The organism is Enterobacter sp. B79-1, assembly GCF_057444735.1.
The window spans coordinates 55145-112815 of the sequence record NZ_JBYAZJ010000004.1 but is presented as its reverse complement, the minus strand read 5'-3'; the positions used below and the strand labels follow the sequence as shown (position 1 = coordinate 112815).

Annotated in this window: 50 protein-coding genes (2 of these 50 running past the window's edge); 26 read left to right on the top strand and 24 right to left on the bottom strand. The window is 56.0% G+C overall.

Annotation, left to right across the window (positions count from 1 at the left end):
- The 3 genes in view from cpdA to parE are tightly spaced (at most 28 nt apart) and all read left to right on the top strand, a layout consistent with a single transcriptional unit that may run on beyond the window.
- Positions 1 to 636, top strand: the 3' portion of a protein-coding gene (gene cpdA / locus AC2T6E_RS13415; protein ID WP_042714985.1) for a 3',5'-cyclic-AMP phosphodiesterase. The gene continues 192 nt to the left of window position 1, outside the view; only the last 636 of its 828 coding nucleotides appear in the window; its start codon lies beyond the left edge, outside the window; it ends in the stop codon at positions 634 to 636.
- Positions 636 to 1217, top strand: coding sequence for an esterase YqiA (gene yqiA, locus AC2T6E_RS13410; RefSeq protein ID WP_108416220.1), 582 nt, complete (start codon positions 636 to 638; stop codon positions 1215 to 1217). Before cpdA ends, yqiA begins: the two co-directional genes overlap by 1 nt.
- Before the next feature lie 28 nt (positions 1218 to 1245).
- Positions 1246 to 3138: a DNA topoisomerase IV subunit B gene (gene parE, locus AC2T6E_RS13405; protein WP_029740698.1), complete on the top strand. Its 1893-nt coding sequence runs from the start codon at positions 1246 to 1248 to the stop codon at positions 3136 to 3138.
- 126 nt (positions 3139 to 3264) lie between these two features.
- On the opposite strand, the gene AC2T6E_RS13400 is transcribed toward parE, so the two are convergent.
- Positions 3265 to 5394: a TonB-dependent siderophore receptor gene (locus AC2T6E_RS13400; RefSeq protein ID WP_486692128.1), complete on the bottom strand. Its 2130-nt coding sequence runs from the start codon at positions 5392 to 5394 to the stop codon at positions 3265 to 3267.
- 383 nt (positions 5395 to 5777) lie between these two features.
- On the opposite strand from AC2T6E_RS13400, the gene AC2T6E_RS13395 reads away from it, so the two are divergent.
- Genes AC2T6E_RS13395 through AC2T6E_RS13375 form a run of 5 tightly spaced genes read left to right on the top strand, consistent with a single transcriptional unit; the run spans position 5778 to position 10440 of the window.
- A complete protein-coding gene (locus tag AC2T6E_RS13395; RefSeq protein WP_486692126.1) occupies positions 5778 to 6590 on the top strand; it encodes an ABC transporter ATP-binding protein in 813 nt (270 codons plus the stop codon).
- Positions 6587 to 7570, top strand: coding sequence for a FecCD family ABC transporter permease (locus AC2T6E_RS13390; protein ID WP_108416222.1), 984 nt, complete (start codon positions 6587 to 6589; stop codon positions 7568 to 7570). Before AC2T6E_RS13395 ends, AC2T6E_RS13390 begins: the two co-directional genes overlap by 4 nt.
- The gene (locus AC2T6E_RS13385; protein ID WP_253178756.1) at positions 7567 to 8607 is read left to right on the top strand and encodes a FecCD family ABC transporter permease; all 1041 of its coding nucleotides are present in this window, start codon (positions 7567 to 7569) and stop codon (positions 8605 to 8607) included. Before AC2T6E_RS13390 ends, AC2T6E_RS13385 begins: the two co-directional genes overlap by 4 nt.
- A gap of 10 nt (positions 8608 to 8617) precedes the next feature.
- Positions 8618 to 9568, top strand: a complete 951-nt coding sequence (locus AC2T6E_RS13380; RefSeq protein ID WP_253178755.1) for an iron-siderophore ABC transporter substrate-binding protein — start codon at positions 8618 to 8620, stop codon at positions 9566 to 9568.
- A complete protein-coding gene (locus tag AC2T6E_RS13375; RefSeq protein WP_174341523.1) occupies positions 9565 to 10440 on the top strand; it encodes a MurR/RpiR family transcriptional regulator in 876 nt (291 codons plus the stop codon). Before AC2T6E_RS13380 ends, AC2T6E_RS13375 begins: the two co-directional genes overlap by 4 nt.
- Positions 10441 to 10469: 29 nt before the next feature.
- On the opposite strand, the gene AC2T6E_RS13370 is transcribed toward AC2T6E_RS13375, so the two are convergent.
- Positions 10470 to 11309, bottom strand: a complete 840-nt coding sequence (locus tag AC2T6E_RS13370) for an AraC family transcriptional regulator (protein ID WP_126815548.1) — start codon at positions 11307 to 11309, stop codon at positions 10470 to 10472.
- Positions 11310 to 11475: 166 nt separating this feature from the next.
- Between AC2T6E_RS13370 and AC2T6E_RS13365 the strand changes: the two genes are divergently transcribed.
- Genes AC2T6E_RS13365 through AC2T6E_RS13355 form a run of 3 tightly spaced genes read left to right on the top strand, consistent with a single transcriptional unit; the run spans position 11476 to position 15803 of the window.
- Positions 11476 to 13290: a DUF2264 domain-containing protein gene (locus AC2T6E_RS13365; protein WP_126815549.1), complete on the top strand. Its 1815-nt coding sequence runs from the start codon at positions 11476 to 11478 to the stop codon at positions 13288 to 13290.
- A gap of 32 nt (positions 13291 to 13322) precedes the next feature.
- A complete protein-coding gene (locus tag AC2T6E_RS13360; RefSeq protein WP_454539501.1) occupies positions 13323 to 14588 on the top strand; it encodes an oligosaccharide MFS transporter in 1266 nt (421 codons plus the stop codon).
- Positions 14589 to 14615: 27 nt separating this feature from the next.
- On the top strand, positions 14616 to 15803 hold the full coding sequence (locus tag AC2T6E_RS13355) for a glycoside hydrolase family 88 protein (protein WP_108416229.1): 1188 nt from the start codon (positions 14616 to 14618) through the stop codon (positions 15801 to 15803).
- Positions 15804 to 15835: 32 nt separating this feature from the next.
- Here the strand turns inward: AC2T6E_RS13355 and lysM are convergent, their stop codons facing one another.
- The 5 genes from lysM to qseB form a co-directional block, all read right to left on the bottom strand.
- Positions 15836 to 16279, bottom strand: coding sequence for a peptidoglycan-binding protein LysM (gene lysM / locus AC2T6E_RS13350; protein WP_108416230.1), 444 nt, complete (start codon positions 16277 to 16279; stop codon positions 15836 to 15838).
- A gap of 99 nt (positions 16280 to 16378) precedes the next feature.
- Positions 16379 to 16693, bottom strand: a complete 315-nt coding sequence (locus AC2T6E_RS13345) for a putative quinol monooxygenase (RefSeq protein WP_108416231.1) — start codon at positions 16691 to 16693, stop codon at positions 16379 to 16381.
- A 30-nt stretch (positions 16694 to 16723) separates the two neighbouring features.
- Positions 16724 to 17305, bottom strand: coding sequence for an NAD(P)H-dependent oxidoreductase (locus AC2T6E_RS13340; protein WP_108416232.1), 582 nt, complete (start codon positions 17303 to 17305; stop codon positions 16724 to 16726).
- A 104-nt stretch (positions 17306 to 17409) separates the two neighbouring features.
- The gene (gene qseC / locus AC2T6E_RS13335; RefSeq protein ID WP_108416233.1) at positions 17410 to 18747 is read right to left on the bottom strand and encodes a quorum sensing histidine kinase QseC; all 1338 of its coding nucleotides are present in this window, start codon (positions 18745 to 18747) and stop codon (positions 17410 to 17412) included.
- Entirely contained in the window at positions 18744 to 19403 is a 660-nt protein-coding gene (gene qseB, locus AC2T6E_RS13330; RefSeq protein ID WP_109081726.1) for a quorum sensing response regulator transcription factor QseB, read from the bottom strand. The genes qseC and qseB overlap by 4 nt, the downstream gene beginning before the upstream one ends.
- A gap of 139 nt (positions 19404 to 19542) precedes the next feature.
- On the opposite strand from qseB, the gene AC2T6E_RS13325 reads away from it, so the two are divergent.
- From AC2T6E_RS13325 to AC2T6E_RS13305, 5 genes are all read left to right on the top strand, one after another.
- Positions 19543 to 19944: a YgiW/YdeI family stress tolerance OB fold protein gene (locus AC2T6E_RS13325; protein ID WP_029485199.1), complete on the top strand. Its 402-nt coding sequence runs from the start codon at positions 19543 to 19545 to the stop codon at positions 19942 to 19944.
- Positions 19945 to 20062: 118 nt separating this feature from the next.
- Entirely contained in the window at positions 20063 to 22321 is a 2259-nt protein-coding gene (gene parC, locus AC2T6E_RS13320; protein WP_454539500.1) for a DNA topoisomerase IV subunit A, read from the top strand.
- A 165-nt stretch (positions 22322 to 22486) separates the two neighbouring features.
- Positions 22487 to 23224 carry a 1-acylglycerol-3-phosphate O-acyltransferase gene (plsC, locus tag AC2T6E_RS13315; protein ID WP_010435607.1) on the top strand — a complete coding sequence of 246 codons (738 nt, stop codon included), beginning with the start codon at positions 22487 to 22489 and terminating at the stop codon, positions 23222 to 23224.
- 59 nt (positions 23225 to 23283) lie between these two features.
- On the top strand, positions 23284 to 24696 hold the full coding sequence (gene ftsP, locus AC2T6E_RS13310) for a cell division protein FtsP (RefSeq protein WP_108416235.1): 1413 nt from the start codon (positions 23284 to 23286) through the stop codon (positions 24694 to 24696).
- Positions 24697 to 24847: 151 nt separating this feature from the next.
- Complete coding sequence (locus AC2T6E_RS13305; RefSeq protein ID WP_148400571.1) at positions 24848 to 27019, top strand: YgiQ family radical SAM protein; 2172 nt, start codon at positions 24848 to 24850, stop codon at positions 27017 to 27019.
- A gap of 83 nt (positions 27020 to 27102) precedes the next feature.
- Here AC2T6E_RS13305 and dkgA read toward each other — a convergent pair whose 3' ends face one another.
- A complete protein-coding gene (dkgA, locus tag AC2T6E_RS13300) occupies positions 27103 to 27930 on the bottom strand; it encodes a 2,5-didehydrogluconate reductase DkgA (protein WP_010435600.1) in 828 nt (275 codons plus the stop codon).
- Positions 27931 to 28035: 105 nt separating this feature from the next.
- Positions 28036 to 29199: an alcohol dehydrogenase gene (yqhD, locus tag AC2T6E_RS13295; protein WP_416719578.1), complete on the bottom strand. Its 1164-nt coding sequence runs from the start codon at positions 29197 to 29199 to the stop codon at positions 28036 to 28038.
- A gap of 195 nt (positions 29200 to 29394) precedes the next feature.
- Between yqhD and AC2T6E_RS13290 the strand changes: the two genes are divergently transcribed.
- Positions 29395 to 30294, top strand: coding sequence for an AraC family transcriptional regulator (locus AC2T6E_RS13290; RefSeq protein ID WP_126817586.1), 900 nt, complete (start codon positions 29395 to 29397; stop codon positions 30292 to 30294).
- A 48-nt stretch (positions 30295 to 30342) separates the two neighbouring features.
- On the opposite strand, the gene yghB is transcribed toward AC2T6E_RS13290, so the two are convergent.
- Together yghB and metC are read right to left on the bottom strand one after the other, a co-directional pair.
- Positions 30343 to 31002, bottom strand: a complete 660-nt coding sequence (gene yghB, locus AC2T6E_RS13285; RefSeq protein ID WP_089599576.1) for a DedA family general envelope maintenance protein YghB — start codon at positions 31000 to 31002, stop codon at positions 30343 to 30345.
- Positions 31003 to 31144: 142 nt separating this feature from the next.
- The gene (metC, locus tag AC2T6E_RS13280) at positions 31145 to 32332 is read right to left on the bottom strand and encodes a cystathionine beta-lyase (RefSeq protein WP_253178749.1); all 1188 of its coding nucleotides are present in this window, start codon (positions 32330 to 32332) and stop codon (positions 31145 to 31147) included.
- A gap of 252 nt (positions 32333 to 32584) precedes the next feature.
- Between metC and exbB the strand changes: the two genes are divergently transcribed.
- A complete protein-coding gene (exbB, locus tag AC2T6E_RS13275; protein WP_100166417.1) occupies positions 32585 to 33316 on the top strand; it encodes a tol-pal system-associated acyl-CoA thioesterase in 732 nt (243 codons plus the stop codon).
- Positions 33317 to 33320: 4 nt separating this feature from the next.
- The gene (gene exbD, locus AC2T6E_RS13270) at positions 33321 to 33746 is read left to right on the top strand and encodes a TonB system transport protein ExbD (protein WP_047062705.1); all 426 of its coding nucleotides are present in this window, start codon (positions 33321 to 33323) and stop codon (positions 33744 to 33746) included.
- Between the two features lie 53 nt (positions 33747 to 33799).
- Here exbD and AC2T6E_RS13265 read toward each other — a convergent pair whose 3' ends face one another.
- Together AC2T6E_RS13265 and AC2T6E_RS13260 are read right to left on the bottom strand one after the other, a co-directional pair.
- Positions 33800 to 34249: a cytoplasmic protein gene (locus tag AC2T6E_RS13265; RefSeq protein WP_337256759.1), complete on the bottom strand. Its 450-nt coding sequence runs from the start codon at positions 34247 to 34249 to the stop codon at positions 33800 to 33802.
- The gene (locus tag AC2T6E_RS13260; protein ID WP_010435585.1) at positions 34230 to 34634 is read right to left on the bottom strand and encodes a hypothetical protein; all 405 of its coding nucleotides are present in this window, start codon (positions 34632 to 34634) and stop codon (positions 34230 to 34232) included. Before AC2T6E_RS13260 ends, AC2T6E_RS13265 begins: the two co-directional genes overlap by 20 nt.
- A 104-nt stretch (positions 34635 to 34738) precedes the next feature.
- Here AC2T6E_RS13260 and AC2T6E_RS13255 point away from each other — a divergent pair, with 104 nt between their 5' ends.
- On the top strand, positions 34739 to 35242 hold the full coding sequence (locus tag AC2T6E_RS13255) for an ESA_00282 family adhesion-associated protein (RefSeq protein WP_042717810.1): 504 nt from the start codon (positions 34739 to 34741) through the stop codon (positions 35240 to 35242).
- 81 nt (positions 35243 to 35323) lie between these two features.
- On the top strand, positions 35324 to 35812 hold the full coding sequence (locus tag AC2T6E_RS13250) for a TIGR00645 family protein (protein ID WP_010435582.1): 489 nt from the start codon (positions 35324 to 35326) through the stop codon (positions 35810 to 35812).
- A 94-nt stretch (positions 35813 to 35906) separates the two neighbouring features.
- On the opposite strand, the gene AC2T6E_RS13245 is transcribed toward AC2T6E_RS13250, so the two are convergent.
- Complete coding sequence (locus AC2T6E_RS13245) at positions 35907 to 36947, bottom strand: aldo/keto reductase (RefSeq protein ID WP_148400574.1); 1041 nt, start codon at positions 36945 to 36947, stop codon at positions 35907 to 35909.
- Positions 36948 to 37177: 230 nt separating this feature from the next.
- Between AC2T6E_RS13245 and AC2T6E_RS13240 the strand changes: the two genes are divergently transcribed.
- On the top strand, positions 37178 to 38722 hold the full coding sequence (locus AC2T6E_RS13240) for a methyl-accepting chemotaxis protein (RefSeq protein ID WP_416719579.1): 1545 nt from the start codon (positions 37178 to 37180) through the stop codon (positions 38720 to 38722).
- Between the two features lie 37 nt (positions 38723 to 38759).
- Here AC2T6E_RS13240 and fucR read toward each other — a convergent pair whose 3' ends face one another.
- From fucR to yghU, 3 genes are all read right to left on the bottom strand, one after another.
- Positions 38760 to 39476, bottom strand: coding sequence for an L-fucose operon activator (gene fucR / locus AC2T6E_RS13235; protein ID WP_108416243.1), 717 nt, complete (start codon positions 39474 to 39476; stop codon positions 38760 to 38762).
- 133 nt (positions 39477 to 39609) lie between these two features.
- Complete coding sequence (locus AC2T6E_RS13230; protein WP_042717804.1) at positions 39610 to 39942, bottom strand: YMGG-like glycine zipper-containing protein; 333 nt, start codon at positions 39940 to 39942, stop codon at positions 39610 to 39612.
- Between the two features lie 160 nt (positions 39943 to 40102).
- Positions 40103 to 40969, bottom strand: a complete 867-nt coding sequence (gene yghU / locus AC2T6E_RS13225) for a glutathione-dependent disulfide-bond oxidoreductase (protein WP_214605824.1) — start codon at positions 40967 to 40969, stop codon at positions 40103 to 40105.
- Positions 40970 to 41152: 183 nt separating this feature from the next.
- Here yghU and gss point away from each other — a divergent pair, with 183 nt between their 5' ends.
- Entirely contained in the window at positions 41153 to 43012 is a 1860-nt protein-coding gene (gss, locus tag AC2T6E_RS13220) for a bifunctional glutathionylspermidine amidase/synthase (RefSeq protein WP_458667588.1), read from the top strand.
- Positions 43013 to 43057: 45 nt separating this feature from the next.
- Here the strand turns inward: gss and AC2T6E_RS13215 are convergent, their stop codons facing one another.
- From AC2T6E_RS13215 to pgaA, 5 genes are all read right to left on the bottom strand, one after another.
- Positions 43058 to 44587: an HD domain-containing protein gene (locus AC2T6E_RS13215; RefSeq protein WP_458667586.1), complete on the bottom strand. Its 1530-nt coding sequence runs from the start codon at positions 44585 to 44587 to the stop codon at positions 43058 to 43060.
- A gap of 518 nt (positions 44588 to 45105) precedes the next feature.
- The gene (gene pgaD, locus AC2T6E_RS13210) at positions 45106 to 45540 is read right to left on the bottom strand and encodes a poly-beta-1,6-N-acetyl-D-glucosamine biosynthesis protein PgaD (protein WP_316467854.1); all 435 of its coding nucleotides are present in this window, start codon (positions 45538 to 45540) and stop codon (positions 45106 to 45108) included.
- On the bottom strand, positions 45537 to 46868 hold the full coding sequence (pgaC, locus tag AC2T6E_RS13205) for a poly-beta-1,6-N-acetyl-D-glucosamine synthase (RefSeq protein WP_458667584.1): 1332 nt from the start codon (positions 46866 to 46868) through the stop codon (positions 45537 to 45539). The genes pgaD and pgaC overlap by 4 nt, the downstream gene beginning before the upstream one ends.
- The gene (gene pgaB / locus AC2T6E_RS13200; protein WP_458667582.1) at positions 46861 to 48798 is read right to left on the bottom strand and encodes a poly-beta-1,6-N-acetyl-D-glucosamine N-deacetylase PgaB; all 1938 of its coding nucleotides are present in this window, start codon (positions 48796 to 48798) and stop codon (positions 46861 to 46863) included. Before pgaB ends, pgaC begins: the two co-directional genes overlap by 8 nt.
- 8 nt (positions 48799 to 48806) lie before the next feature.
- Positions 48807 to 51245: a poly-beta-1,6 N-acetyl-D-glucosamine export porin PgaA gene (pgaA, locus tag AC2T6E_RS13195; protein WP_458667581.1), complete on the bottom strand. Its 2439-nt coding sequence runs from the start codon at positions 51243 to 51245 to the stop codon at positions 48807 to 48809.
- A gap of 672 nt (positions 51246 to 51917) precedes the next feature.
- On the opposite strand from pgaA, the gene AC2T6E_RS13190 reads away from it, so the two are divergent.
- Complete coding sequence (locus tag AC2T6E_RS13190; RefSeq protein WP_174341586.1) at positions 51918 to 52445, top strand: helix-turn-helix domain-containing protein; 528 nt, start codon at positions 51918 to 51920, stop codon at positions 52443 to 52445.
- 61 nt (positions 52446 to 52506) lie between these two features.
- Here the strand turns inward: AC2T6E_RS13190 and AC2T6E_RS13185 are convergent, their stop codons facing one another.
- Positions 52507 to 55524: an autotransporter outer membrane beta-barrel domain-containing protein gene (locus tag AC2T6E_RS13185; RefSeq protein WP_320742412.1), complete on the bottom strand. Its 3018-nt coding sequence runs from the start codon at positions 55522 to 55524 to the stop codon at positions 52507 to 52509.
- Positions 55525 to 55638: 114 nt separating this feature from the next.
- Positions 55639 to 55953 carry a lipoprotein gene (locus tag AC2T6E_RS13180; protein WP_010435531.1) on the bottom strand — a complete coding sequence of 105 codons (315 nt, stop codon included), beginning with the start codon at positions 55951 to 55953 and terminating at the stop codon, positions 55639 to 55641.
- A gap of 175 nt (positions 55954 to 56128) precedes the next feature.
- Here AC2T6E_RS13180 and AC2T6E_RS13175 point away from each other — a divergent pair, with 175 nt between their 5' ends.
- Both AC2T6E_RS13175 and AC2T6E_RS13170 read left to right on the top strand, forming a co-directional pair.
- Entirely contained in the window at positions 56129 to 56761 is a 633-nt protein-coding gene (locus tag AC2T6E_RS13175; protein ID WP_214605830.1) for a response regulator transcription factor, read from the top strand.
- Positions 56758 to 57671: the 5' portion of a hybrid sensor histidine kinase/response regulator gene (locus AC2T6E_RS13170; protein ID WP_174341545.1), read on the top strand. It continues 865 nt past the right edge of the window; the window shows 914 of its 1779 coding nt (coding positions 1–914); its start codon is at positions 56758 to 56760; the stop codon falls past the right edge of the window. Before AC2T6E_RS13175 ends, AC2T6E_RS13170 begins: the two co-directional genes overlap by 4 nt.

Below are 57671 nucleotides of genomic sequence, written 5' to 3'. Positions count from 1 at the left end.
CTGGCGCAGGATCAGTCCTCCGCGGCCTACCAGCATTTTGCTGAAGGCATCGCGAGCTTCAGCGTGCCCTGCGTATGGCTGCCCGGCAACCATGATTTCCAGCCTGCCATGTACAGTTCGCTCCTGGAGTCGGGTATCTCCCCGGCGAAGTGTGTTTTTGCAGGGGACCACTGGCAAATTTTACTGCTCGACAGCCAGGTCTTTGGCGTCCCGCACGGTGAGTTAAGCGAGTTTCAGCTTGACTGGCTCGAAACCAAACTGGCTGCCGAACCGGCACGCAATACGCTGCTGTTGCTTCATCATCATCCGCTGCCAGCGGGCTGCAGCTGGCTCGATCAACACAGCCTGCGTAACTCAGCGGCGCTGGACAGCGTGCTGGTGAACTTCCCTCGCGTGAAAAATCTGCTGTGCGGACACATTCATCAGGAACAGGATCTCGACTGGAATGGCCGCAGAATGCTCGCCACGCCGTCCACTTGCGTGCAATTTAAGCCGCATTGCGCCAACTTCACCCTGGACACCATCGCACCAGGCTGGCGCTGGCTGGAACTGCATGCCGATGGCAACCTGACGACAGAAGTGTGCCGTTTGTCAGGCGCAAAATTCCGCCCCGATACCGCTTCAGAAGGCTATTGATGTCTACGCTTCTCTATCTTCACGGGTTCAACAGCTCGCCGCGCTCCGCGAAAGCGACGCAGTTTCGCCACTGGCTGAGCGAGCATCATCCGTACGTTGAGATGATTGTCCCGCAACTGCCGCCCTACCCGGCGGAAGCGGCGGAGATGCTGGAATCGATCGTCCTCGAACACGGTGGCGAATCCTTTGGCGTGGTCGGTTCATCGCTGGGAGGATATTACGCCACCTGGCTGTCGCAATGCTTTATGCTGCCTGCAGTGGTGGTTAACCCAGCGGTACGGCCATTTGAGCTGCTGAGGGACTTTCTTGGCGAAAACGAGAACCCCTACACCGGCCAACAATATGTGCTAGAGTCACGCCATATTTACGATCTCAAAGTTATGCAGGTCGACCCGCTCGAAGCGCCGGATCTCATCTGGCTGCTGCAGCAGACGGGTGATGAAGTGCTGGATTACCGCCAGGCAGTGGCGTATTACGCATCCTGCCGCCAGACTATAGAAGAGGGCGGAAACCATGCTTTCACGGGCTTTGAGGATCATTTCACCCAGATTGTCGATTTTCTTGGACTGCACAGCCACTGACAATCAATGCGAATTGCTAGCTTAAATCATGACGCAAACCTATAACGCTGATGCCATTGAGGTACTCACCGGGCTTGAGCCGGTTCGCCGCCGCCCGGGGATGTACACCGATACGACGCGCCCAAACCACTTGGGCCAGGAAGTTATTGATAACAGTGTGGACGAAGCGCTGGCAGGCCATGCCAAACGCGTTGACGTTATCCTTCACGCCGATCAGTCGCTGGAAGTTATCGACGACGGGCGCGGCATGCCGGTGGATATCCACCCGGAAGAGGGCGTGCCTGCCGTTGAGCTGATCCTCTGTCGTCTGCATGCGGGAGGTAAGTTCTCCAACAAAAACTACCAGTTCTCCGGTGGCCTGCACGGCGTGGGCATTTCCGTCGTGAACGCCCTGTCCAAACGCGTGGAAGTGAACGTTCGTCGCGACGGCCAAGTCTATAACATCGCGTTTGAAAACGGCGATAAGGTGCAGGATCTGCAGGTTGTCGGCACGTGCGGCAAACGCAACACCGGCACCAGCGTCCACTTCTGGCCTGACGAAAGCTTCTTCGACAGCCCGCGTTTTTCTGTTTCTCGCCTGACGCACCTGCTGAAAGCCAAAGCGGTGCTGTGTCCGGGCGTGGAAATCACTTTTACAGACCACGTTAACAATACCGCGCAAACCTGGTGCTACGCCGATGGTCTGAACGACTACCTGTGCGAAGCGGTAAACGGCCTGCCAACGCTGCCGGAAAAACCGTTTGTCGGTAACTTTAGCGGCGATACAGAAGCCGTGGACTGGGCGCTTCTGTGGCTGCCGGAAGGCGGCGAGCTGCTGACCGAAAGCTACGTTAACCTGATCCCGACCATGCTGGGCGGTACGCACGTCAACGGCCTGCGTCAGGGGCTGCTGGACGCGATGCGAGAATTCTGCGAATACCGCAACATCCTGCCGCGCGGCGTGAAGCTGTCTGCGGAAGATATCTGGGATCGCTGCGCCTACGTGCTCTCCGTGAAGATGCAGGATCCACAGTTTGCCGGTCAGACCAAAGAGCGTCTGTCGTCACGTCAGTGCGCGGCGTTCGTTTCCGGCGTGGTGAAAGATGCGTTTACCCTGTGGCTGAACCAGAACGTTCAGGCAGCAGAAATGCTGGCTGAAATGGCGATCTCCAGCGCCCAGCGTCGTCTGCGTGCCGCGAAGAAAGTGGTGCGTAAAAAACTGACCAGCGGCCCCGCGCTGCCGGGCAAGCTGGCGGACTGTACCGCGCAGGATCTCAACCGTACCGAGCTGTTCCTCGTGGAAGGGGACTCGGCGGGCGGATCGGCCAAGCAGGCGCGCGATCGTGAATATCAGGCGATCATGCCGCTCAAGGGTAAGATCCTGAATACCTGGGAGGTCTCTTCTGATGAAGTGCTGGCCTCGCAGGAAGTTCACGATATCTCGGTGGCGATCGGCATCGATCCGGACAGCGACGATCTGAGCCAGCTGCGCTACGGCAAAATCTGTATCCTCGCGGATGCGGACTCCGATGGTCTGCACATCGCCACGCTGCTGTGCGCGCTGTTCGTGAAGCACTTCAAAACGCTGGTGAAAAACGGTCACGTTCACGTGGCGCTGCCGCCGCTCTACCGTATCGATCTCGGTAAAGAGGTTTACTACGCGCTGACGGAAGAAGAAAAAGCGGGCGTGCTGGAACAGCTGAAGCGCAAGAAGGGCAAACCGAACGTGCAGCGCTTTAAAGGGCTGGGTGAGATGAACCCGATGCAGCTTCGCGAAACGACGTTGGATCCGAACACGCGCCGTCTGGTACAGCTAACGATCAGCGACGAAGACGAACAGCAAACCAACGCCATGATGGATATGCTCCTTGCCAAGAAACGTTCGGAAGACCGACGTAACTGGCTGCAGGAGAAAGGCGATATGGCGGATATCGAGGCCTGATGCTGAAAAAGCCCTGCGATGCAGGGCTTTTTTTTGCCCGGTGGCGCTGCGCTTACCGGGCCTACGATCGATCCCCTCGCCCCTCTGGGGAGAGGGTTAGGGTGAGGGGAACGCCTCGCACTGACGTCAAAACTCCATCTTCACCGTAAACTGCACTTCGCGCGGATCGCCAATCTGGTTGCCCAGGTTGTTGGTCGCAATGGACGACGTGTAGTAGGTCTTATCAAACAGGTTTTTCACGTTCACCTGCAGCGTCACCGGATACTGCAGCTTCATCTTATACGCCGCAAACGCATCCGCCACGAAATAGCCCGGGAGATAATAATCCGCACCGTTAGTTGCGGAACGACGGCTTACGCCGTGCCCGCCGCCGCCCAGCGTCAGCGTATTCCCGGCAAACGCATTCTGAATATCGTAGGTCAGGAACAGGGAGCCGGTATGGCGCGGCACGTTTGGCAGCGGTTTGCCCGCATAGTCCGGGTCTTCCAGCACCTTCGCGTCGGTATAGCCGTAGCTGGCAATAATGTTGGTGTTCTCAGTCAGCGACCCCGCAAGATCCACTTCTACGCCCTGCGAGCGCACGCGGCCTGCGGTTTTGGCGATGGTTTCATCACCCACGCTTTCGGTGTACAGCACGTTGCGCTTGTGGATATCAAACAGCGCAATATTGGCGGTAATGCCGTCGAAAAGGTCAAACTTAGCACCGATTTCATACGCATTAGACGTTTCCGGCGGCAGGTCGCCGATGTAGCTCGCAATGGACGACTGCGGCATAAACGTCTGGGAATAGTTGGCAAATAGCGAGACTGCCGGGGTGAGCTTGTACACCAGCCCCAGCTTCGGCGTCCACTGGTCGTCGCGGCTGTCGGTATTCACGTTAAACGGACGGCCTTTCCCCGCGTACTGGGTGTAATACTGGTAGCGCAGTCCGGCGACGGCGATCCATTTATCGGTCAGGTACAGCGCGTCCTGCGCGTAGGCGGAGTAGCTCTCCTGCTTAATGGTCTGGTCGCTGTCGGACGCCGAGACGGTGGTGCACTTGTCGAGATTCCCATACGTCGGATTGTAGATATTGAAACCTTTGACGTTCTTACAGCGCATCATATCCGTGCGCAGCAGATCGTAATTCTCATACGACACGCCGGTCAGGATTTCGTTGTAGAAACCGGCGATATCCACGTTCCCCTGCAGATCCGCCCGCGTCGTATGCATCCGCTGGGTTGAGCCTTGGGTGGCATCCACGCGGCGGGTCAGGTTGCCGGTTTTTGAATCGTAGGCCATCACGCGCGCCTGGTTATCGCTGTACTTATCCTGGCTGTAGCTGTAGTCGAACTTCGCAGTCCACTGGCTGTTAAGGCGATACTCCGCGTTGATCTGCGCGAGATCGGACTGCCCGTCGGTGACGTTAAACGATTCGTCGAAGCGGGTTTTGCGATCGACGTCGACAGCTTTTTTGGTGTTGAGATCGAAGATCGTTCCGCGATCGAACGGCGTTTTATAGTCGCGATGCGAATAGAGCACGGTCACGGTGGCGTCATCGCCAAACCAGGTGAGCGACGGGGCGATAAAGGTGCTGCGTTCGGTGCCGAAATTGCGCCAGTAGTCTTCGTCCTGATATTCCCCCGTCAGGCGATACGCCAGACGCGTGCCGTCAATCGGGCCGGTGACGTCAAACTGTCCGGTACCGCCGCCAAAGCTGGTCGAGGTGGCAGAAATCGAGCCGCCGAAGGTTTTCTCCGGGCGTTTGGTGACGACGTTAATCAGGCCGCCGGGGTCAAGAATACCGTACAGGGTTGAGGCCGGGCCTTTCAGCACCTCCACGCGTTCGGTTGAGGCGTTAAAGCTGCGCGGCAGCACGGTGCGCAGGCCGTTGGTCATGATCGAGCCGTCACGGTTCGCGCCAAAACCACGGCGCACAAAGGCATCCTGCGTGCCGCCCAGGGTGTTGGTCTGCACCACGTTGCTGACGTTATACAGCGCCTCGTCGAGCGTGGTCGCGTTTTGGTCTTCCAGCACGTTATTGCTGACGGTATTGACCACCTGCGGGATGTCCAGCATCGGCATGTTGGTCAGCGTGGCGGTGGAGGTGTTCAGGGGCTGATAGCCGCTGGTGGCGTCGAGGGTCGCATTCGGATCGGCGGTAACGGTCAGGGTCTCGCCGTCGTTTGCCGCTGCGTGTACCAAAGGTGCCATAAACAACAGAGAAAAGAGCACGCGCCCTTTTACCCCAGAGAATGAAGGTGTGAACTTAGCCATTACATCTGTTTTCCCAGAATATCCGGCGAAACAATCTTCGCGGAAAAATGTGTGAGTCATTGCCCTTACGGTCTGTTCGTTAGCCTGAATGGCATCGAACTTGTAATTGAGAATCATTCAATCATGCAGAATTGTAGTAGTAAATGGAAAAAGTAAAAAAATGACTACAGTGATTTCCGTACCGTTAAAATCAAAGTAATTGACTTTTAACTTATTGAAATGGATTGGTATTTACTAACTTGGCTTTGCGTGACCTGTTGCGATCACCCCTGGTTTATCCAGGGCTTTTATTCACTTGACTACTACATGGCGCAGCGGCAAACTTCTCAAAAGAGAATGAGTTTTATTTTTATTTATTGGTTTTTCATTACGTTGGCATTCACGTGGCGCATAACACGACAAAACCGGGACTGGTTCTGGAGAATCTTTCTGCGGGTTATCACAAAAAAATCATCGTTGATGATATCTCCCTCGCGATCCCGCAACGGAAGATGACCGTTCTGGTGGGGGCGAACGGCTGTGGCAAATCCACGCTGTTGAGCACCCTCGCGCGTCTGCTACAGCCGCTTGGCGGCAGCGTCGTGCTGGATGGCAAAGCCATTCATGAACAGCCGACCAAAGCGGTCGCCCGTCAGCTTGGCATTTTGCCGCAGTCTCCGCTGTTGCCGGAGGGGTTAACCGTTTTTGAACTGGTTTCGCGCGGGCGCTTTCCCTGGCAGAACTTTATGCGTCAGTGGAGTGATGAAGACGAGCTGGCGGTGGAGGAGGCATTACGCCTGACCGGAACGGCAGAGTTTGCTCATCTGCCGGTTGAAAGCCTGTCCGGCGGTCAGCGTCAACGCTGCTGGATCGCCATGGCGCTGGCGCAGCAAACGCCGTATATCCTGCTGGATGAGCCCACGACGTATCTCGACCTTCGCTATCAGGTGGAGATCCTGGAGCTGCTGCACACCCTGACCCGCCAGCACGGGCGCACCGTGGTGGTGGTGCTGCACGATCTCAACTTTGCCGTGAACTACGGCGATTCGCTGGTCTTTTTACGCCAGGGTAAAGTCGAGGGTGTATTACATGAAGGCGACACCTGCACGCCGTCGCTGATCAAAACGGTGTTTGACGTCGACGTACATATGTCCTTTAACCCAATGACCGGAAAGCCGTTCTTTATGCCGTTTCGAAAGGTCGCAGAACAACCATGATGCGCACCTCTCTGGCATTCCTTGTATTCACATTGCTGCTGGCGATGGGCGCGATTGCACATCTGGGCATCGGCGCGCGCTTTATCGCTCCCCGGACGGTAGTGGATGCATTCTTCTATTTTGATCCGCGCAATTTCGACCATAACGTGATTATCAGGCTCCGGCTGCTGCGTCTCTGCGCCGCAATGGTGACGGGCGCCGCGCTCGGCGTGGCAGGCGTGCTGCTGCAGTCGGTGATCCGTAACCCGCTCGGCGAGCCGCATATTCTGGGGCTGAATGCAGGGGCGGCGCTGGCGGTAGTTATCACCAGCGCGCTGGGGCTGTCGCTGCCGTTTGGTCGCCCGCTCGTTGCCGCCGTTGGTGCCGCGGCGCTGTTTCTGCTGGTGCTGACGTTCTCTTCGTCCGGTCGCACCGGGCTGACGCCGATGAAAGTCACGCTGTGCGGCGTGGCGATGTCGGCATTTGCCTCATCGGTGACTGCCGCGATATTAATCCTTGATGAACAGACGCTGCTCGCCATGCGCACCTGGCTGGTGGGAGATTTAGCGGGGCTCAGCGCCGGGACGATAGGGAGCGCTGCAGGGGTTGCTGCCGCTGGCTTTGCGCTGGCGCTGTGGCTCTCGCCCTCGCTCAACATGCTGGCGCTGGGCGACAGAATGGCGCAGGGGCTTGGCGTCTCATTGCTGAAGACGCGCCTGTTCGCGCTGCTGGCGATTGCACTGCTCTGCGGCGCGGCGGTCTCCATCGCCGGGCCGATTGGTTTTATCGGCCTTGTGGTACCCCAGCTGATCCGCCGCCTGGTGACGGTGGACATCCGCGCAATGGTGCCGCTTTCGGCCCTGTGTGGGGCGCTGGTTCTCCTGCTGGCGGATGTTGCCGCCCGCACGCTGTTTACGCCGTATGAGCTGGCAACCGGCGTTATGACCGCGCTGGTCGGTGCGCCCGTCTTTATCTTCCTGGCGTCGAGGATGTTCAAATGAGCCGGGCGGGACTGCGTGCGCTACGCGTCGGCCCCCTTTCGGCGCTGGTTCGTCCAAAAGCGCTGGCATGCCTGGCATTTTTATCGCTGGCTGCCTTCTTGCTGCTCAGTTTTGGTCTGACCCACGGCTCGCTGCCCATTCCTGCCTCCGCCGTCGGGCGCGCGCTGTTTTATCCGCAGACGCTGGAAGCAGAGACGCATTACATCGTGATGGATATCCGTCTGCCGCGCCTGCTGATGGCGGTGCTGTGCGGCGCGATGCTCGGTATGGCGGGGGCGGCGATGCAGTCCATCACCCGCAATGGCCTTGCTGACCCCGGGCTTATCGGCGTGAAAGAGGGCTGTAGCGCGGCGGTGCTGTTGCTGATTTTTCAGTTCCCGGCGCTTAGCCTGTACTGGCGACCGCTGGTCGGCATGGCCGGTGGGCTGCTGACCGCGCTGCTGGTGGTGGCGCTGGCACGCGATATTACCCGTCCGCGATTCATCCTGACGGGTATCGGCGTGTCATGGGCGTTTGCCGCCGCAATGGGCGTTTTTATGACTACCGCGGACGTGCGCGACGTGCAGACCGCGATGCTGTGGCTGGCGGGAAGCCTGCATGCGGCAAACTGGATGCTGGTCAGCATTGCGGCAGCCTGGACGCTTCCCGCGTTCGCGCTGCTGCTCTTTACCGCACGCGCCGCCGACGTGGCGTTGCTGGGTAACCACACCGCGACCGGGCTTGGCGTGCGCACTTCACGACTTGCCTTGCTGCGCGTGCTTGCACCGGTCGTGCTCACCGCGGCCTGCGTCTCCTGTGTGGGGAGTATGGGTTTCGTGGGGCTGATTGCGCCGCATATGGCGCGCCTGCTGCTGCGCGGTGGGCAAACAGCATTGCTGACGGGAAGCGCCGTGCTGGGCGCGCTGCTGGTGCTGCTGGCGGATAACGTCGGGCGTCTGGCATTTTTGCCGCTACAGCTGCCGGCGGGGATTGTGATTTCACTGATTGGCGGGCCGTTTTTCCTGCTGCTGCTCTGGCAGCGTCGGGACCGATTTTAGAGGGAGTGTGATGCGCGTACTTTTGACAATGCTGTTGCTGGTAGGGTTTGTAGCGAGTGCGGCGGAATCGACGCAGAGGTTTACAGACGATCTGAACCGCAACGTGGTGGTGCCGGTGCATCCGAAGCGGATCGTCTCGTTGCACGATTTGGATATCACCATCCCGCTGATTGAGCTTGGGGTACCCCCGGTTGCCAGCCATGGCCGCACCCGACCGGACGGCAGCCATTTTCTGCGTTCCAGCGGCATGTTAACCGGCGTCGATTTTGATAATTCCGATATCAAATTCATCGGCACTGCGGATATCGACATTGAAGCCATCGCCGCCGCGAAGCCGGACCTGATCATCACCGAGCCGACCCGTAACACGCCGGTAGAACAGCTGGAAAAAATTGCCCCGACGGTGAGCATCGATCACCTCGACGGCGGTGCGCCCGAAATCTACCGCAAGCTGGCGCAGCTCACCGGTACGCAGGCGCGGCTGAAGGTTCTGGAGCGTCGCTATCAGGAGCAAATCAAGGCCCTGAAAGCGACTATCGACACCCGCACGTTAACCGTGTCGGTGATTCAGGCCAATCAGGGAAAAATCAACGCCATGCACAGCTACCACTCGCTTGGACGCGTGCTGCGCGACGCAGGATTCACGTTTCCACCGCTGATTGAGAGCATCCCTGACGGTGGGCGTATCGACGTCAGCGCCGAGCGCCTGCCGGAGCTGGACGCCGATTTCGTCTTCGCCACCTGGCGCGGCGATACCGGCGGCAAGCCGCAGGACGAGCTGGCGGCGATGGACGCGGTGATGCCGGGCTGGTGTCAGTTCCTCAACGCCTGCCGCACCGGGCATTACGTGCTCATCTCTCGCGAGGAGGCCATCTCGAACTCGTTCGCCTCGTTAGGCCTGATGGTCGCGCAGGTGCAGTCGCAGATTGCGGGACGTCCGCTGCCGGAGGCATCACGGTGATCCGCAAAGTCGATGTGTACGGTGACCGCTTCCGTTCGCGGGCGAACCAGCTCACGCCACGGCTGCTGCTGGTGGCGCAATACATCAATGAGAACCGGGAAGCGGTCATGGAGCAGACGGCGATGGAGATCGCGACGATGCTTAACACCTCGGATGCCACCGTTGTTCGCGCTATCCAGGCGCTCGGTTTTGCCGGATTGCGCGATCTGAAGCAGACGCTCGAGCAGTGGTTCGGCCCCGTGGTGACCTCCAGCGAGAAAATGTCTACCACGGTGAATACGCTGACCAGCGATGTGAATACGAGCATCGATTTCGTGCTGGAGGGGCATCGGCACACCTGCGAGGTGCTGTCTGAACCACACAACCGCTATGCGATGGCGCAGGCCGTGTCGCTGCTGGCACAGGCGAGGCAGGTCGCTATTTTTGGCATTGGCGCATCCGGTATTCTGGCCGATTACACTGCCAGGTTGTTCAGCCGTATGGGACTTCCTGCGATCCCGCTCAACCGCACCGGGATAGGGCTTGCCGAACAGCTTATTGCGCTTCAGCGCGGCGACGTGCTGATCATGATGGCGCAAAAATCCGCGCACCGGGAAGGGCAAACCACGCTGCGCGAGGCGAAACGTCTGGGCATTCCCACCATTTTGCTGACTAACGCGACCGACTCGCGCTTCAGCAAAGAGGCCAGCGTGGTGATCCACGTTCCGCGCGGCGGCGAGAAGGGTAAAATCCCGCTCCACGGCACGGTGCTGCTGTGCCTTGAAATGATTATTTTGTCCGTCGCCTCCACCGAGCCACAGCGCACCATTAAGTCGATGAAGCGCATCAACGAGTTACATCGTGGATTAAAGCCCGGGAAGAAGAGTGGTTGATTTTCCCCCTCTCCCTGTGGGTGAGGGCGTCAAACCGCACGATGGTTCTTCCTGTACTGCAGCGGCGTCTCGCCAATCCCTTTTTTAAACGCGCTGATGAACCACGTCACGTCGGAGAACCCCGTCTGCGCCGCGATGTCTCGCACGCTCGAATCCGTGTGAAGTAAACACTCGCAGGCCTTACGCAGCCGTAACGTGTTGAGGTAGTCGTGGATCTTCTCGCCCGTCTCCGCATGGAATTTTCGCGACACGTAGCTGCGCGATTTGCCCAGCTCTGCGGCCAGCGCGTCCAGGCGGAACTTCTCCTGATAGTGCTCATCCAGCCAGAACATTACCTGGCTTGCGATCCCCTGGCTGCTGCCCGGCGTGCCGTCGCGATCGTCGGGCAGCATGGCAAACAGGCCGATCAGCAGCCCGGCAATGGCCTCGCTGTTCATGGGCGACTGATAACAGCCCAACAGATGATCGACATGGTGATGGCAATGCGCCAGGTCAGCGACCCACGCCTCACCGCCGCGGCGTGAAAGCCGCTCCAGACGCTGCCGGGTTTGCGGGAAATCACGCAGGTTTTTCAGCACGGCGTGATGATCGAGATGAATGATGGTGCGCCGGTAAATGGCCTCCGCCTGCGCGTCCACCATCACCTTGTGCAGGGTAAAGGGTGGGAAGAAAAACAGCCGGCCGGGGCGCATGGTGTAATGCCGGTTGTCGACAATCGCGACGCCAAACCCTTCTTCCACATAGAGAATTTCCAGACACTGGTGCCAGTGGTGGTAACGCACGGTATTGGCGAACAGGCGGCTAAACGACACCACGGTGTCGTTTAGGGTAATCAGCTCCAGATGATCGGACGTTGGCGTGTCGTGCATAGTGCAATAGAACTCAACTTTTTCCCGTCAGATGCTATTTATAAACCACCTTTTTAAATTTTCTTAACTGTAGGTTTATTCATCGTTCTCACCTGTGACGCGGCTAACATTTCTGCCCCTTGCGGATTCACTATGCTTTGCCGCAGTTGATTACGAGGGCAAACCTATGTGGGCGGCAAACAAAGAAAAATCAAATCCGTTGTCTTCACGCCGGGACGTGGTGGCGTATTTAAACGGGATGCTGGGCGCGCTGGATAAGCAGTTTCCGCCGGGCAGTTCACGTTTTTCGCTGGGCGAGACCTGCGCGCATTACGCGACGGATATCGCGCAGATGGAAGGGCTTTCCCGCGCGCTGTGGGGGCTGTTTCCGCTGATGGCGGGCGGCGAGGGCGAGTCGTGGAGCGAGAAATACCTGGACGCCATCAAACTGGGCACCGATCCGCAAAGCGCGGGCTACTGGGGTGAAACCGGCCCCTACGATCAGCGTCTTGTGGAGATGGCGGCCTACGGTCTGGGGCTGTCTCTGCTGGGTGACAAACTCCTCGAGCGCTTCACCGAGCGCGAAGTGATGAACCTCCACGCCTGGCTCAGCCAGATTACCGACGCGCAGATGCCGGACAGCAACTGGAACTACTTCGCCATCATGGTCCAGCTTGGATTCAAGCGCGCCGGGCTGCCGTATGATCAGCGCGCCATCGACCGTCGCTTTGCGCTGATGGACGCGTACTATCTGGGCGACGGCTGGTATTCCGACGGTCCGGGGCGTCCGAAAGATTATTATATTTCAATGGCCTTCCACTTCTACGGGCTGATCTACGCCGCCCTGAGCGGCGACGAGGCGAGGGCGGACGTGCTGCGCGAGCGCTCGCGTCTGTTCGCGCAAGACTTTATCTACTGGTCCGCTGCCGATGGTGCCTCGGTGCCGTTTGGCCGCAGCCTGACTTACCGTTTTGCGATGGTCGCGTTCTGGAGCGCGGTGGCTTTTTCCGGGCTGGAGGTGTTCACGCCGGGTATCGTGAAGGGCATTATTCTGCGCCATCTGCGCTGGTGGCAGCAGCAGCCGATTACCGATCGCGACGGCATTTTGACCCTCGGCTTTGCCTATCCGAACCTCGCGATGTGCGAGGACTACAACTCGCCCGGTTCGCCGTACTGGGCGCTGAAAACCTGGCTCATTCTGGCGCTGCCGGAGACGCATCCGTTCTGGCTGGCCGATGAGGAGCCGCTGCCCGCGCTGGCTGAAAAGCACGTGATTCCGCATGCCCGGCAGATCCTTATCCATGCGGAAAAGTCGCAGCACGTCACCATGCTCACCGCCGGTCAGCTTGAGCTGAATAACTACGTCAATACCGACGCCAAATACACTAAATTTGCCTACTCCAGCCGCTTTGGTTTCACCATTGAGCGCGGGCGCTTTGGCCTGAAGCATGCGGCCTGTGATTCCATGCTGCTGCTGGCGGACGGAGACGATTACTACCGCGGTCGCCGCGAATGCGAAGCGGTGCGGGTGGATGAAAATTATCTCTACTCGCGCTGGTCGCCGTGGCACGACGTGCATATCGACACCTGGCAAGTGCCGTTCGGGGAATGGCATCTGCGCCTGCACCGCATCAACAGCGCACGCGCGCTGCAAACGGCCGAGGGCGGGTTTGCGGTGATGAAAACCGAACACCAGATCCGCGAGCGTGGCTGTTATCTGGCAGCCGAGAACGGCAGCAGCGTGATTGTCGATCTGTCGCCCGCCATCACGCGCCTGCCGGACAGCATCGTTACGCCGCCGAACAGCAGCATCATGTTCCCGGAGTGCGCCACCATTCCGCTGTTAAAAACCGATATCCCTCAAGGCGAAAGCTGGCTCTGCTGCGCCGTCTTTGCCAGCGAAAAGCAAAAACTTGCGGCTAGGCCGCACCTGAATATCACCCAAAACCAGGTCGAGATCCGCGAACCTGGAGGCGAACGTCTACTGTCGTTCACATTATAAAAATTCTGACCCTACACCTCGGCGAGGATGGTATGAAAAATACATCGATAACCAACAGAACCGAATATTACAAAATCAGCAGCTTTATTTTTCTCTATTTCTTTACCTGGTCCGCCAGTATTGGTCTGCTGGCTATCTGGCTCGGTCAAAAAGCGAATCTCAGCGGGGCGGTGATCGGAACCGTATTCGCGGTGAACGGTATTTTCTCCGTTATTCTCAAACCCATCTACGGCTATATTCTCGATAAAATCGGCATGAGCAAATACCTGCTCTATTTTGTGGTCGTCATGTCGGCCCTGATGGCGCCGTTCTTTATTTACGTCTATCAGCCGTTGTTAATCTCCAACACCATGTTGGGGATAATTATCGGCGCGCTCTATTTGAGCTTTGCCTGGTATGCGGGCGTGGCGGCGTGTGAATCCTATTCTGACCGCTTCAGCCGCCTGAACGGCATGGAGTTCGGGCAGATCCGCATGTGGGGCTCGCTCGGCTGGGCGGTGGCGTCGTCCTTCTCCGGCCTGCTGTTTAACCTCTCGCCTGCGTATAACTTTATTATGGGCAGCGTGACCTCTGTGGTGATGCTGATTGTCCTGCTCAGCCTGAAAGTGAACACTAACTCCGTTCACGCCGGTGAGGTGCTGACCAAAGAGAAAATCGCCCCTTCGGACGTGTACGCTCTGCTGCGCAGCCGTAAATTCTGGGCGTTCTGCCTGTACGTGGCGGGCGTGGCGTGGATGATGTTTATCGCCGAACAGCAGTTCTCGCGCTATTTCGTCACCTTCTTTGACGATATTCACCAGGGCAACGCGGTGTTTGGCTATTTGGGCACCGTGCAGTCCGGCATGGAGTTCGTTATGTATATGGTGATCCCGCTGTTCGTCAACTTTATTGGCGCCAAGCGCGGGCTGTTAATTGTCGGTCTGGTGGTGGGAGCGCGTCTGATTATTTCCGGAATGTGCGAATCACACCTGTTAATTTCCGTGCTGAAGCCCCTATACGGCCTGGAAATCTGCCTGCTGCTGGTCTCGGTGTTTAAATATATCGCCGAACATTTCGATAAGCGCGTTAACGCCACCATGTATTTACTGGGCTATCAGGCAATGCTGTACGTCGGTAACGTGGTCATCTCTTCGCCTGCGGGATATCTGTATGATCGCATCGGCTTTGAACAGACCTATATCATCATGGGCGCCACGGCGCTGACCTTTACCCTTATTTCTGCCTTCACGTTATCCGCCTGTCAGAGCAAATGGCGCGGGCCCCGCACGCTGAACGTAGCAGAAACCTCTACCCGATAATTACGCCGTCAAAGAAGGAACCGAAATATGTTAAGTCGTATCAAAGAGGAGCGCCTGCCCGCGATTGCCGCGCCCGTTGACCCACGCGCATTTAGCGATGAACTCAGCTCGGCTCGCGGCCATGTCCTCGACCTGATTAGCCGTCATTTAACCGAATTCGGCGAGCAGTTCCCGGCGGAAACCTGTAAGGACGGCTTTTACCCGCTGACCGATAACGTGGAGTGGACCACCAGCTTCTGGACCGGCCAGCTCTGGCTGGCGTGGGAGATGAGCGGCGAGGCGAAATTCCGCGCGATGGCGGAAAAGCACGTGCGCTCGTTCGGCCTGCGCATCGCCGGACGCAATGACACCAACACCCACGACCTGGGCTTCCTGTACACGCTCTCCTGCGTGGCGGCCTGGCGGCTGACCGGGAACCGCGAGGCGCGCGGGTTCTCCCTGCTGGCGGCGGAAGCCCTGCTGGAGCGCTTCCATGAGAAGGCGAAGATCATTCAGGCGTGGGGCGATCTGGCCGATCCGGAACAGGCCGGGCGCATGATCATCGACTGCAACATGAACCTGCCGCTGCTCTACTGGGCGACGGAACAAACCGGCGACCCGCGCTTTGCCGAGGCTGCAAAAGCGCACGTGATGCAGGCGGCGACGTATCTCATCCGTGAGGATGCCTCGACGTTCCACACCTACTATATGGATGTGAACACCGGCGCGCCGCGCTACGGCAATACCCAGCAGGGCTACGCCGACGACTCGTGCTGGTCGCGCGGGCAGGCGTGGGGCATTTACGGCTTCCTGCTGAGCTATGTTTATACCGGTGACGAGACGATGATCGCCCTGTCGAAGCGGCTGGCGAACTACTTCCTCAACCGACTGCCGGAGGATTCTGTCTGCCACTGGGATCTGGCGCTGGTGGGCACCGACGCGCTACGCGATTCGTCCTCGGCGGCCATTGCGGTATGCGGTCTGCTGGAGCTGGTGAAGCATCTGCCGGTCACGGATCCGGATCGCGAGCGCTATCTGGAGTGGGCGAAAGGGATCATGTCGTCCCTGACGAAGCACTATCTGATGGGCAAAGACGAGAAGGGCAACGGGCTGCTGAAGCACTCGGTGTATCACCTGGCGAGCAATAAAGGGGTGGATGAGTGCGCAAGCTGGGGGGATTACTTTTACGTTGAAGCGCTGGTGCGCTTTACGCAAAGCTGGAAATCGTACTGGTAAAACAGTCGGGGGAGGTGCCCCCGACTCTGCGGTTACGCTTTCGGGATGCGCAGCGTCTGGCCTGGATAAATTTTATCCGGGCTGGAGAGCATCGGGCGGTTCGCCTCGAAAATCTTGTTGTACAGGTTGGCATTGCCATACACCGTTTTGGAGATGGCGCTCAGGGTGTCACCTGATTTAACCGTGTAGTAGGTCGCTTCATCTTCGGCATCGGTGGCGGTGATGTTGTTCTCCACCTCGCTCACCCCTGCGATGTTCCCCACGGCAACCTGAATCTTCTCTTTCTGCTCTTGCGTCAGCCCGTCACCCGTCACGCTGGCTTTGCCGTCGGTAACGGTGACCTGGACTTTATCCGCGCCAGGAATATTCAGCTTTTTGAGGTGCTCGCTGACTTTGTCGCCTGCATCCTTATGCGACTCTGTGAGGTTGTCCCACAGTTTCTCACCTGCTTCTTTAACGAAATTAAAAATTCCCATTCCTTTTTCTCCAGTGAAAACAGTAACAGGATAAGCATAGCAGGGAAGGGAAGGGTGACCTACCCAACCCTCTCCGAAAGAGAAGGTTGGGGGAAAGACTTACTGCGCGGGTTCGAGAATACGGATATGGGTATCCAGCACGTCACCTTTTACCGCCTCACTCCACGCTTTCATGTGCGGAGTCTGCAGGTGCGCTTCGAGGTGCGCCACGGTTTCCCACAGTTCAACCATCATGATTGAATCCGGCGCGGTCGCCTGGAAGCTGGCATCAGTGGCTGCATCCACCAGCGGCGCATAGCCGTGGCAGCCTTCTTCTTCAAGTACGGTCGGGATAATCTTCGCGAACTGATCCAGCACCGCCTGACGGTGATGTTGACCTGGACGAGTACGAATTTCAGCAATTACGGTAAGCATGGTTAACTCCTTCTAATTCCAGGTTACCAGTTAAGCAAAAATTTCCGCGAGATGCTTGCGATATTCTGCGATATAGCTCGGGACATCAGGCATTTTAATGACGTCGTTAACGATAAACGTCGGCAGCGGATCCATGCCCAGGAACTGGTTCGCCTTGTGGAACGGCAGATACGCACCGTCTACGCCCACGCCTTCGAAGAACTGATCTTTCTCGGTGAAGGCTTCCATCGGGGCGTTCCAGGTCAGGGAGAGCATATATTTTTTGCCCTGAATCAGGCCGCCGGAACCGTATTTTTTGGCGGCGTCTGAACGGGTACGACCGTCGCTGGCATACAGCGAACCGTGGCCTTCAGTGAACACGTCATCCATGTATTTTTTCACGGTCCACGGCGCGCCCATCCACCAGCCCGGCATTTGCCAGATCACCACGTCGGCCCACAGGAAGTTCTGCACTTCGGCTTTCACGTCATAATCGCTGTCCGCGCGCACGACCTTAACATCATGCCCGGCGTCGCGCAGGAAACCGTCCGCGACCTCGGTCAGGGTGTCATTCAGCTGGCCTTTAGAGTGCGCGAACTCTTTCGCGCCGTTGATAATCAGAATGTTGCTCATTATTTGTCCTCGGTGTTGAGAGTATGTCGGGGATTCTACGCGCGAGGACGGAGCGGAAAAATAAGCAAAATGTGCAAAGTCTTTTGCACACAGCGCAATAATGCCTACCAGCTGACGTTGACCTCAACGCCCCCTTCAGCCGCATTAGCCAGCGAGACGCGCATACCGTGGAGGGTGGCGATGCGTTTAACAATCGATAACCCCAGCCCGCTTCCGGTGGCATCTTGCCCCGGTGGACGATAAAAGCGCTCGCCAATACGTGCCAGCGCGTCGGGGGAAATTCCGGGGCCGTTGTCACGCACGGTGAAGCGGTGACCGTCCAGCGTCACGTCCACCACGCTACCGCGCGGGCTGTAACGTACTGCATTATCCAGCAGGTTACGTACCAGCAGGCTCAGGAGCAGCTGTTGACCCGCGCGTTTCACCTCTGGCGCATGGATATTCAGGCGCACATCAATGCCCGCCTGCTGCGCCGGATGATAAATATCCATCACCGCGGACTGCAGTAAATCGGCCATGACAATCGGCTCGACGCCGTCCAGGTTATCCAGCGAATCCAGGCGCGACAGCGTAAGGAGCTGATCCACCAGCCGGGAGGCGCGGTCGATACCCGCATGAAGCTGCGAAAGGGCTTTGGACTGCGCCTCGGGATCGTCCTGATACAGCTGCGCCACGTCGGTTTGCACCTTCAGGGCGGCTAACGGGCTGCGCAGCTCGTGGGCGGCATCGGAGGTAAAGCGGCGCTCGCGGCTCATCATCTCTTGCGTGCGCATAAACAGGTGATTCAGCGCGTCGAGCAGCGGACGCACCTCAGTGGGGACACCCTCCGTTGGGAGTTTATCGGTGGCATCCGGCGTGCGGGAGCGCAGGGTCTGCGCCAGCTTTTTCAGCGGCTTCAGCTCGCGGCTCAACAGCAGGATCAGCAACAGCAGCATGACGGGCAGCGCCACCAGCCACGGCGTAAGCTGCGAGCTCACCACGTCCAGCGCCATGTCCTGGCGGTACTCCCACTCCTGGCCGACCACCACGCGGTATTTACCGTCTGGCGACGTCAGCCATAAGAAACGCCATTCGTCGTTGTCGTCCTGAAGCCGCCCGTCAGCAAACCCGTCGCGGCGGTAGTGATACGGAATATCGTGCCCGTTTTCACCGTCGTTGAGGATCATGCTGCCGTCGGCGCTGAAAATGGCAAAGGCCAGCGCGTCATCGTCCAGATGCCCGTGTTTGGCTTTTTTGGGCACCTCGCGCATGCGCTCCGGCGCGCGGATCTCGTCCAGGTCCATCGTCAGCAGACGTTTGGCAAACAGCATCTGCTGGGTATCAAAAAGCTTGTCGAGCTTATGCGTCGTTTGCTGCCACGCGACAAGACTGGCGGCAAACCAGGCCGTCAGGGAGAGTAGCAGGAAGAGCAGCGTCAGGCGGAGTTTCAGGCTCAGTTTCATGCGTCACCCAGGGTGTAGCCGATGCCGTGCACGGTGCGGATAAACGCGCTGCCGAGCTTGCGGCGAAGATGATGGACGTGGACCTCTACGGCGTTACTGGAGACGTCGTCATCCCAGCTATAGAGCTTTTCTTCAATTGCTTTGCGGGGGAGCACGCGGCCCGCATTGCGCATCAGCAGCTCCAGCAGGGCGAACTCTTTCGGTTTGAGGGTCAGCGTTTCGCCCTCCAGCGTGGCGACAAGGCTCGTCGGGTCGAGCGTGACCTTACCGTGACGCAGCTCGCTGCGGGTCTGACCGTGGCTGCGTCGCACCAGCGCTTCAAGGCGCGCGGCCACTTCGATCAGGGCAAACGGCTTACAAAGGTAATCGTCCGCGCCCAGGCGCAGCCCCTCGACGCGCTGGTTTAGCGCATCCCGCGCCGTCAGTATCAGTACCGGCTCGCTGCGCCCGCTTTCGCGCCAGGCGCGCAGGATCTCCAGCCCGTCGATCTCCGGCAGCGTCAGATCCAGCACTACGGCATCATAGGGCGCGCTATACAGCGCGGCCTGACCGGTTTTCCCGTCGGTAAACCAGTCCACGTTAAACCCCATTTTGCTCAGGCCCGCTTTGATGCCGTCGCCGATGAGCCTGTCGTCTTCTACCAGTAAAATGCGCATGTTCCCTCCTTGATGCCGTCAGTAAACCCTCTGAATCGACATGCTGTACAGTAAAAATAAATAAATTTCCCCCTTAAGAAGTTGTTAAGGATTACCCTGTTTAATGGACTGCGAAACCACATTAAAGGGAGAGATTAAGATGAAAAAATTCGCTGCACTTGCTGCCATCATGATGATGACCACTGCCCCTGTTTTTGCCGCGCAGGGCGGATTTAACGGCCCGTCCGCAACCGCGACCCAGACGCAAACCCAGCAGGGCGGTTTTGTGGATAACAATGCCAACCTGACGACGGCGGCAAAAGTGAAGGATCTGAAGGACGATGCCTGGGTGAAGCTGCGCGGGAACATCACCGAGCGCCTGTCCGATGACCGCTACACCTTCCGCGATGAAACCGGCACGGTGGTGGTTGAGATTGACCACAAACGCTGGAACGGCGTGACCGTCAGCCCGCAGGATAAGGTCGAACTCCAGGGTAAAGTCGATAAAGACTGGAACGAGTTTGAAATTGACGTGAAGCAGGTCATCAAGCTGAACAAATAACCCGAAAAGGGCCGCCTGTGCGGCCCTTTTTCTTTGTGACTCAATTCGTCAGATGAGGTAGTATCTGCGGCAATATTGCCTGAAACCCTTCGGTTTCTGAGTTGAGGAATCACACGTAATGAGCGATATGGCAGAGCGCCTCGCGCTACATGAATTCACGGAAAACGCCTACCTGAACTACTCCATGTACGTCATCATGGACAGGGCGTTGCCGTTTATCGGGGATGGCCTGAAGCCCGTTCAGCGCCGCATCGTCTATGCGATGTCCGAACTGGGCCTGAGCGCCAGCGCCAAGTTCAAGAAATCCGCCCGTACCGTCGGTGACGTACTGGGTAAATACCATCCGCACGGTGACAGCGCCTGTTATGAAGCGATGGTGCTGATGGCGCAGCCGTTCTCTTACCGCTACCCGCTGGTGGACGGGCAGGGGAACTGGGGGGCGCCGGACGATCCGAAATCCTTCGCGGCGATGCGTTATACCGAATCCCGCCTGTCTAAATATGCCGAAGTGCTGCTGGGCGAGCTGGGTCAGGGAACCGTTGACTGGGTGCCAAACTTCGACGGTACGATGCAGGAGCCGAAAATGCTGCCTGCGCGTCTGCCGAACATCCTGCTGAACGGCACCACCGGTATCGCGGTCGGTATGGCGACGGACATTCCGCCGCACAACCTGCGCGAAGTGGCGAAAGCCGCCATCACCCTGATTGAACAGCCGAAAACCTCGCTGGACGAGCTGCTGGATATCGTGCAGGGGCCGGATTACCCGACCGAAGCCGAGATCATCACCTCGCGCGCGGAAATCCGCAAAATCTACCAGAACGGTCGCGGCTCCGTACGCATGCGCGCGGTGTGGAATAAAGAAGACGGCGCTGTGGTGATCACCGCGCTGCCGCATCAGGTCTCCGGTGCCAAAGTGCTGGAGCAGATCGCCTCCCAGATGCGCAATAAAAAACTGCCGATGGTGGACGACCTGCGCGACGAATCGGATCACGAAAACCCGACCCGTCTGGTGATCGTCCCGCGTTCCAACCGCGTGGACATGGAGCAGGTGATGAACCACCTGTTCGCCACCACCGATCTGGAAAAAAGCTACCGCATCAACCTGAACATGATTGGCCTTGACGGTCGCCCGGCGGTGAAAAACCTGCTGGAGATCCTCACCGAATGGCTGACGTTCCGCCGCGATACGGTGCGCCGTCGTCTGAACCACCGTCTGGAAAAAGTGCTTAAGCGCCTGCATATCCTCGAAGGTTTGCTGGTGGCGTTCCTCAATATCGACGAAGTGATTGAGATCATCCGTACCGAGGACGAGCCGAAGCCCGCGCTGATGTCGCGCTTTGGCATCAGCGAAACCCAGGCCGAAGCCATCCTCGAACTGAAGCTGCGTCATCTCGCCAAACTGGAAGAGATGAAGATCCGCGGCGAGCAGAACGAGCTGGAAAAAGAGCGCGATCAGCTGCAGGCGATTCTGGCGTCCGAGCGCAAGATGAATACCCTGCTGAAGAAAGAGCTGCAGGCGGATGCCGAAGCCTTTGGCGACGACCGTCGTTCTCCGCTGCACGAACGCGAAGAAGCGAAGGCGATGAACGAGCACGACATGCAGCCGTCCGAGCCGGTGACCATTGTGCTGTCGCAGAGCGGCTGGGTGCGTAGCGCTAAAGGCCACGATATCGACGCGCCGGGCCTGAGCTATAAAGCGGGCGACAGCTTCAAAGCGGCGGTGAAAGGCAAGAGCAACCAGCCGGTGGCGTTTATCGATTCCACCGGTCGCAGCTACGCCATCGACCCGATCACGCTGCCTTCCGCGCGCGGGCAGGGTGAACCGCTGACCGGCAAGCTGACGCTCCCGCCGGGCGCGACGGTTGACCATATGCTGATGGAAGCGGATGACCAAAAACTGCTGATGGCCTCCGATGCGGGCTACGGCTTTATCTGTACCTTTAACGATCTCGTGTCGCGTAACCGCGCCGGTAAAGCGCTGATTAGCCTGCCGGACAACGCCCACGTGATGACGCCGCTGGTGATTGAGAACGAGAGCGACATGCTGCTGGCGATCACCTCTGCCGGGCGTATGCTGATGTTCCCGGTCAGCGACCTGCCGGAGCTGTCGAAAGGTAAAGGCAACAAGATCATCAACATCCCGTCAGCGGAAGCGGCGAAAGGCGAGGATGGCCTGGCGCATCTCTTCATTCTCCCACCGCAGAGCACGCTGACGATTCACGTCGGCAAGCGTAAAATCAAACTGCGTCCGGAAGAGTTGCAGAAGGTTGTTGGCGAGCGCGGTCGTCGCGGCTCGCTGATGCGTGGCCTGCAGCGTATCGACCGCGTGGAGATTGACTCTCCTGTGCGCAGCACCGCGGGCGACAGCGAAGAGTAACGTAACGCCTCCCCCCTCCGTTCCGGAGGGGGGCATTTCACGAAAATTTCCCGTAAAATCGTTGTTAATTCGTGCGTTGCGATTAACAATACGCGCTCGTAATAAAGTCCTTACCTGGCCACAGGTGAAGTATAATTGTCAGCTGTCAGGGCTTCAGAGGTCGCTATGCTATACATTGTTCGTCTCATTCTTACCGTTATCTACTGCATTCTGGTTTGTGTTTTCGGCTGCATCTATTGCCTGTTCAGTCCGCGTAATCCTAAACATGTCGCCACCTTTGGCCATATGTTTGGCCGCCTTGCGCCGCTGTTTGGTCTGAAGGTGGAAAAACGCCTGCCGGAAGGCGCGGAGCAGTTCGGCAACGCCATCTATATCGCTAACCATCAGAACAACTACGATATGGTGACCGCCGCAAACATCGTACTGCCGCCAACCGTGACGGTGGGGAAAAAGAGTCTGTTGTGGATCCCGTTTTTCGGTCAGCTCTACTGGCTGACGGGTAACTTGTTGATTGACCGTAATAATCGAGCCAAAGCGCATGGCACTATTGCGGAAGTGGTGAATCACTTTAAGAAACGCAAAATCTCAATCTGGATGTTCCCGGAAGGGACGCGCAGCCGCGGTCGTGGCCTGCTGCCGTTTAAAACCGGTGCGTTTCATGCTGCAATTGCGGCAGGTGTTCCAATTATTCCTGTGTGTGTTTCAAATACTTCTAATAAGATTAATCTTAACCGCCTGAATAACGGGTTGGTCATTGTCGAAATGCTGCCGCCGGTGGATACCAGTAAATATGGCAAAGATCAGGTGCGCGAACTGGCAGCCCATTGCCGTGAGCTGATGGCTCAGCATATTGCGTTGCTCGACAAAGAAGTCGCAGAGAGAGAAGCCGCCGGTAAGATCTAACCCGGCGTTATAAGGGAAAACGAATTCCCGCGTTGTTAGTCGTTTCAGATGGAGCTTATATGTCATTCAGTCGGCGTCAGTTTATTCAGGCTTCGGGGATCGCCCTTTGTGCAGGTGCGATACCGCGGACAGCCAGCGCCGCCGGGCAGCAACAGCCGCTGCCCATTCCGCCGTTGATTGAATCCCGTCGCGGGCAGCCGCTTTTCCTCACGCTACAGCGTAGCCACTGGTCCTTTACTCAGGGAACGCGCGCGCAGATATGGGGAATCAATGGGCGCTACCTTGGCCCAACCATTCGCGTGTGGAACGGCGATGACGTTAAGCTGATTTACAGTAACCGGACGACTGAAAATGTCGCGATGACCGTCAGCGGGCTGCAGGTGCCGGGGCCGCTGATCGGCGGCGCGGCGCGCATGATGTCGCCAAACGCCGACTGGGCGCCCGTCCTTCCTATACGCCAGAGCGCGACCACGCTGTGGTACCACGCCAATACGCCGAACCGCACCGCCCAGCAGGTCTACAACGGCCTGGCCGGGATGTGGCTGATTGAGGATGAGGTGAGTAAATCGCTGCCGATCCCGAATCACTACGGCGTGGATGATTTCCCGGTCATTATTCAGGATAAACGCCTCGATAACTTCGGTACGCCGGAATACAGCGAGCCGGGTAGCGGCGGCTTCGTCGGCGATACGCTGCTGGTCAACGGCGCACAAAGCCCGTATGTCGAAGTCTCGCGTGGCTGGGTGCGCCTGCGTCTGCTGAACGCCTCCAACTCGCGCCGCTATCAGCTGCAGATGAGCGACGGCCGCGCGCTGCACGTGATTTCAGGCGATCAGGGTTTTTTACCCGCGCCGGTTTCCGTTAAACAGCTGGCGCTCTCGCCGGGTGAACGTCGTGAAATCCTGGTGGATATGACCAACGGGGATGAAGTCTCCGTCACCTGTGGTGAAGCGGCGAGCATTGTTGACCGCATTCGCGGGTTCTTTGAGCCGTCGAGCATTCTGGTCTCTACGCTGGTATTAACCCTGCGCCCAACCGGTCTGCTGCCGCTGGTGACCGATAGCCTGCCAATGCGCCTGCTGCCGCAGGAGATCATGAGCGGCTCGCCGGTGCGCAGCCGTGATATCAGCCTGGGCGACGATCCGGGCATCAACGGCGCGCTGTGGGATGTGAACCGTATCGACATTACCGCGCAGCAGGGCACCTGGGAGCGCTGGACGGTCCGTTCGGATATGCCGCAGTCGTTCCATATTGAAGGGGTGTCATTCCTGATCCGCAACGTCAACGGCGCAATGCCGTTCCCGGAAGATCGCGGCTGGAAAGACACCGTCTGGGTGGATGGTCAGGTTGAACTGCTCGTCTACTATGGTCAGCCTTCGTGGCCGCACTTCCCGTTCCTGTTCCATAGCCAGACGCTGGAGATGATGGACAGGGGTTCCGTGGGGCAGATGCTGGTGAATCCAGCACCGTAAAACGAGTCGGGTGGCGGCTTCGCCTTACCCGACCTACAGGCCCGTAGGCCCGGTAAGCGTAGCGCCACCGGGCAATAAATACCCCTTCATTTCCCACATTGTTCCAGCGTATAATCCCCGCCCTTTTGTCTATTTTTTCTTCGGAAGCATTATGAGCGCAATTTCCCTGATCCAGCCGGATCGTGACCTCTTCTCCTGGCCCCAGTACTGGGCGGCCTGCTTTGGACCGGCGCCGTTCCTGCCGATGTCCCGGGAAGAGATGGACCAACTGGGCTGGGATAGCTGCGACATCATTCTGGTCACGGGCGATGCCTACGTTGACCACCCGAGCTTTGGTATGGCGATTTGTGGTCGTATGCTCGAAGCGCAGGGCTTCCGTGTGGGGATCATCTCCCAGCCTGACTGGAACAGCAAAGACGACTTTATGCGTCTGGGTAAACCGAACCTGTTCTTCGGTGTGACCGCAGGCAACATGGACTCGATGATCAACCGCTATACCGCCGACCGTAAGCTGCGCCATGACGACGCCTACACGCCGGATAACGTGGCGGGAAAACGCCCGGACCGCGCCACCCTGGTCTATACCCAGCGCTGTAAAGAAGCCTGGAAAGACGTCCCGGTGATCCTGGGCGGCATTGAGGCGAGCCTGCGCCGTACCGCGCATTACGACTACTGGTCGGATACCGTTCGCCGCTCGGTGCTGGTGGATTCCAAGGCCGACATGCTGATTTACGGTAACGGCGAGCGTCCGCTGGTGGAAGTGGCGCACCGTCTGTCGCAGGGTGAACCGGTGAGTAGCATCCGCGACGTGCGCAATACCGCGCTCATGGTGAAAGAGGCGCTGCCGGGCTGGAGCGGGGTGGATTCCCGCATCATTGATATGCCGGGCAAAATCGACCCGATCCCGCACCCGTACGGCGAAGATCTGCCGTGTGCCGATAACAAACCGGTTGAGCCGAAAAAAGCGGAAGCGAAGGCTATCGTTGTGCAGCCGCCGCGCCCGAAACCGTGGGAAAAGACCTACGTGCTGCTGCCGTCCTACGAGAAGGTGAAAGCCGACAAGGTGCTCTACGCGCACGCGTCCCGTATTCTGCACCATGAAACCAACCCGGGCTGCGCCCGCGCGTTGATGCAGAAGCACGGCGAACGCTTTATCTGGATCAACCCACCGGCGATCCCGCTTTCCACCGAAGAGATGGACAGCGTCTTTGCGCTGCCGTACAAGCGCGTGCCGCACCCGGCGTACGGCAACGCCCGTATCCCGGCGTATGAGATGATCCGCTTCTCGATCAACATCATGCGTGGCTGCTTCGGCGGCTGTTCCTTCTGCTCCATTACCGAACACGAAGGCCGTATTATCCAGAGCCGCTCTGAAGATTCGATCATCAATGAGATCGAAGCGATTCGCGACTCGGTGCCGGGCTTTACCGGCGTGATCTCCGATCTCGGTGGCCCAACCGCAAACATGTACATGCTGCGCTGCAAGTCGCCGCGCGCGGAGCAAACCTGTCGTCGCCTCTCCTGCGTCTATCCGAGCATTTGCGAGCACATGGACACCAACCACGAGCCGACGATCAACCTCTACCGCCGCGCGCGCGACCTGAAGGGCATCAAGAAGATCCTGATCGCTTCCGGGGTACGTTACGACATCGCCGTGGAAGATCCGCGCTACATCAAAGAGCTTGCGACGCACCACGTCGGCGGCTATCTGAAGATTGCCCCGGAGCATACCGAAGAAGGCCCGCTGTCGAAAATGATGAAGCCGGGCATGGGCAGCTACGATCGCTTTAAAGAGCTGTTCGACACCTATTCTAAGCAGGCGGGTAAAGAGCAGTATCTGATCCCATACTTCATCTCCGCCCACCCGGGCACGCGCGATGAGGACATGGTCAACCTGGCGCTGTGGCTGAAGCAGCGTCGCTTCCGTCTGGACCAGGTGCAGAACTTCTATCCGTCACCGCTCGCCAACTCGACGACCATGTATTACACCGGCAAGAACCCGCTGAGTAAGATTGGCTACAAGAGTGAAGAGGTGGTGGTGCCGAAAGGGGATAAACAGCGTCGTCTGCATAAAGCGCTGCTGCGTTACCACGATCCAAAAAACTGGCCGCTGATCCGTCAGGCGCTGGAAGATATGGGTAAAAAACACCTGATCGGCTCGCGCCGCGACTGCCTGGTACCGGCCCCGACGCTGGATGAGATGCGCGAAGCGCGTCGCCAGAACCGTAATACGCGCCCGGCGCTGACCAAGCACACGCCGATTGTGCATCAGCGTTCGAACGGTAATTCGAGTGTGAAGAAGCCCGTGAAGCGCAAAGCGTAAATAAAAAACCCCGGCAAGCCGGGGTTTTTATGTCGACACGTAGGCCGGGTAAGGCGAAGCCGCCACCCGGCTTTTTTACGCACTTAACCGCCAAACTGATCCGGATCCGGGCCTAAACGTTTACCTTTATCCAGCTTCGCAATCTCACCCAGCTCATCTTTATCCAGCCGGAAATCCCAGACGTCGAAGTTCTCGGCGATGCGCGACGGCGTGACCGATTTCGGGATCACCACCAGTCCATTATCCAGATGCCAGCGAATGACGATTTGCGCCGGGCTTTTGCCGTATTTATCCGCCAGCTCACGGATAATTTTCTGATCAAATACCCCTTCGCCGCCCTGCGCCAGCGGGCTCCAGGATTCGGTCTGGATCTTATGCGTGGCATTCCAGGCATGAAGCTGGCGCTGTTGCAGCAGCGGGTGCAGCTCAATCTGGTTGATGACAGGCGCAACGCCGGTTTCATCAATCAGACGCTGCAGGTGATGCACCTGGAAGTTACAGACGCCGATGCTTTTCACCAGCCCCTCTTTTTGCAGGTCAATCATCCCTTTCCAGGCATCAACGTAGTGATCGATAGCCGGAACCGGCCAGTGCATCAGCCAGAGATCGACGAAATCGAGCTGGAGCTTTTCCAGGCTCTCCTGCAGGGCTTCGCGGGGGCGCTTTTGATCGTCGTTCCACAGTTTAGTCGTGATGAATAACTCATCGCGGGGGACGCCAGCGCTGGCCAATGCGGTCCCCACGCCGTCCTCGTTTTTGTACGCGGCGGCGGTATCAATCGACCGATAGCCGACTTCCAGGGCTTTATGAATGGCGGAGACGACCTCGTCGTTACCGGCTTTCCATACACCTAGCCCCAGCTGGGGCATCACGTTGCCGTCCTGCAGCTTGATTACGGTTTGGTTTGCCATTTTTCCTCCTTCAGGTGCGCATCGTCGGAGGGGGACTCCGACGATGGGGTGTGCATTAAGTCTGGACGAAATGTCAAAAAACGAAAGTCGGGAGGGCAAAAACGCTTAGCGCGCCGCTTCGTAAATGCGACGGCTGACGTCCAGCGTAATGTCGCCGTGTTCGCCCAGTTGGGTCATGCCGTGCTCTTCAAGTTTTGCCAGCAGGGCAGGGATGGAGCTGCCGTCCAGACCGTAGCCAGACAGACGCGTTGGGACGCCCAGGCCTTCAAAGAAGCTGCGGGTCGCTTCGATGGCGGCATCAATACGCGTATCGTCAGAACCCTCGGTGATGTTCCACACGCGCTCGGCGTACTGCAGCAGCTTGGCACGCTTGGTGTCGCGTTTTTCATTCCACAGGGCAGGCAGAACGACCGCCAGCGTCTGGGCGTGATCCAGACCGTGCATCGCCGTCAGCTCGTGGCCCAGCATGTGGGTCGCCCAGTCCTGCGGCACGCCAGCGCCGATCAGGCCGTTCAGCGCCTGGGTTGCCGCCCACATCACGTTGGCACGCACGTCGTAGTTTTCCGGTTCTTTCAGCGCTTTCGGGCCGTCTTCGACGAGCGTCAGCAGAATGCCTTCCGCGAAGCGATCCTGGATTTTGGCATCGACCGGATACGTGACGTACTGCTCAACGGTATGAACAAAGGCATCGACCACGCCGTTCGCCACCTGACGCGCAGGCAGGGTGTAGGTATACACCGGGTCCAGAATGGCAAACACAGGCTGAACGTGTTCGTTCATGAAGGCCTGTTTGTCACCGGTGGTTTTACGGGAGATCACCGCGCCCTTGTTGGATTCAGAACCGGTCGCTGGCAGGGTCAGCACGGAGCCCATCGGGATGGCGCTTTTAATGTCGCTGCCGCGGGTGTCCAGAATGTGCCACGGATCGATGCCGTCAGCGTAGTGCGCTGCCGCCGCGATGAACTTGGTGCCGTCCAGCACGGAACCGCCGCCGACCGCCAGCAGGAAGGTGATGTTGTCTTCGCGGGCGATTTTCACCGCGTTCATCAGCGTTTCGTAAGACGGGTTTGGCTCAATGCCGCCGAACTCACGCACGTCCAGACCGTCCAGGGCGCTGTAAACCTGATCCAGCACGCCGGTTTTTTTCACGCTGCCGCCACCGTAGGTGATCAGCACGCGGGCGTCAGCGGGGATTTGCGCGCGCAGGTCGGCGATGGCGCCTTTACCAAACAGAATGCGGGTTGGGGTGTGAAGATTAAAGTTATTCATTGCTCGTTCCCTTTAGTGGGTGAAAAACCGTGGTGGCGCGGAGGGCTACCTGATGCTGCACATTGTGGCTTTCCAGGGCTACGTCCTCAATGCACATTCCTGCCGATGTCTTGCCCATTTCTACAGAGCGCTGGAGAAAGCGCGAAAAACGACGCACACTGTCAGCGTCGGAAACCGTACCCGGAGTAACGTAATATGAACCGTGAAGCGATCTGCCATCAGCTCACTGCGCAGATTAAGAGATTGATAGATAATGATAATTATGCCAGCGATCTGCTGCCGGACATTCGTCTGCTCTACGGCACGCAGCCCGGGACGCGCACGCCGGTGATGTACCAGCCGGGCATCGTTTTTCTCTTCTCGGGCCATAAAATTGGCTATATCAACGAGCGCGTGTTCCGCTACGACACCAATGAATACCTGCTTCTGACAGTACCTTTACCCTTCGAATGTGAAACCTTCGCGACAGAGGCGGTTCCACTGGCCGGTATTCGCGTCAACGTCGATATTCTTCAGCTGCAGGAGCTGCTGATGGAGATAGGTGAAGACGAGTTCTTCCAGCCTTCGATGGCGGCAAGCGGGATTAACTCAGCGACGCTGTCGGAGGAGATCCTCTGCGCCATTGAGCGTCTGCTGGACGTGATGGAAAGGCCGCTGGACGCGCGTATTCTCGGCAAGCAGATTATCCGTGAAATTATTTACCATGTGCTGCTGGGGCCGGGAGGCGGTGCGTTACTGGCGCTGGTGAGCCGACAGACCCACTTCAGCCTGATTAGCCGCGTGCTCAAGCGTATCGAAAGCCAGTACACGGAAAACCTCAGCGTCGACCAGCTGGCGGCGGAAGCGAACATGAGCGTCTCGGCGTTTCACCATAACTTTAAATCGGTGACCAGTACTTCGCCGCTGCAGTACCTCAAAACCTACCGACTGCATAAGGCACGTATGCTGATGATCCACGACGGCATGAAGGCCAGCGCGGCGGCAATGCGGGTGGGTTACGAAAGCGCGTCGCAGTTCAGTCGGGAGTTTAAGCGCTATTTCGGCGTCACGCCGGGAGAGGATGCGTCACGTATAAGAACCATGCAGGGCGCCTGAGGGGAAACGTAGGCCGGGTAAGCGTTAGCGCCACCCGGCTTTGTTAAATTATGCGCTGCAGTACTTCTTCTTAATCACCACCGCAATCGTCCCTACCAGCCCCGCCACCAACAGGAACATCGGCAGCACCATCAGGAAGGTCATCACCTGGTCTTCATGCTGTTTCACAAACGGGATCATGTTCAGCGCGTAGCCGAGCGTGGTGACTACACCAACCCACAGCAGGGCGCTCAGCCAGTTGAAGAACTGGAAACGGCGGTTCGACAGGCCGGAAATGCCCGCCATGGTGGGCAGAAGCGTGCGAACAAATGCCAGGAAACGCCCGGCGAGCAGCGCCAGCAGGCCGTGCCGGTCAAACATGCAGGTCGCGCGCTGATGATATTTATGCGGCAACTGCGCCAGCCAGCCTTTTACGACGCGCGTATTCCCAAGCCAGCGGCCCTGTAAATAGCTCAGCCAGCAGCCCAGGCTGGCGGCTGACGTGAGGATCACCATCGTCGGCGTGAAGTCCATCACTCCCTTGCCGATTAACGCGCCTGCGAGCAGAAGCAGGCTGTCACCGGGGAGAAACGAGGCGGGCAGTAATCCATTTTCCAGAAACAGCGTCGCGAACATCACGAAGTAAACAATCCCCACGACGTGCGGATCCGCCAGCGCGGCAAAATCGTGTTGCCAGAGCGCCGCAATAATATCTTGAATAACAGCCATGGACTTTCCTGTGGAACAGCAGATATAACGCTATTGTACTCCCGAATTGGCCCGCTGGGGTTGATCGCGGACGCAACTCATGCAGACTTTTCTGCTTGCAGTGTTCACAAAAACGTCCAGGAGTACATTTTCAGCCTGCACTCTACACGATACGTTCAAACCCTGCTGACAAATCCGCAATTAAATCGTCCACATTTTCTAAACCAATATGCAATCGAATCAGCGTGCCGCTGAAGTCCACTTCGCCGCCAGGGCGCAGGGCCGCAATCTGTTCCGGCTGGTTAGGCAGGATCAGGGATTCAAAGCCGCCCCAGGAGTAGGCCATGCTGAAGAGGGTAAAATTATCCAGATAGCTTGCCAGCTCGTCGTTGTTCAGCCGCTTTTTCAGCACGAAGGAGAACAGGCCGCTGCTGCCCGTAAAGTCACGTTGCCAGAATTCGTGACCTTTACTGCCCGGCAGCGCAGGGTGATTCACGCGCTCCACCTGCGGATGCTGCGCCAGCCACTCGGCAACGCTCAGGCTGCTTTCATGGTGTTGACGCAGACGAACCCCCAGCGTGCGGATGCCCCGGCTGGTCATGTAGGCCGTGTCTGCGTCCACCATTTGCCCCATCAGATAGGCGTTTTCACGCAGCTGATCCCAGCAGCGCGCGTTGGAGACCGCCGTGCCAATCATGCCGTCCGAGTGCCCAATCAGGTATTTTGTCGCCGCCTGAATCGAGATATCAATATCGAATTCCAGCGCCTTAAACAGCACGCCTGCCGCCCAGGTGTTGTCGATCATAATAATCGCATCCGGCGCTTTGCTGCGCACGGCCTTAACGATGGCAGGCACGTCGTGCACTTCCATGGTGATTGAGCCGGGAGATTCCAGGAACACAATGCGCGTGTTTGGCTGAATAAGTTCGGCAATGCCTTCCCCGATCAGCGGGTCAAACCAGCCGGTGGTCACGCCGAGCTTGCTGAGGATTTTGGTGCAGAAATCCTGGCTTGGCTCGTAGGCGGTGTTGGTCATCAGGATATGATCGCCCTGTTCCACAAACGCCAGAATGGTGTTGGCAACCGCCGCCGCGCCGCAGGGGAACAGTGCACAGCCCACGCCGCCTTCCAGCTCGCACATGGCGTCCTGCAGAGAAAAATGTGTTAGCGTGCCGCGACGACCATAAAACAGTCCACCTTTCGCGCGGTTGCGCGTGGCGATTTTTTTCTCCTCAACCGTATCAAACACCAGCGAGGAAGCGCGTTGAATCACGCTGTTTACCGATCCCTGGGTGTATTTCTTGCTGCGTCCTGCCTGCACCAGCGTGGTATCAAGATGCTTCTTTGTCATGTTCGCTAACCCTGTGTTTTATACGTCTGGACGTCCAGACTACCACGATTGTAAAAATGTGCACCCGGATGCTTATCGAATAAGCAGAAAATATTATGAAAAATACGCATAAGAAATTTTTACTGCGTAAGCGCAAGGAATGTGAGCGAAAATTACGGCACTATGTAAATACTAATGAGAACTACTATCAATTCGACGACGTTTTGATATTATTACGCTCAGATTTTGTGATTTGCGTCCTGGAGATACAGAGTGGGTAATAATTTGATGCAGACGGATCTCTCCGTTTGGGGCATGTATCAACATGCTGACATCGTGGTTAAGATTGTGATGATCGGCCTGATTCTGGCGTCCGTTGTCACCTGGGCAATTTTCTTCAGCAAGAGCGCCGAGCTGCTTTCTCAGAAGCGCCGCCTTAAGCGCGAACAGCAGCAGCTGGCCGAAGCCCGCTCTCTGGATCAGGCTTCTGATATGACCTCATCCTTCCATGCGAAAAGCCTGACCAGCATGTTAGTTAATGAAGCACAGAACGAGCTGGAACTCTCCGCAGGCAGTGAAGATAACGAAGGCATTAAAGAACGTACCGGCTTCCGTCTGGAACGCCGCGTAGCTGCCGTCGGTCGTCATATGGGTCGCGGTAATGGTTATCTGGCGACTATCGGGGCGATTTCTCCGTTCGTCGGCCTGTTCGGTACCGTCTGGGGCATCATGAACAGCTTCATCGGCATCGCGCAGACTCAAACGACTAACCTGGCGGTAGTTGCACCAGGCATCGCAGAAGCGCTGCTGGCAACGGCCATTGGTCTGGTTGCCGCGATCCCTGCGGTCGTAATCTATAACATCTTCGCGCGTATGATTGGCAGCTACAAAGCCACGCTCGGTGACGTTGCTGCACAGGTTCTGCTGCTGCAAAGCCGTGACCTGGACCTCAACGCCAGCTCCGTTAAACCGGTGCATGCGGCCTCTAAACTGCGCGTAGGTTGATCGTATGGCAATGCGTCTAAACGAAAATCTGGACGATAACGGTGAAATGCATGAGATCAACGTGACGCCGTTTATCGACGTCATGCTGGTTCTGCTGATTATCTTTATGGTGGCTGCACCCCTGGCGACGGTCGACGTGAAGGTGAATCTCCCGGCCTCGTCCAGCCAGCCGCAGCCGCGCCCGGAAAAGCCTATCTATCTGTCGGTGAAAGCGGATAAATCCATGTTCCTGGGTAACGACCCGGTAACGGATGCGTCAGTCATTCCGGCGCTGGATCAGCTTACCGGCGGCAAGAAAGACACCACGGTCTTCTTCCGTGCGGATAAAACCGTTGATTATGAAACCATGATGAAGGTAATGGACACGCTGCATCAGGCGGGGTACCTGAAGATTGGTCTGGTCGGCGAAGAAAAAGCGACCGCGAAATAAAACGAAGAGCTGACGAAAGTCAGCTTTTTTTTGCAAAACGCTAAGCCTGTCGTTTACTTCTGCAAGGGGTCGGTGTGCACGTCTTCGTCAAGCGCGACGTGGGTGACGTTTGAGGTGTGATAATCCCCCTCAGACAGTTTACGGGTCAGGCGCAGCGTCGCGGTCTCTCTCGCCAGCAGATACTGATAATTGGCCTCCAGACGTCCCAGAAGCTTCTCTTTCAGCTCCGGGCGCTGCTCGATGATGGCATTCATCACGGCACCGTAGATCTCTTCTTTCACCTGTAACGGGTATATTTCGCGGCGGTTCTGCCATTTCAGGCGCACGAGCGCGGCCGGGATCGATACCAGATCCTGGGTAATACGCGTCATCTCTTCATTTTTACTCTTTTTTAATGCTTCGAGATTTTGCTTTAAGATAAATTCATCGCTTTTTTTATCATCTAAAGTCAAATAGACATTATTATCATTAACTGGTTTCACGTTAATCTTCCCCGAAGTCATAAAAAATTGGGGCATTTTTTTCTCGAGTAATTAAATTAAGCCAAATTTCATTACCCATTTCGTTTATTTCTTTGGTCTTTTCAGCCATTATTTGACTGAGCTGCTGGGCATCTATTTCACCTTCGGCTTGCAGGTCATTCAGCAGGTGCGCTAAGGCTTCAATTTTCACAGCGCGAAATAAACGGTCTTTAATATGGCGGTCGTGCTCCTCCAATACCATATTACGGGATTTGCCCGTTCGGGAAACACCAATTAATATGTCAGACTCGAAATCGGAGAGCTTTCTTTTTCCCTGAGTAAAATTAGCCTCTTTTTCTTCTTTCGTCGGTTGCTGTTCCACAGGCGCAATGTGGTACTTAGCCGGGACGAGACTGTCGGGCAGCATTTTTTAATTTCCTTTAATTTCAACAGGGTGGGGTTGGTAAAGGCGTGAGATTCGTTGACAATAACATGAGGCAATTTTAAAATCAAAAAAAATGGAGCCTACCCATGAACAGCATTTTCTTTACGGTCATCACATTACTATTACTGACCGCTGGTGTGCTTTTATTGATGCAAGAGTTCAATAAAACGAAAGTGTCGAAAGACGCCAGTGAACCGCCGCAACCTGAGTTGATGACAAAAGAGGAAGGAGAAGATCATTTCTCTGTATTGATGAACTCGGTGACACCGGTTTGGTACTGGCGGGTGAACCATGAATATATCGACTTTTTGCACGCGACAATTAAGCGGATGAAAATGTCAGAAATTAATGACACGCCGGGGTTGTTTGAAGCGCAGCGTCGCTGCAGCGACCTGAATTCCGCTGTCTATAAATATTATGACAATATCAAAAAGCGCTGTCTTAATGGCGAGAAAGTCTCGTATTCCGACCTGGACGTATTAAACCTGCGTCAGTGTTTTCGCGAGTTCAGTCTGGAAGCCTATCCGGAGCTGGTGGTATTGGTCTGGCCGGAGTACGCGCGGCCGGAGGTTAACCCGGAAGAGGTGTAGACGTGGTGTTGGTTAGTTGTTGCAAACAGTAAGCGTCGTTGAGATATACTGCCCGCTGGTTTCGATTGCAGACAGGACTCTATGGAACGCTTTTTTGAAAACGCAATGTACGCCTCTCGCTGGCTACTGGCACCCGTCTATTTTGGCCTTTCCCTGGCACTGGTCGCGCTGAGCATAAAGTTCTTCCAGGAAATTTTTCACGTCTTACCAGACATCTTCTCCATCGCCGAAGCGGACCTGATTCTGGTGCTGCTGTCGCTGGTGGACATGACGCTGGTGGGCGGACTGCTGGTGATGGTGATGTTCTCTGGTTATGAGAACTTCGTTTCCCAGCTTGATATTGCCGAGCACAAAGAGAAGCTCAACTGGCTGGGCAAAATGGATGCCTCGTCGCTGAAGAATAAAGTGGCCGCGTCGATTGTGGCGATCTCCTCTATTCATCTGTTACGCGTGTTTATGGACGCGAAGAACGTCCCGGATAACAAACTGATGTGGTATGTGATCATCCACCTGACGTTTGTGCTGTCTGCGTTTGTGATGGGGTATCTGGATAAGATCAGTAAGAAATAATTTCCCCCTCACCCTAACCCTCTCCCACAGGGAGAGGGGATAGTCAGCTCCCTCTCCCTGTGGGAGAGGGCCGGGGAGAGGGCATCAGACCGCACTATTTATCCGACGACGCCTGCCACAGATTCAACTCCCCATCCGCCACATGCTGGTCAATCCGCTTAAGTTCATCCTCCGTAAAGCGCAGGTTTTCCAGCGCCTGAACGTTCTCCTCCAGCTGTTCCGGACGGCTCGCACCTATCAGCACCGACGTCACGCGTTCATCTTTGAGCAGCCAGCTCAACGCCATCTGCGCCATGGTTTGCCCACGCGCATGCGCCATTTCATTCAGCAGGCGCAGGCTGTTCAGGTTGGCTTCGGTCAGCATTTTTTCCGTCAGGCCGCGCACCTTTTTGCCTTCGCGCTGCATGCGTGAACCTTCAGGAATTCCGTTCAGGTATTTCCCGGTCAGCAGACCCTGCGCCAGTGGGGTGAAGGCGATACAGCCCGTCCCGTTTGCTTCAAGCGCATCCAGCAAACCGGTCTTGTCGACCCAGCGGTTAAGCAAGTTGTAAGACGGCTGGTGGATCAGCAGCGGGATTTTCCACTCGCGCAGCAGCTCGGCCATTTTCTGCGTGCGCTCGGTTGAGTAGGAGGAGATGCCCACATACAGCGCTTTGCCGCTTTGCACGGCGTGCGCCAGCGCTGAGGCCGTCTCTTCCATTGGCGTGTTTTCATCCACGCGGTGGGAATAGAAAATATCCACATACTCCACGCCCATACGCTTCAGGCTTTGGTCGAGACTGGCGAGCAGATATTTACGTGAACCGCCGGAACCATACGGCCCCGGCCACATGTCGTAGCCCGCTTTGGTGGAGATAATCAGCTCGTCGCGATACGCGGCAAAATCTTCGCGCAGGATGCGGCCAAAATTCTCCTCGGCGCTGCCCGCCGGTGGCCCGTAGTTATTAGCGAGATCAAAATGGGTGATGCCGAGGTCGAAAGCTTTATGCAACAGCGCCCGCTGGGCATCCAGCGGCTGGACGTGACCGAAGCTATGCCACAGTCCCAGTGACAGCGCGGGCAGACGCAGGCCACTTTTCCCACAGTAGCGGTACTGCATATTCTCATAGCGGCCGGTGTAAGGGTGCCAGGACATGATGTCTCCTTTCTTATCGATGAATTTTCGAAACAGCGTTTTCATTCTGAACTTATCACATCACCCATTACATCACTAAGCGTGGGCATAATGGTTAACGGCAGCTGTGTGACCTGTGAAGCCACACTAATTAAAAATAATCACAAAAGGTTATAATTTCCGCGCTCCCTGCCGATAACGAGAGTAGTACTCGCCTCTGGGCGAACTCACCCTCTCGGCAAGGAAGACTTATGAATATGCTCCGTAATTTCACGATCCGCTTCGTCATGCTGACGATTCTTGGGATCTTTTGTTTAATGTGGGCGGGGGTTGGGCTATACAGCACCTGGTCACTGTCTCGCGTTTCTGATGGTAACGAAGTGGATCGGCAGCTGGTCAAACAGATGACGGTACTCAGTCAGGGTAACGATCAGTATTTCCGATTCGTCACCCGTTTGAGCCGCGCAATGGAGGTCAAAGCCGCAGGCGGCACGCCGGACCTGGCCTCTGCCCAACAGGCGCTGGATAACATGAGTAAGAAGCTGGCCGAAATGAAGGCCATCTCCCCCGGACCCATGGACGAACAGGTTTCTGCTCAGGTCATTAGCAGCTGGCAGGCGCTGCTCGATCAGGGCGTAACCCCGCAGATGCAGCAGGCTAAGCAGTCGCTGGACGGCTATCGCCAGCAGGCCAACAACGTCACGCCACCGCTGAGCCGCGCGTTCGGTGCCGCGGCGGAGAACTTTAACAACGCCGCCGCGAAGTCGCTCGACAGCACCCGCGTGGTGGTGGACGGCCTGACCAGCATGACCCGCACGGTGATTATCGTCGCCACGATTATTGGCCTGCTGATCCTGCTTTTCACCGACCGTTACCTGGTGGCGATGCTGGTGAAACCGCTGGCTCGTATTCGCCAGCAGTTCCGCCAGATTGCCCAGGGCGATCTCAGCCAGCCGATTGAGCCGTTTGGCCGCAACTGCGTGGGACAGCTGGTTCCCTTACTGAGCGCCATGCAGGACAGCCTGCGTGAAGCGGTCAGCACCATCCGCTCCGGCAGCGAAAATATCTGGCGCGGCGCGACGGAGATCTCCAGCGGGAACAACGATCTCTCGTCCCGCACGGAAGAGCAGGCCGCCGCGCTGGAAGAGACCGCCGCGAGTATGGAGCAGCTTACGGCGACGGTAAAACTGAACGCCGAAAGCGCACGTCAGGCCAGCGAGCTGGCGGACGTGGCTTCGACGACCGCCAGCCGTGGGGGTTCGCTGGTAGAAGACGTGGTCACCACCATGAGCGGTATTTCTGACAGTTCGAAGAAGATCGCGGAAATTACCACCGTGATTAACAGCATTGCGTTCCAGACCAATATTCTGGCGCTCAACGCAGCCGTTGAGGCAGCGCGCGCAGGGGAACAGGGGCGTGGCTTCGCCGTGGTTGCGGGTGAAGTGCGTAATCTGGCCAGCCGCAGCGCCAATGCCGCAAAAGAGATTGAAGGGCTGATCGCGGATTCCGTTTCCCGCGTCGAGCAGGGCGCGCAGCTGGTGAACGACACCGGCACGACGATGGAAGCGATTCTGCGCGACGTGACCGAAGTGACGACCATCATGAAGCAAATTGCGTCTGCGTCAGAAGAGCAAAGTAAGGGCATTTCTCAGGTGGGCATCGCTATCACCCAGATGGATGGCGTCACCCAACAGAACGCCTCGCTGGTGGAGCAGGTCTCTGCCGCTGCCGCAGCCCTGGAGCGCCAGACTGAAGAGCTTCAGCGCTCGGTGCAAAAATTCCGCCTCACCGCATAGCCTTATCGGGTCGGGTCGCCTGTCGCGGCCTGACCCCTTATCCCCCTGAAAGACGATCCCGCTGAATCACCTGCGTCACCTGTGACAGCTGGCCTATCCTTACCTCACTTGACCGCTGGAATTTGCTTTTATCAATCAGCAGCAGCGACTGGCCTGCGCGGCTTAACAGCAGTGATTTAAAGACCGCGTTATGCTCCACCGGATCCCACAGCGTGCCCTGCTCATCAACGCCTTCGCAGGAGAAGATAAACAGGTCAATCTCCAGCCCTTTAAGCTGTGTAAGCAGCGCCGGATTGACGTAGCAGCGATACTTGCGATCAAGCGTGCCGCCGGAGCAGATAAGCGTGATCCGCTCGCGTTTTGCCATCTCATGACAGATCGGCAGGCTATTGGTAAAGACGGTGAGTTCGATATCCGGGAGCTGGCGCGCCAGGTGAAAGCAGGTTGAACTGGCATCGAGGGCGATGGTCATCCCTTCGCTGATCCAGTCCAGCGCGTGACGGGCGATATCGACTTTATCGGCGTAATGGCTTTTTAAGCGCGCGCCAAACGGCTCTCCGCTGTCGCGGCTGTTCGGATGGATAAGCCGCGCGCGGCCGTGCTGGCGCAGGATCTTACCCTGCTGCTGAAGGGCATTCAGATCGCGACGGATCGTCTCCCTGCTGACGGCGAGTGTTTCTGCCAGCGCGTCAGTGGTTAGCCAGTCGCAGCAGCCCAGCAGTTCAAGAATGTTCTGCTGTCGGGTCAGCTTCATGCGTCAGCCCATTCTGATAGAAATAAAAATGATTCTTGCTAGTTTATCGGGACTTGTAAATATGCCGTTGAAAAACGAGGGGATATAAAGCGAGAGAACGCCGGGCAAGCACCGTAGCACCCGGCGTAAATTATCAGTGCGTGGCTTCACCAATCAGCGCGCCAGCGCCTGCGCCAACGGCTGCACCTTTCAGTACGCTATTGCCCGTCACTGCTGCTGTACCCGCCCCAACGACTGCGCCCACGGCACCGCCCTTACGTGCATCTTTGCCTTTTTCACCGTTTTTAAACATGGCACCCGTACCCGCACCAACGACCGCGCCGCCTACTGTGGATTTCAGGTCTTTGCCCGTAGCTGCGCCAATTGCGGCACCGGCAACGGCGCCAGCGGCAGTTTTGTCCATCGCCATACCCGAGGTAGAAATAATGAGGGTGCTGATAACCAGCGCTGTTTTGATGAATTTCATAACAGATCCTTTGTAATAGCTGTTGGTTGATACTTCGCTTCTCACAGCCAGGCGTGAGAAAAGAGGGCGAATAGTGCCAGTAATACCGGCTCAACCTTTAAGCTAATCATGCCCCGGGCAAGGATCGTTGTTACCGGGCGGTGGCCCGCCCGGCAGAGCGTCAGGCCTGACGCTTATCTTCCGTATTCGTCTCGAAGTCGCTCGCCGCGTGGCGTTCGTGGAGCTGCTCGTTCAGCTCGCCGCTGGTGCGGTTAACGATGCGTCCGCGCTTAACGGCATGGCGATTCGCCACGTCTTTCGCCCAGCGCTGCACGTGAGTGTACTTCTCTGCATCCAGGAATTCGGCGGCGTTGTAAACGCTGCCCAGCGCCACGCAGCCGAACCATGGCCAGATGGCGATATCCGCGATGGTGTACTCCTCGCCCGCCACGTAGCGACCGCGCGCCAGCTGTTTATCCAGCACGTCGAACAGGCGCTTGGCTTCCATGGTGAAGCGGTCAATCGCGTACTCAATCTTCACCGGTGCGTAGTTGTAGAAGTGACCAAAGCCGCCGCCGAGGAACGGCGCCGCGCCCTGGAGCCAGAACAGCCAGTTCAGCGTCTCGGTGCGTCCCGCCGGATCTTTCGGCAGGAAGTGACCGAATTTCTCTGCCAGGTAAAGCAGGATATTGCCGGATTCAAATACGCGCGTGGGTGGGTTTGTAGAGTGGTCACGCAGCGCCGGGATTTTCGAGTTCGGGTTCACGTCGACAAACCCGCTGGAGAACTGATCGCCTTCGCCGATGCGGATCAACCACGCGTCGTACTCCGCGCCCGTCACGCCCAGCGCCAGCAGCTCTTCGAGCATGATCGTCACTTTCTGGCCGTTCGGTGTTCCCAAAGAGTAGAGCTGCAGTGGGTGAGAGCCTACGGGCAAATCCTTCTCATGCGTCGCGCCGGAGATCGGGCGGTTAATATTGGCGAACGCGCCGCCGCTGTTCTTTTTCCATTCCCACACTTTCGGTGGCTGATACGTGTTGTCTGACATGTTGGCCTGCCTTTTTAGTGATGTGTTGAGGGAGTTTAGCAGGAGATGAACCGACCGTTTAACGATGTGAGCGCAATGGTCAGGGGAGGTGTATGATAAACGTTCCTCTGTCAGGTTAATTACAACGTGCAGACGACGACAACCCTTAAAAATATTGCCGCCTGCCTGTTTTAGGTTGGATACATGCGTAAAGGAAAGTTAAGCAGTGATGCGCCATTCGGGACATTGTTAGGCTATGCGCCCGGTGGCGTGGCGATTTACTCTTCAAATTACGGCAGTCTGGACCCGCGAAAATACCCGGAAGACGCAGATTTTCGCAGCTATATCGGCAACGAATACATGGGCCACAAGTGGCAGTGCGTTGAGTTTGCCCGCCGTTTCCTGTTCCTCAACTATGGCTTTGTGTTTACCGACGTCGGCATGGCGTGGGAAATCTTCTCCCTGCGCTTTTTGCGTCAGGTGGTGAACGATAACATTCTGCCCCTTCAGGCCTTTGCCAACGGTTCGAAACGCGCGCCGCGCGCCGGGGCGCTGCTGATCTGGCAAAAGGGCGGTGAGTTTCACGAAACCGGCCACGTGGCGGTGATCACCCAGCTTCTCGACGATAAGGTGCGTATTGCGGAGCAGAACGTGATCCACTCCCCGCTGCCGCTCGGGCAGCAGTGGACGCGCGAGCTGCGTCTGAGCGTGGAGAACGGGTGTTACACCATCCATGACACCTTCAACGACACGGAGATCCTCGGCTGGATGATCCAGACCGACGACACGGAACACAGCATTCCCCAGCCGGAAATCGACGGCGAACTGCTGAAAATCAGCGGCGCGCGGCTGAAAAACAAACGTCAGTTCGACGGAAAATGGCTTAACGAAAATGACGCGCTGCAGCAGGCATATATCCGCGCCAACGGCCATGTGATCAACAAAGATCCCTGCCAGTACTTCACCATTACCGAAAGCGCCGAGCAGGAGCTGATCAAGGCCACCAACGAACTGCACCTGATGTACCTGCACGCGACGGACAAGGTGCTGAAAGACGACAGCCTGCTGGCGCTTTTCGACATCCCGAAAATCCTCTGGCCGCGCCTGCGCCTCTCCTGGCAGTGGCGCCGCCACCATATGATCACCGGTCGTATGGATTTCTGCATGGATGAGCGCGGGATTAAGGTTTACGAGTACAACGCGGACTCCGCGTCCTGTCACACGGAAGGCGGGCTGATCCTCGAAGAGTGGGTCAAAAACGGCTATCGCGGTAACGGCCATAACCCGGCGGAAGGCCTTCTGGAAGAGCTGACCGGGGCGTGGAAACACAGCCACGCGCGTCCGTTCGTGCACATCATGCAGGACAACGATGTCGAAGAGGACTATCACGCGCTCTTTATTCAGCGTTCGCTGATGCAGGCCGGGTTCGAGACCAAAATCCTGCACGGGCTGGAGGCGCTCAGCTGGGATGCCGCCGGACAGTTGATTGACGATGAAGGCCGCCATGTCAACTGCGTGTGGAAAACCTGGGCGTGGGAGACGGCGATAGAGCAGATCCGCGAGGTCAGCGAAACCGAATACGCCGCCGTGCCGATCCGCACCGGGCATCCCGAGGGCGAGGTGCGCCTGATTGACGTTCTGCTGCGCCCGGAGGTGCTGGTCTTCGAACCGCTGTGGACCGTGATCCCCGGCAACAAGGCGATTCTTCCGGTCCTGTGGCAGCTGTTCCCGAATCACCGCTACCTGCTCGACACCGATTTTGAGGTTAACGACCTGCTGAAACAGTCCGGATACGCCGTCAAGCCGATTGCCGGACGCTGCGGCAGCAATATCGATCTCATCAGCGCTCAGGACGAACTGCTGGACAAATCCAGCGGCAAGTTTGTTGACCGTAAAAACATCTACCAGCAGCTGTGGTGCCTGCCGAAGGTCGACGGCAAATACATACAGGTCTGTACCTTTACCGTGGGCGGGAACTACGGCGGAACCTGCCTGCGCGGCGATGACTCGCTGGTGGTGAAAAAAGAGAGCGATATCGAGCCGCTAGTGGTAGTGCACGATTAGATATCAATCGTAGCCCAGATGTATCTGGGCTACATGATTCCTTATTTATTTCATGGGTAGATAGTTTTCTACTATTGCGTTGATTTCGGAAGGAAGGCTTTCTTTAAAATAAGAAAAGTTAGTTGCATTTCTATCAATAAATACACGGATTATATAATGGATAGTTTGATACTGATTAAGTTTATACCCACATTCATCAAGACGTTTTGCTGTATAGCTATTGTTAAGGTTTTTAACAAGAAGTTTAACTTCTGTTTTTTGTATATCCTTAAATGCTACATCTGTTTGTATATCAATGCAAAATTGATCTTTATTGAAATGTGAGTTAACTAGTTTATTTAATTCATCTTTAATTGATGCGATGAGTTCTTTCGAAGTTGTATCATTTATAGTAACGTTTTTAACGTAATATTTTTTCTCGAACACTTTTGACCAAGGACGTCTTTCGATAATGTCATTGAGTATTTTTTTATTGCTCGAAATATTGTTTGTTTTATCTATCCACAATCCCAGCTTTTCATTGAGAAAATGGTCGTCGCTACAATCAAGATAGAAATCAGACATTAGATGTTCCGGGTTTTGCCCTGAAGCTTTTTTTGTTCGCAGTTCGTCAATGATAAGATTCTTCTGGGCGGTGGACTTCATATTCTCGCAAAGTTTATTAAGCATTGATGAAATGGAACGATTAGTTTTATGAAAATAAATTTGAGAAAAAAGACTTGATCTTGCTCCAATGAACTCGACAACAGAGTCAATTCCGCTTTCTTTATAAGCTAGAAAAAGTTTACCTTCTGATTCTACAGGTACAATAGACATAAAAAGTCTATTGTAGTCATAAATCCCACTCTTTACACCTGAGAAATAACTGTCTCTTAGCAGATAATCCATCCTGTCGGCATCAATTGGGCAGGATGATATGATAGATGTTAATAAAGGAAGTAAATCAATTTCATTTTGGCCAATTTTGCACGAAATTTTTCTGTCGCCATATTCTTTTTCAATAATTTTTAAAACATTTTCTGTGTTGATGTTTCCCAGAAGATTTTTTTCTTTATTTATGTCAGCGAAAATCATTGATGCAAAAATTAAAGAGATATGCTCATGCTCTACGGGAGTATCGTCTTTTTCTATGAGGTTGAATATTTCATGATGTTTATTTTTTAAGAAAGATTTTAGTTCATTCTTTGTCGGCATAAAACTTTCAAACTGATGCGACATTGGACCATGCCCTACATCATGAAGGAGTGCAGCTAATCTTAATTCTTGTATATGACAACTGGGGATTTCATTGATATAACAAAAGACATGCCCATCTTGATATTTATTATTATATCTAATGGCATTGAGTCGAAGGTTTTCTATTATTTCATATGATAAATGTAGAACACCTAATGAGTGTTCGAATCGGCTATGAACAGCGGATGGAAAAACTTTATACAGAAAAGAGTTTTGTTTAATGTTTCTTAATCGTTGAAATAAAGGGTGGTCAATAACTGCCATTTCTAAATTCGTAAGTCTTATAATCCCGTGTATTGGATCAAGGATTTTACGAGTTAAATCATTCTCGAATTCCATTAATGGCTCCAAAGATATTGGCTGTGCTTTAAAGTGTGATATGTAGAAAACAATGCTTGTCAACTAACTGATTTATAAAATCATTAATATAGGATATGAGGTTTTAAGCAATTTTGAATTCTGGTTATGTGAAGTTGATCAAGATTTTGATGCTAAAAAGTACTTTGTGTATCATTTTTAACAGAGCCTGAGTCACAGGTAACATCTTACAGTGAGTACTTTTTCTAAAAGATGAGAAGTATGATTTTGAGATTTTACGTTTATTCATATGAAAAGAGTGTGTTTTTGAGTCGGTTTTGCTGCATGGATACTTCATTGAGAAAACGAAATGGTTATTTTGGAAATACTTTTTGACGGTGTAATTTGTTATTTTTGAGTTAGATATATTTATGTTGAAAAGGAGGATTAGCTGGTGGTGAAAAAAGAGAGCGATATCGAGCCGCTGATAATGGTTAAAGACAAGTAGTTCACACCCGCTATAACAAAGCCCCCGCAGGGTATCCTGCGGGGGCTTTTCGTTACTGTTCTTCCTCTTCCAGCTGCTCGCTTACCTTCAGATCGATGATGCGGCCAATCCGATCGTGATACACCGTCAGCAGGTTGTACTGGCTCATCTCGGAGATGATCTGCGGTGAGACATTAAAGCTGCGGGCCAGCTCCTCCTGGTGAAAATAGCCCGGCTGACGACGTCTCACGTGGGCGCGGCGGCGGTTGTACTGATACCACAAAATCAGCAGCCAGCCGTTGAGCGCGGCGAACAGCAGGTAGAGCAACACCGTATTAAAGGACGCGATAATCACGCCCCAGCGGTGGTCGCTCTCATCGGTTAGCTGCATCCAGAGCCGGGCATACAGGAAAAACAGAAATCCTCCCCACGCCACCAGCGTTAACGCGGCATCGAAAAGACGTGGCAAGAGACGATGCTCGGTCAAAATTAAGGTATTTTCGTTCATTGAAGGCTTCCTTTTCCCCGGTCCGGACTGATCCAGCGCGCGCGGGCACGCTGACGTTTAAGCATGACTTTTGGAAATGCGACGAGGGTGGTGAACAGGCCAATCATCCAGTACACCATCGGGAACCAGATCACCCAGAAAAGCGAGCTGGCTACTTTTCGTTCATAGCGTCGCTCGATGAACAAGCTGACCAGGAACTGCAGCAGGCACATCACGCCCAGCAGCAGCCCGGTAAACTCCGGTGGAAAAAGGCTCTCCACGGTCAGCCTGGCGGGAATAGGCGCGACATGGCTGATGATGAACAGCAGCACCGTCATCGCGTACGCGAAGGCCCACAGCGTTGACAGCGCGTACTCCATAAACAGCGGCCACATCCGGTGATGCTCCCAGCGCACAATCCTGCGCAGGTTGACCAGAAATACCTCCGCGCCTCCCTGGGACCAGCGCAGACGCTGTTTCCACAGGCCCTTCAGCGTCTCCGGCATCAGGATCCAGCACAGCGCTCGCGGCTCAAAAAAGATATCCCAGTGGCGCAGCTGGAGCTTCCAGCTGATGTCGATATCTTCGGTGATCATGTCCGGGCTCCAGTACCCGACGTCCGCCAGCGCCTGTCGGCGAAAGGCGGCGATGACGCCGGAGACGGTAAAGACCCGGCCATAGATCCGCTGCGTCCGCTTAATGAGCCCAATGATGGAGGAGAACTCACCCACCTGAATGCGGCCAATCAGCGTGGAGCGCGTGCGAATGCGCGGGTTCCCGGTAACCGCCCCGACGTGGGGGTACTGAATCAGCGGTGCCACCAGATACGCGGCGGTATCGCGATCGAGCAGGGCGTCGCCGTCAATGCAGACCAGCAGATCGCCCCTCGCCGCCGCTGCCCCGGCTTTGAGCGCCAGCGCTTTCCCTTGGTTCTCCGCGAGGTTAATTACGCGCAGGCGCGGCTGTTCCTGCGCCAGCGCCTGCAAAACCTCCGCCGTGTTGTCAGACGAGCCGTCGTTGATGGCGATAACTTCGATATTTTCATACCGCTGCTCCAGCGCGGCGCTGATGGTCTCCCGCGCATTTCGTCCCTCGTTGAAGCAGGGGATAAGAATGGAGATGAGCGGCTCACCGGCGAGCGTCGGGGCAGGCGTGTCTTTATCCCACGACCAGTGGCGTTCAAGCTGATACCAGAAATAGAGGCCGCCGGTTATCCAGAGCACCGACATGAACAGCGGCCAGAAGAACACAAAATCCAGAATCAGTTCGCCGGTAAAGAGGGCGGCCACGCCCAACGGCAACCCGAATACCAGACATAAAATAGAGAATGCGATAATGCGATCAGTCATTGTCAGGGTACCAGTACGAAGAAAATTCAGGCCTGATGCGCGAGATATCAGGTTGGTTGTTGAGGAAGTCGTCGGGGTAGTAACCGTAATTTTTGACGCCGTTCAGCTGGAGCACGCGCATCCACTGCGCAAGCTGGCTATCGGCAACGGCGCGTTGCGGCTTCTGGTTCCAGTCCCTGGCCTGCAGCTCAAAAATCGTTTTATCGAGCGCGCCGGGCCGCGCGGCGACCGCGTTAACCAGACGCGTCAGCCAGGCATCGCTCTCGTCTGCCGGGACGGACTCCATCAGCGGCATGGCCATTGGCACCGTCCAGTCATATTCCGCCAGAAAATCATCAAGATTCTGCGCAAACCACGCCTCGCTTTCGGGCTGCAGAATGGGTAAGGCGAACATGTTGCGGGCAGTTTTTATCTGCGGGCCGCGGATGTTTTTCACCGCCTGGCTCAGAGTGCGGGTAAAGCCGATAAGCCGCTGGCTCTTCTGGCGAGTCGTGTCCTGTCCGGCATCTTCCACGTCCGTCAGCACCGCATCGTCATGGAACAAAATCCCATTGAAGCTGGCATAGCGGGCCAGATCTTCATAGATATCCGTCACCTGCTGGCGCACCTGCGGGTCCCACGGGGAGAGTCGGATATAGGGCTCGGTGGCTTCGCGCAGCTGGCCGGTTTGACGATCCCGGCGCTGCACGCGCGGCAGGGAAGGATCGAGATCGAACGAGAGCACCGGCATCCACGCGAAGACTTTTACCCCCGCGCGGGTTTGTAGCTGCCAGGCGACAAAATTAAAGAGATCGGCCCGAACCGGCAAACGACGGTTGGGGAAATAGAGCGCCGTGATCCTGCCGTCGCCCTGCGGGTCGGCAAACGCCTGCAGGAAAACATGGCTGATTTTCATGTCATAGACCCGCTGGATCAGCCTGTTGATGTTTTGGGTCTGCTGGGCCGGATCGGGATCGTAAACGTAGTCGAGATCGACGTGCATGACGCGCACGGGATCGTGCTCCTGAACCTGGCTGACCGTACTGGCAAACGCCTTGAGCGAGGGATTTCCGGCGATCAGCAGGCGGGGGATGTTGCCCAGATCCTGCACATTCCCCAGCCCGTCCTCAAGGGTAAAGGCCAGCTGGTAACCCTGCTGTCTGGCGATAGCGAGCGAGGTACCGCTGGCGGCGCCGTAAGGCCAGACCCAGGCGCGCGGCGCTTTGCCCGTCACCTGCGTGATTTTTTCAGTCACTTTGCGAACGTCATCGCCGATCCGCTGGTTGAACTGCTGGTCAGTTTCATAGCGGCCCGTTGCTTTGTCATAAAAGCGGTTGGCGATCGCCGGTTCCCGGCTGCCCTGCGGGTTGGCCGGAATGCCGTAATGCGAGGCCCAGGTATGCGAGCCGATCTCAATCAGCGGTGACTGGCTGAGCTCGCGCACCATGTCCCACGTCGCAAAGCGATCCCGGGGCGTCATCAGGCCGCCAAAATTCACCTTTTGATTCGCTGGCGTATCGACCCAACTGCCCACCGGCGCCCACAGCGCAGGGACGTTCCACGCCTGAAGCAGCGGCCAGACGCGGGTGTAGAAGCTGCTGTAACCGTCGTCAAAGCTGAGCAGAACGGCCTTTGGCGGCAGCGTTTTTTTCCCGTCATGCGCATCGAGAATGTCCTGCACGCTGATGGCGTGATAGCCGTTGTGCAGAAGCCAGCTTATCTGCTCGTTTAACGCGCTGGTGCGAACGGAGAGGTAGCGCTGGTCGGCGGCATCATCTTCTACGTCGTGATAGGCCAGGACCAGAAACTGGTTCTTCGGCCAGGGTTTACTTGCCTCCTGCTGCGGCCGCGCTTTGGGCGCAATGAACGAGATCGCCTGCGCGCAGACGCTCGCGCTGAGGCAGAGCCAGCCGAGGAGTATCAGGCTCACGGAAAAACGTGTGTTCAGCATATTCATCCTTAAAAGCGTAAAGTCGCGTCAAACGTGACGGAGAGGTTGCTCTCGCGTTTGCCGTCGTAAGGGCGCTTATCCCAGTTCAGCATCACGCCGGTATCGATAACGTTGTTCCACTGAACGCGTTGCCCGTAACCCAGCAGGGCGATCGCGCCAGCGGACTGATTTTTCTGCCAGTAGCTGCCGCCTCCCGCCACGAACTGCTGGCTCCAGAGGGTGTCGTAATGGCGATACATCTCATGGTCAACGGCCAGGGCAGCCGTCACGGACAGATCCCGCGCCGGGTTGTAATAGAGCGTGTCCCGCAGGCTGTTTTTACTGGCGGCGATCCCCGGTTCGAGATCCAGCGTCAGGGACGGGGTCTGCCAGAGACGCTCCTTACCCGTGAGGGTGTATTCCTGGCGACGGTTACGATCGGAGAAGCGGCTGAGGGCGGCGCTGAACTGGTACTCACGCCGCTCGTTTTGGTACCAGCGCACTCCGCCTTCACCCCGGTTGGCGCTAATTCCATTGCGTAACGCCCGAAGGGGCGTGGTGCGTGACAGGCGCTCAAGGCTGCCGCTGACCTGCCAGCTATCGGTCGCAAAGTACGTCGTTGAGAGGCGAGCGCCCGGCTTGTTTTCACCGTGATAGCGGTTGCTGGAGAGTTCGGCTTCGAGCTGGAGGTCGCGTGGCCGCCATTCGACGCCGCCCAAAAGGTGACGGCTTGTGCCTTTGCCTTCTTCGAAATTACTCTGCGCATAGCGGGTGCCCGCAAACAGCCGCCAGTTATCCGCTACGGGTGGGCCATAGAGCGTGGCGTCCCAGTTCAGGTCGTGTGTACCGCTGACGGGGTTATCGGAGTGCAAGCCCTTGCCCGCGTTGAGGCGCAGTTCGGACATGTGGTGGACCGTTCGGAGCCTGTCGAGACGCCTGGCGCTGCGGTCGGCGGGCGCGCGAGCCAGCACGTCGTCGGCCAGTAAATCCATCTGTCGCCACTCCTGTAGGTCCATCGCAACGTAGGCCTGCTGTTGCTCTAGCTCTGTATTGGACGGCTCCAGCGCCTCCGTCGTTTTCAGCTTTTGCTCGGCCGCGCGCGGCAGGCCCCGCGCCTGAAGCAGGGTGGCGTAGTCAATCTGTAAACCCTGATTGCCCGGCGCCGTTGTCGCCAGACGGTGCGCCAGCGTTTCGGCTTCCGGCAGGGCATTCGTCGCCAGCAAATAGTTAAAACGGAGCGACTGACCGGTAAGCCACCTGTCGTTCGGCTGAGGGGTAGGGGAGCCGAAATCGTAACGGGTCCAGGGGACGTCGCGGGTCTGGCGCTCAACGTACTGGCGGGCGGCCTGGTACTCTCCCGTATCCAGCCAGGCGTAAAAAAGCGCGTGCTCCTCATCCTGCGGGTCGGAAGCATATTGCGGATAGCGTTGCAGAAGCGCGAAGGCGGCGGCCGCGTTTTTCTCCTGCAGATACGCGGAGATGACCCAGCCGATTGCCCAGCCCGGCACCGGATGCCGGGCTGCCGTAAGATCCTGATATTCGCTTATCACCTGTGGGTAATCAGCATGGGCGTACAGCGCGCCAAGCCTGTCGATACGCGCAAGGACGATGTCTTCCGCCGCCTGCGGCTCGTTTTGCCAGCGAGCAAGAAGGGCGTCGTAACGATTCAGCGCGGATTGCGCAAGCTGCAGGCGCTCCTTTTCTGTTCTGCCAGGCACATCGGCAAGGCGAACGCGTTCGGCGGCGGCACTACGCTCAAGACGTCGACGCTCCGCGGGAGACAGCGTCATGCTTTGTGAAAGCTGGAGCGCGGGGGTATTCACCCGGTTATCCGTAAGCGCGTCGATCAGCTCGCTGAGGAGCGCTTTATTCTCCGGTGCGATATTCAGCGCGCGCGTGTCTGCCAGAAGCCGATCCCAGCTTTTCCCCTGGCGTAACCAGACATAGGAGAGCGTCTGAAGATGCGCCTGAGAGGGATTTTCCGCCACCAGCCGTTGGGCTTCCTGTAGGGCAAGCGTATCCATGCGGGCATCGGCCAGGGTTTTTATATAGCCGATACGATAATCGTCGTTATCTGGCGCAAGGCTACGCGCCTCTTTCCAGAGCGCCAGGGCTGGCTGCCACGCTTTTTGATTTCGCCTGGATTGCGCGACGGCAGCAACGCCGCGGGCAGGCAGCGGCATATAAATGCCGTAACGCTGCCAGACCTGAATAACCTCGTCATCATGACCCGCCCAGGCTGCCACCTGTAACCAGTCCGCAACGTGTTCAGGTGTCAGGGCATGCTGCTGCTGGTAACGCTGAAGATAATCGAGAAACGGCGTGTAATTACCGTTACGCGCCTGTTGAATCTGTTGCTCATAAACGGATTCAGTCGCCTGAGCCAGAACAGGAAAGAGGAATAACAGGAACAATAATGTTGGGGTGCGATAAAAGAATAACGTATTGAAGCGAAGCGATCTTTCCATATCTATTTGCCATTTGTTTATCGTGAATCCATTGCATAACACGGCCGCCTTTAAACTCAGCGTTAAAGGCCATAAATGAGAACATTAAATCTAAATGCAGTGATGTTGTGGGATACTTACCTAAAGGTAATTATGGATCCTTATCTCAGGGGATTGGGTGAAAGCTAATGTACACCTGATATGTTGCCTGATAAATATGTTGAAAAGCGGGTTTATCGTTTTGAGATAATTCTGTATCGAGCGGTTTTTAACGTTTTTATTGAATTGATGGTTTATTTGTAACTTGTTGAAATTTATTTAATTTATTTTTATTGTAACAGCCGGTTATATATTTTTTATGCGGTTTTGCTGTGTCAATTAAAGTACTTTCTGGTACATATTTGGGAAGTTTCATGACAAAAATTCTTAATGTTTAGAGAAGTGACTTTTCTGCGATTGTTTTTTATTTATAATTAATGGCAGCCATTGAATGATAGTCTACAGGAAGTCTTTCTCATCAATGTCTGTATTGAGGGATATCTAAAGCCAGAATACATTTATCGTTAAAATAACAGCGCTATAAAACGAAGGCGGCCTTCTTTCTGAAGGATCGTTCTTGCTTTAATCTAAAAGGGATGGTTAGTGGCAACTTCAATAGTGTTAGTGACTCAGGATCGCTACCTTGTGAGGGGGATGCGGATTTTTTTTCCGGATATTATCCTGCTCGACAAGATTGACAGAAACATATTTGATAGCGGTGCAGATGAATATTCTGTGTTGATTGATAGTCGTGCTCCGCTCCGTTTATATGATTACCTGATACGCCATCCGGCCAGAACGAAAAAAACAATCTGCTGCGTTATGCTTGATATGCGACACCGCGAGGAGAATCTGCTCAGTATGAAGTTATTTATGAACACGTCGCTCACCGCGCCGGATATGGCCTCGCTGTTTAATCTGATTCTTAATATGAAGGGCAGACGCCTGACCACGAGGTGGCTACTGAATTTACGGCCTGGCACGCACGAAGCGATCATGTTGCGGTTGCTGAGGGCAGGGATGTCGATGGAAGCCATTGCCGAGGAGCTGAATACGTCGGTGAAAAGCCTCTATCGCAAACGAACGACGCTCTCGGAACGCCTGGGAGTGGAGAACTTCAACGAGGCGTGTTTGTTTATCTTTAAAAACAAACTGCTGGACGCAGGTGGGAACGATCCCTGAATTCCTGAGTGCCCAAAAGCAAGAACCCGCCACAAGGGCGGGTTCGTTTAATAGAAATAATTCAGAACGACCAGCGCAGATTCGCGTTAACCGAGTTGACGCGGGTATCCGCACCATATTGCCCCTGATAACCCACATCCAGCGTCGCCGCTCGCGACAGCTGTACGCTCACGCCGATATCACCTACCATCACGTCCTCATCCACGGCTTGACCCTGGGTAATGAACGTGTCGCTGCCCGCAAACGCCATGCGCGAAGAGGTGTTCTTATCGCCATAGGCGTGCTGCCAGCCCAACGAACCGTAGAGGTTAACGTTCTTCGGTAGCTCGGTCACACCGCGCACCCCGAGGGTGGAATAGAAGGTGTTCATCGTTTCGTTACGTACGCTCAGCGCGGCGGCACCGCCGTCTTCCCTGAAACTGTCGGTATGCAGTCGGACGTACGATAAATTGACGAACGGCTCAATATTCATATCAGGCTGGCCGAAACGGTAGCCTGCTTCGGTGAACGCCAGCAGCGAGTTGGCGTCGTAATCCGACTTCAGACGATCCGAGAAGCCGCTGAAATCAACAGTGCGCTCGCCTTCGATCTTGTGCCAGGTATAACCCAGCGCGCCGCGCAGGGAGAACGCATCCTGTTGACCCGCTGCATACAGGCCAAGATGGTAATTGTCGGTATCCGTTGAGGAACGACGGCTATCGACGTCGTAATCACCGCGGCTGTAGCCGAAGTAGCCACCGACACGCACGTTATGATCCGCCAGCTTGCGATCTGCCCCCAGCAGGAAGCCGGTGGTATTGCCATCCAGCTTGCCCACGTTATCGTCGCCGTTGTTTCGGCTCCATGAACTGAAGGTCTGACCCCAGACGCCGTTATTTTGCGGCTCCGGCTGCTGCACCAGCGACATCGATAACGATGGTATCGGCAGGCTGTCGTTATCAAACGCGCGCTGCATACGTTGGTTTAACACGTTAAACACCTGCGTGCTGCCCGCGATCAGGTTGGACTGCATTGACGGATAAACTTCACCGGACAGCTGGTTGAACGCTTCGCGCGCTTCCGGCGCGCTCAGCACCAGCAGCGAGTTGTACAGCGCCAGCGACGGGCCGCTTTGCGTCAGCGTGGAGAGCGCACCGGCGGTATTCCACTGGTTGCTGCTTTTGGCCACGGTCTGGAAAATGCCCGGCTTGCCGCTGCCCGGGTTTTCACCGCCAGGATTCTCACCGCCAGGATTCTCACCGCCCGGGTTTTCGCCTCCGGGGTTTTCACCGCCCGGGTTTTCACCGCCCGGATTTTCGCCTCCCGGATTCTCGCCGCCGGTCTCTTTCTGCGCGATGGTCAGATCGACGGCGTTGGTGCCCTGCTTGAGCGCCACGTCCAGGAAGGCAGATTTGGAGATCGCCCCCGCGAACTGACCGTCAATTCCCCCGTCGGAGGTTAAAATGCGATAGCTTTGACCCGTTTTGTAGCTGGTTTGCGGATCCAGCGCGGTGACCTGTACCTGAGCCTGATCGCTGATGGTGGTTTTACCCGATACCAGCAGCTGGTCGCTGCGACCATCTCCGGCAATATCAACATCATAGAAGGATTCGCCGATAAAGTTCAGATAGCGTTTCAGCGTCAACGTACCGATATTGCCGTCACCGGGCGAGATATGGCCGCCGGACAGGATCTCGGTCTGGCCCAGCGTGCCGTTCCCTCCCAGCGTGCCGCCGGCTTTGATTGACGCGGCGCTGCTGTAGCCCAGCCCGTTGCTAACGTCGGATCCCGCCGTCGCGTTGAGGATCAGCGTCCCGCCGTTCTCGGCGCTAAGGGTCTGAATATCAAAAATATCATCTTCTGGCTGGGTGTTGATATTGCTGGCAATAATGACTTTGCCACCGCGCGCGGTCACGTTCGCCTGCAGGGCTGAAAGATCGCCGTTTAGCGTTGTCTGCCCGGAGGTATTGATCACCTCACCTTCACCGCTCATCGTGTTGCTGAAGACGTAATTTCCGTCGGTATGGTTGAAGTAGACATAGCTGCCGAACAGCCCGCCGCGCAGGCTGATTGCCGTATTCGCATCGAGAGTACCCGCGCCGCCCGCTGTGCCAAGCGTTGGCTCAGTTAAACCCGTGCCGGTGTCCATATTGCCGCGGCTGCCGATGATGAGCGCACCCCGGTTCGAACCGGAACCCGAAGTCCCCACGATCAGCGTATTGCTACCAGCGGAAAATGAACCGCCGTCAATCACAGACAGCACGCCATTGCCATAATCGCCCACGCTCACGCTGCTGCCGCTGGTAAAGCGCGAGTCTTTGCCCGCAATAACCAGCTCGGCGGTTTTACCCGCCCCGGAGACGCCCGCCACCTGCACGCCGCCAACGTTAACCGTTCCGCCGTTCAGCACGTCCAGGTCGCCATAAAGCGTCAATGTACGGCCAACATTCCACTGTGAGCCGCTCCCCGTGACGGTGGCTTTCGGGCTCAGCGTGTCGGTTTCACCCGGTCCGGTACCGTTGCCAATGCGCGCATCGTAGGCAGTGCTGAGCGCCGCGCCGTCTTCAATCGCCAGCGTGGAGCGTGCCCCCAGATCGGTGCCTACGCTGAGAAAATTACTGGTCACGCGAGAACCCGCACCCGTGGCGATAAGGTGGCTGTCGTAGCCGCGGGTGGTGCCGACAACGATCTCCTTCGCGCTCGCCAGCGCGCCCTCTTCGACACGCAGGGTGCCGAGGCCAAGATTAAGGTCACCGCGCAGGACGTACCGATCGTTCACCGCGTTAAGCTCAGCGTTTGGCCCACGAACCGTGACCACGCTTTCATAAATTTGGCCGTCGAACAGTCGACCGATATTGATGTTATAGGCAGTGATTTTGCCATTATCGATCAGCAGGTTTCCGCGTTGATTACGTCCAACGTAAACATCTCCGGTGTAACCCAGCGTTTCGGTAATACGCGCGTCGCCATCAAAAATTGCATCGGCTGCACGTGCGAAATCGGCAGGTGAAAGCAGTAACAGCGGCGCGGAAAATAGAGCGAGGTAAAGTCTGGAAAGCGGCGTCTTAACCGCTAAAGCATGCGATGTAGAGTTATTCACGGGCTATCTCCGTACTCATTAGCGTGATGTCTGGAAAATCGTTTTTATGAAAACTCAGATACGTCAGAAAATATAAAAGGCGTTATTTATGTACGCCTTTTGATTTGAAGTTAATTATTTATGAGTGACGACAGGGGTACAGGTTGGCGCGCTGAGTGTCGGTGCGGATCCTAAAATCCCCGGCATCATCATTGATGAGCAATCGAAAATACGCCCTTTTTCCGTCGTGGCGCGATAAGACAGCTTTTGTCCACCCAGTGCGTCCGGCTGGGCGCCATTAACATTGGTCACGGTTATTTCATCCGATGAGCCCAGCCCCAGCATTTTAGCGGTCTCCGCCTGCAGGAGTGGAATAGCCTGATCGGTTTTCAGCGTGGAACAACCGGTTAGCATCAACGTAACGGTTAAAAAGACGAGAGGTTTTTTCATAAATTATCCTTGATATCCAATCAGTTAATTTCACTGATTGTATTTATGTTTTCATTTACTCAAATCAGCGAATAATATATTTCCCTTTCCTAATCGAAAAAACCCTCCTAAAGTAGGGTGGGTAGAAAATAATTCATCTGTACTCTCAGATATGCGAAGGTTAAAGGAGGACCCTTTGGGACAGAATTATGCGTTGGTCGTTGATGACCATCCATTGGTCGCTAGCGGCATTGCCAATTATCTGATTACACATTGCCAATTTAAGCAGGCGTATGTGGTGACGAATGAAGACGATTGCTACCGTCAAATTAGGGATAATGGCCCGCCACGTTTGCTGGTAATCGATTTTTGGCTCTCGTCCGGAACGGCGTTGAAATTACTCAAAGAAGTGAAACAACTTTACCCACAGATACGACTCCTGGTGGTCAGCGGGGATGACAATAATGATCTCTGGCGGAAAGTTCATGCCGCCGGGGGGCACGGTTTTGTATTGAAAAGCGAACCGCCTGAAATGTTCTCACAGGCCGTTTTCACACTCACTAATAATTTGACCTGGTTCCCTGATGGAAGCGAAATTTCCGTTCAGTCGAATAATGATAAGTTAAGTAAATTTAACTTAACGCCGCGGCAAATAGATGTGTTAAATATGATTATGCGTGGCCTGCCAAATAAAAGAATCGCCGCGCAGCTTTCAATTTCTGAGCCCACGGTCAAAGAACACATCAGCAATATATTGAAAAAGATAGGTGTTAACAGCAGGGTAGAGGCCATCACGCTTCTGCATGGCAAGCAGGAACCGTCGGAATGAGGTTTTTCCAGAGCTTACAGAACGAGGGTATCTCTCCTCCGGCGCAGATCCGTTTGCTAAACAACACCTTTCTGCGGCTGGTGTTTAGCTTTAGCGCAGTGCCCTTTGTCGGGATCCCTTTCGCCATCTGGATTTATATGCTTGGGGATGACCTTGGCCCAACGATTACCTGGATAACCATTTATCTGCTATGTGCAGTGGCGATACGAATATTGCATCGACGCTATCAGCGCGAAGCGAAAGACAATATTGAAAAGGACGTGCTGCGACGCTGGCTTCCGCGTATTAATAATATCGCCTTTATTCACGGGCTGGGCATTTCATCACTCTATTTAATTACCCCGCAGACGCAGAACTTTGACTTTTTCCTGCTCCTTAATATCAGCATCGCCGCTATCGTCGCCGCCAATGCGACACATCTGACGCCGGTCATCAGCACCTTTACGCGCTTTTTCTTCGCCTCCTGGGGGGTGCTGAACCTCGGCATTATCTGGCGGTTGGATGAGTTGATGTTCATCGTGCTCATGCTGAATCTGCTTTACGGTTTCGCGATTTACCGCCATGCATTAACGTCACACGCGTTCTTTATACAGCAAGCGCTTCTTGAGGAAAAAAGCTCGCGCCTGGCGGAACAGTTTCGTCAGGCCAAAGAGGACGCGGAGCAGGCTCTGCTGGATAAAAATCAGTTTCTGACAACCGCCAGCCACGATCTGCGCCAGCCCGTGCACGCCATGGGTTTTCTGATCGAAGCCATTCTCCACCGAAACCGGGACGATAGCCTGACGCCGCAACTCCTTGACCTGCAGCAGAGCGTTCGTTCGGTACATTTAATGCTTAACTCTCTGCTCGATCTCAGCAAAATTGAATCCGGGAATGTCCTTTCTGCCCCGACCAAAGTGGATATCGGTGC

What these genes read in the sequence shown, in the direction of transcription:
- AC2T6E_RS13250 (WP_010435582.1), top strand. Translation starts at nt 35,324, where the DNA reads ATGGAACGCTTTTTTGAAAACGCAATGTACGCCTCTCGCTGGCTACTG.
- parE (WP_029740698.1), top strand. Translation starts at nt 1,246, where the DNA reads ATGACGCAAACCTATAACGCTGATGCCATTGAGGTACTCACCGGGCTT.
- AC2T6E_RS13380 (WP_253178755.1), top strand. Translation starts at nt 8,618, where the DNA reads ATGCGCGTACTTTTGACAATGCTGTTGCTGGTAGGGTTTGTAGCGAGT.
- AC2T6E_RS13365 (WP_126815549.1), top strand. Translation starts at nt 11,476, where the DNA reads ATGTGGGCGGCAAACAAAGAAAAATCAAATCCGTTGTCTTCACGCCGG.
- AC2T6E_RS13265 (WP_337256759.1), bottom strand. Translation starts at nt 34,249, where the DNA reads ATGACTTCGGGGAAGATTAACGTGAAACCAGTTAATGATAATAATGTC.
- AC2T6E_RS13305 (WP_148400571.1), top strand. Translation starts at nt 24,848, where the DNA reads ATGAGCGCAATTTCCCTGATCCAGCCGGATCGTGACCTCTTCTCCTGG.
- AC2T6E_RS13400 (WP_486692128.1), bottom strand. Translation starts at nt 5,394, where the DNA reads ATGGCTAAGTTCACACCTTCATTCTCTGGGGTAAAAGGGCGCGTGCTC.
- qseB (WP_109081726.1), bottom strand. Translation starts at nt 19,403, where the DNA reads ATGCGCATTTTACTGGTAGAAGACGACAGGCTCATCGGCGACGGCATC.
- plsC (WP_010435607.1), top strand. Translation starts at nt 22,487, where the DNA reads ATGCTATACATTGTTCGTCTCATTCTTACCGTTATCTACTGCATTCTG.
- AC2T6E_RS13245 (WP_148400574.1), bottom strand. Translation starts at nt 36,947, where the DNA reads ATGTCCTGGCACCCTTACACCGGCCGCTATGAGAATATGCAGTACCGC.
- yqhD (WP_416719578.1), bottom strand. Translation starts at nt 29,199, where the DNA reads ATGAATAACTTTAATCTTCACACCCCAACCCGCATTCTGTTTGGTAAA.
- dkgA (WP_010435600.1), bottom strand. Translation starts at nt 27,930, where the DNA reads ATGGCAAACCAAACCGTAATCAAGCTGCAGGACGGCAACGTGATGCCC.
- pgaA (WP_458667581.1), bottom strand. Translation starts at nt 51,245, where the DNA reads ATGGAAAGATCGCTTCGCTTCAATACGTTATTCTTTTATCGCACCCCA.
- AC2T6E_RS13215 (WP_458667586.1), bottom strand. Translation starts at nt 44,587, where the DNA reads ATGGAATTCGAGAATGATTTAACTCGTAAAATCCTTGATCCAATACAC.
- AC2T6E_RS13255 (WP_042717810.1), top strand. Translation starts at nt 34,739, where the DNA reads ATGAACAGCATTTTCTTTACGGTCATCACATTACTATTACTGACCGCT.
- AC2T6E_RS13325 (WP_029485199.1), top strand. Translation starts at nt 19,543, where the DNA reads ATGAAAAAATTCGCTGCACTTGCTGCCATCATGATGATGACCACTGCC.
- AC2T6E_RS13230 (WP_042717804.1), bottom strand. Translation starts at nt 39,942, where the DNA reads ATGAAATTCATCAAAACAGCGCTGGTTATCAGCACCCTCATTATTTCT.
- fucR (WP_108416243.1), bottom strand. Translation starts at nt 39,476, where the DNA reads ATGAAGCTGACCCGACAGCAGAACATTCTTGAACTGCTGGGCTGCTGC.
- AC2T6E_RS13340 (WP_108416232.1), bottom strand. Translation starts at nt 17,305, where the DNA reads ATGAGCAACATTCTGATTATCAACGGCGCGAAAGAGTTCGCGCACTCT.
- AC2T6E_RS13385 (WP_253178756.1), top strand. Translation starts at nt 7,567, where the DNA reads ATGAGCCGGGCGGGACTGCGTGCGCTACGCGTCGGCCCCCTTTCGGCG.
- exbD (WP_047062705.1), top strand. Translation starts at nt 33,321, where the DNA reads ATGGCAATGCGTCTAAACGAAAATCTGGACGATAACGGTGAAATGCAT.
- AC2T6E_RS13345 (WP_108416231.1), bottom strand. Translation starts at nt 16,693, where the DNA reads ATGCTTACCGTAATTGCTGAAATTCGTACTCGTCCAGGTCAACATCAC.
- AC2T6E_RS13355 (WP_108416229.1), top strand. Translation starts at nt 14,616, where the DNA reads ATGTTAAGTCGTATCAAAGAGGAGCGCCTGCCCGCGATTGCCGCGCCC.
- gss (WP_458667588.1), top strand. Translation starts at nt 41,153, where the DNA reads ATGCGTAAAGGAAAGTTAAGCAGTGATGCGCCATTCGGGACATTGTTA.
- AC2T6E_RS13360 (WP_454539501.1), top strand. Translation starts at nt 13,323, where the DNA reads ATGAAAAATACATCGATAACCAACAGAACCGAATATTACAAAATCAGC.
- yghB (WP_089599576.1), bottom strand. Translation starts at nt 31,002, where the DNA reads ATGGCTGTTATTCAAGATATTATTGCGGCGCTCTGGCAACACGATTTT.
- parC (WP_454539500.1), top strand. Translation starts at nt 20,063, where the DNA reads ATGAGCGATATGGCAGAGCGCCTCGCGCTACATGAATTCACGGAAAAC.
- AC2T6E_RS13290 (WP_126817586.1), top strand. Translation starts at nt 29,395, where the DNA reads ATGAACCGTGAAGCGATCTGCCATCAGCTCACTGCGCAGATTAAGAGA.
- metC (WP_253178749.1), bottom strand. Translation starts at nt 32,332, where the DNA reads ATGACAAAGAAGCATCTTGATACCACGCTGGTGCAGGCAGGACGCAGC.
- pgaC (WP_458667584.1), bottom strand. Translation starts at nt 46,868, where the DNA reads ATGACTGATCGCATTATCGCATTCTCTATTTTATGTCTGGTATTCGGG.
- yghU (WP_214605824.1), bottom strand. Translation starts at nt 40,969, where the DNA reads ATGTCAGACAACACGTATCAGCCACCGAAAGTGTGGGAATGGAAAAAG.
- pgaD (WP_316467854.1), bottom strand. Translation starts at nt 45,540, where the DNA reads ATGAACGAAAATACCTTAATTTTGACCGAGCATCGTCTCTTGCCACGT.
- ftsP (WP_108416235.1), top strand. Translation starts at nt 23,284, where the DNA reads ATGTCATTCAGTCGGCGTCAGTTTATTCAGGCTTCGGGGATCGCCCTT.
- AC2T6E_RS13260 (WP_010435585.1), bottom strand. Translation starts at nt 34,634, where the DNA reads ATGCTGCCCGACAGTCTCGTCCCGGCTAAGTACCACATTGCGCCTGTG.
- AC2T6E_RS13390 (WP_108416222.1), top strand. Translation starts at nt 6,587, where the DNA reads ATGATGCGCACCTCTCTGGCATTCCTTGTATTCACATTGCTGCTGGCG.
- AC2T6E_RS13180 (WP_010435531.1), bottom strand. Translation starts at nt 55,953, where the DNA reads ATGAAAAAACCTCTCGTCTTTTTAACCGTTACGTTGATGCTAACCGGT.
- AC2T6E_RS13190 (WP_174341586.1), top strand. Translation starts at nt 51,918, where the DNA reads ATGCGGATTTTTTTTCCGGATATTATCCTGCTCGACAAGATTGACAGA.
- lysM (WP_108416230.1), bottom strand. Translation starts at nt 16,279, where the DNA reads ATGGGAATTTTTAATTTCGTTAAAGAAGCAGGTGAGAAACTGTGGGAC.
- pgaB (WP_458667582.1), bottom strand. Translation starts at nt 48,798, where the DNA reads ATGCTGAACACACGTTTTTCCGTGAGCCTGATACTCCTCGGCTGGCTC.
- qseC (WP_108416233.1), bottom strand. Translation starts at nt 18,747, where the DNA reads ATGAAACTGAGCCTGAAACTCCGCCTGACGCTGCTCTTCCTGCTACTC.
- AC2T6E_RS13240 (WP_416719579.1), top strand. Translation starts at nt 37,178, where the DNA reads ATGAATATGCTCCGTAATTTCACGATCCGCTTCGTCATGCTGACGATT.
- AC2T6E_RS13370 (WP_126815548.1), bottom strand. Translation starts at nt 11,309, where the DNA reads ATGCACGACACGCCAACGTCCGATCATCTGGAGCTGATTACCCTAAAC.
- yqiA (WP_108416220.1), top strand. Translation starts at nt 636, where the DNA reads ATGTCTACGCTTCTCTATCTTCACGGGTTCAACAGCTCGCCGCGCTCC.